This is a genomic window from Acidovorax sp. GBBC 1281 (genome assembly GCF_028473645.1).
In the GTDB taxonomy this organism is placed as follows: Bacteria; Pseudomonadota; Gammaproteobacteria; order Burkholderiales; family Burkholderiaceae_C; genus Paracidovorax.
The window spans coordinates 4,612,833-4,670,503 of the sequence record NZ_CP097269.1 but is presented as its reverse complement, the minus strand read 5'-3'; the positions used below and the strand labels follow the sequence as shown (position 1 = coordinate 4,670,503).

The 57,671-nt window shown below is 69.0% G+C and carries 47 protein-coding genes (1 of these 47 only partly in view); 13 read left to right on the top strand and 34 right to left on the bottom strand.

Annotated features, from left to right (window positions below; genetic code table 11):
• Positions 1-114: 114 nt before the first annotated feature.
• From M5C96_RS21840 to otsB, 10 genes are all read right to left on the bottom strand, one after another.
• On the bottom strand, positions 115-603 hold the full coding sequence (locus tag M5C96_RS21840) for a hypothetical protein (RefSeq protein ID WP_272565236.1): 489 nt from the start codon (positions 601-603) through the stop codon (positions 115-117).
• A 150-nt stretch (positions 604-753) separates the two neighbouring features.
• The gene (locus M5C96_RS21835) at positions 754-1,839 is read right to left on the bottom strand and encodes an IS5 family transposase (protein ID WP_272569564.1); all 1,086 of its coding nucleotides are present in this window, start codon (positions 1,837-1,839) and stop codon (positions 754-756) included.
• A 121-nt stretch (positions 1,840-1,960) separates the two neighbouring features.
• On the bottom strand, positions 1,961-2,911 hold the full coding sequence (locus M5C96_RS21830) for an IS5 family transposase (protein WP_272563652.1): 951 nt from the start codon (positions 2,909-2,911) through the stop codon (positions 1,961-1,963).
• Between the two features lie 4 nt (positions 2,912-2,915).
• Positions 2,916-5,114, bottom strand: coding sequence for a DUF6531 domain-containing protein (locus M5C96_RS21825; RefSeq protein ID WP_272565235.1), 2,199 nt, complete (start codon positions 5,112-5,114; stop codon positions 2,916-2,918).
• Positions 5,115-5,189: 75 nt separating this feature from the next.
• Positions 5,190-5,705: a hypothetical protein gene (locus tag M5C96_RS21820; RefSeq protein WP_272565234.1), complete on the bottom strand. Its 516-nt coding sequence runs from the start codon at positions 5,703-5,705 to the stop codon at positions 5,190-5,192.
• Complete coding sequence (locus tag M5C96_RS21815) at positions 5,692-10,275, bottom strand: alpha/beta fold hydrolase (RefSeq protein ID WP_272565233.1); 4,584 nt, start codon at positions 10,273-10,275, stop codon at positions 5,692-5,694. The genes M5C96_RS21820 and M5C96_RS21815 overlap by 14 nt, the downstream gene beginning before the upstream one ends.
• A gap of 99 nt (positions 10,276-10,374) precedes the next feature.
• Positions 10,375-12,816, bottom strand: coding sequence for a type VI secretion system Vgr family protein (locus tag M5C96_RS21810; RefSeq protein ID WP_272565232.1), 2,442 nt, complete (start codon positions 12,814-12,816; stop codon positions 10,375-10,377).
• Between the two features lie 250 nt (positions 12,817-13,066).
• Positions 13,067-14,434 carry an alpha,alpha-trehalose-phosphate synthase (UDP-forming) gene (gene otsA / locus M5C96_RS21805; protein ID WP_272565231.1) on the bottom strand — a complete coding sequence of 456 codons (1,368 nt, stop codon included), beginning with the start codon at positions 14,432-14,434 and terminating at the stop codon, positions 13,067-13,069.
• A 60-nt stretch (positions 14,435-14,494) separates the two neighbouring features.
• Positions 14,495-16,306: a glycoside hydrolase family 15 protein gene (locus tag M5C96_RS21800; RefSeq protein WP_272565230.1), complete on the bottom strand. Its 1,812-nt coding sequence runs from the start codon at positions 16,304-16,306 to the stop codon at positions 14,495-14,497.
• A complete protein-coding gene (gene otsB / locus M5C96_RS21795; RefSeq protein ID WP_272565229.1) occupies positions 16,303-17,040 on the bottom strand; it encodes a trehalose-phosphatase in 738 nt (245 codons plus the stop codon). Before otsB ends, M5C96_RS21800 begins: the two co-directional genes overlap by 4 nt.
• 159 nt (positions 17,041-17,199) lie before the next feature.
• Here otsB and trxC point away from each other — a divergent pair, with 159 nt between their 5' ends.
• The gene (gene trxC, locus M5C96_RS21790; protein ID WP_272565228.1) at positions 17,200-17,643 is read left to right on the top strand and encodes a thioredoxin TrxC; all 444 of its coding nucleotides are present in this window, start codon (positions 17,200-17,202) and stop codon (positions 17,641-17,643) included.
• A 62-nt stretch (positions 17,644-17,705) separates the two neighbouring features.
• Here trxC and M5C96_RS21785 read toward each other — a convergent pair whose 3' ends face one another.
• The 4 genes from M5C96_RS21785 to M5C96_RS21770 form a co-directional block, all read right to left on the bottom strand.
• The gene (locus M5C96_RS21785; protein ID WP_272565227.1) at positions 17,706-18,974 is read right to left on the bottom strand and encodes a multifunctional CCA addition/repair protein; all 1,269 of its coding nucleotides are present in this window, start codon (positions 18,972-18,974) and stop codon (positions 17,706-17,708) included.
• Between the two features lie 191 nt (positions 18,975-19,165).
• Entirely contained in the window at positions 19,166-19,525 is a 360-nt protein-coding gene (locus tag M5C96_RS21780; RefSeq protein WP_272565226.1) for a hypothetical protein, read from the bottom strand.
• A 119-nt stretch (positions 19,526-19,644) separates the two neighbouring features.
• The gene (locus M5C96_RS21775) at positions 19,645-20,337 is read right to left on the bottom strand and encodes a glutathione S-transferase family protein (protein WP_272565225.1); all 693 of its coding nucleotides are present in this window, start codon (positions 20,335-20,337) and stop codon (positions 19,645-19,647) included.
• A gap of 120 nt (positions 20,338-20,457) precedes the next feature.
• Entirely contained in the window at positions 20,458-21,030 is a 573-nt protein-coding gene (locus M5C96_RS21770; protein ID WP_272565224.1) for a 5-formyltetrahydrofolate cyclo-ligase, read from the bottom strand.
• Positions 21,031-21,045: 15 nt separating this feature from the next.
• Here M5C96_RS21770 and M5C96_RS21765 point away from each other — a divergent pair, with 15 nt between their 5' ends.
• On the top strand, positions 21,046-23,028 hold the full coding sequence (locus tag M5C96_RS21765; RefSeq protein WP_272565222.1) for a lytic transglycosylase domain-containing protein: 1,983 nt from the start codon (positions 21,046-21,048) through the stop codon (positions 23,026-23,028).
• An 85-nt stretch (positions 23,029-23,113) separates the two neighbouring features.
• Positions 23,114-23,671 carry a DUF4124 domain-containing protein gene (locus M5C96_RS21760; protein ID WP_272565221.1) on the top strand — a complete coding sequence of 186 codons (558 nt, stop codon included), beginning with the start codon at positions 23,114-23,116 and terminating at the stop codon, positions 23,669-23,671.
• 34 nt (positions 23,672-23,705) lie between these two features.
• Here the strand turns inward: M5C96_RS21760 and M5C96_RS21755 are convergent, their stop codons facing one another.
• The 13 genes from M5C96_RS21755 to M5C96_RS21695 form a co-directional block, all read right to left on the bottom strand.
• A complete protein-coding gene (locus tag M5C96_RS21755) occupies positions 23,706-24,263 on the bottom strand; it encodes a cytochrome b/b6 domain-containing protein (protein ID WP_272565220.1) in 558 nt (185 codons plus the stop codon).
• Positions 24,250-24,528, bottom strand: a complete 279-nt coding sequence (locus tag M5C96_RS21750) for a PepSY domain-containing protein (protein WP_272565219.1) — start codon at positions 24,526-24,528, stop codon at positions 24,250-24,252. Before M5C96_RS21750 ends, M5C96_RS21755 begins: the two co-directional genes overlap by 14 nt.
• A gap of 60 nt (positions 24,529-24,588) precedes the next feature.
• A complete protein-coding gene (locus M5C96_RS21745) occupies positions 24,589-25,272 on the bottom strand; it encodes a Fe2+-dependent dioxygenase (RefSeq protein ID WP_272565218.1) in 684 nt (227 codons plus the stop codon).
• Entirely contained in the window at positions 25,266-26,426 is a 1,161-nt protein-coding gene (locus tag M5C96_RS21740; RefSeq protein WP_272565217.1) for an alpha-hydroxy acid oxidase, read from the bottom strand. The genes M5C96_RS21745 and M5C96_RS21740 overlap by 7 nt, the downstream gene beginning before the upstream one ends.
• Before the next feature lie 71 nt (positions 26,427-26,497).
• A complete protein-coding gene (locus M5C96_RS21735) occupies positions 26,498-28,819 on the bottom strand; it encodes a TonB-dependent receptor (protein WP_272565216.1) in 2,322 nt (773 codons plus the stop codon).
• Between the two features lie 212 nt (positions 28,820-29,031).
• Entirely contained in the window at positions 29,032-29,973 is a 942-nt protein-coding gene (locus M5C96_RS21730; protein WP_272565215.1) for an MBL fold metallo-hydrolase, read from the bottom strand.
• 35 nt (positions 29,974-30,008) lie between these two features.
• On the bottom strand, positions 30,009-30,398 hold the full coding sequence (rbsD, locus tag M5C96_RS21725) for a D-ribose pyranase (protein WP_272565214.1): 390 nt from the start codon (positions 30,396-30,398) through the stop codon (positions 30,009-30,011).
• Complete coding sequence (gene rbsK / locus M5C96_RS21720) at positions 30,395-31,345, bottom strand: ribokinase (RefSeq protein ID WP_272565212.1); 951 nt, start codon at positions 31,343-31,345, stop codon at positions 30,395-30,397. Before rbsK ends, rbsD begins: the two co-directional genes overlap by 4 nt.
• Positions 31,346-31,415: 70 nt before the next feature.
• A complete protein-coding gene (locus M5C96_RS21715) occupies positions 31,416-32,426 on the bottom strand; it encodes a LacI family DNA-binding transcriptional regulator (RefSeq protein WP_272565211.1) in 1,011 nt (336 codons plus the stop codon).
• A gap of 35 nt (positions 32,427-32,461) precedes the next feature.
• Complete coding sequence (locus M5C96_RS21710; RefSeq protein WP_272565210.1) at positions 32,462-33,466, bottom strand: ABC transporter permease; 1,005 nt, start codon at positions 33,464-33,466, stop codon at positions 32,462-32,464.
• A complete protein-coding gene (locus M5C96_RS21705) occupies positions 33,463-35,064 on the bottom strand; it encodes a sugar ABC transporter ATP-binding protein (protein WP_272569807.1) in 1,602 nt (533 codons plus the stop codon). The genes M5C96_RS21710 and M5C96_RS21705 overlap by 4 nt, the downstream gene beginning before the upstream one ends.
• Before the next feature lie 111 nt (positions 35,065-35,175).
• The gene (locus M5C96_RS21700) at positions 35,176-36,129 is read right to left on the bottom strand and encodes a sugar ABC transporter substrate-binding protein (RefSeq protein ID WP_272565209.1); all 954 of its coding nucleotides are present in this window, start codon (positions 36,127-36,129) and stop codon (positions 35,176-35,178) included.
• Between the two features lie 420 nt (positions 36,130-36,549).
• The gene (locus tag M5C96_RS21695; RefSeq protein WP_272565208.1) at positions 36,550-38,229 is read right to left on the bottom strand and encodes an AMP-binding protein; all 1,680 of its coding nucleotides are present in this window, start codon (positions 38,227-38,229) and stop codon (positions 36,550-36,552) included.
• Between the two features lie 135 nt (positions 38,230-38,364).
• On the opposite strand from M5C96_RS21695, the gene M5C96_RS21690 reads away from it, so the two are divergent.
• Positions 38,365-39,288 (top strand): esterase/lipase family protein, encoded by a 924-nt coding sequence (locus M5C96_RS21690; protein WP_272565207.1) that lies wholly within the window; start codon positions 38,365-38,367, stop codon positions 39,286-39,288.
• 24 nt (positions 39,289-39,312) lie between these two features.
• Here the strand turns inward: M5C96_RS21690 and M5C96_RS21685 are convergent, their stop codons facing one another.
• From M5C96_RS21685 to M5C96_RS21660, 6 genes are all read right to left on the bottom strand, one after another.
• Positions 39,313-40,848 carry a hypothetical protein gene (locus M5C96_RS21685; RefSeq protein WP_272565206.1) on the bottom strand — a complete coding sequence of 512 codons (1,536 nt, stop codon included), beginning with the start codon at positions 40,846-40,848 and terminating at the stop codon, positions 39,313-39,315.
• 170 nt (positions 40,849-41,018) lie between these two features.
• Complete coding sequence (gene phhA / locus M5C96_RS21680; RefSeq protein WP_272565205.1) at positions 41,019-41,858, bottom strand: phenylalanine 4-monooxygenase; 840 nt, start codon at positions 41,856-41,858, stop codon at positions 41,019-41,021.
• 62 nt (positions 41,859-41,920) lie between these two features.
• Positions 41,921-42,850, bottom strand: coding sequence for a Bug family tripartite tricarboxylate transporter substrate binding protein (locus tag M5C96_RS21675; RefSeq protein ID WP_272569806.1), 930 nt, complete (start codon positions 42,848-42,850; stop codon positions 41,921-41,923).
• 127 nt (positions 42,851-42,977) lie between these two features.
• The gene (gene hppD, locus M5C96_RS21670) at positions 42,978-44,114 is read right to left on the bottom strand and encodes a 4-hydroxyphenylpyruvate dioxygenase (RefSeq protein ID WP_272565204.1); all 1,137 of its coding nucleotides are present in this window, start codon (positions 44,112-44,114) and stop codon (positions 42,978-42,980) included.
• A gap of 147 nt (positions 44,115-44,261) precedes the next feature.
• The gene (locus M5C96_RS21665) at positions 44,262-45,095 is read right to left on the bottom strand and encodes a lipase secretion chaperone (RefSeq protein ID WP_272565203.1); all 834 of its coding nucleotides are present in this window, start codon (positions 45,093-45,095) and stop codon (positions 44,262-44,264) included.
• Positions 45,096-45,250: 155 nt separating this feature from the next.
• Positions 45,251-46,192, bottom strand: coding sequence for a lipase family alpha/beta hydrolase (locus M5C96_RS21660; RefSeq protein WP_272565202.1), 942 nt, complete (start codon positions 46,190-46,192; stop codon positions 45,251-45,253).
• A gap of 170 nt (positions 46,193-46,362) precedes the next feature.
• Here M5C96_RS21660 and M5C96_RS21655 point away from each other — a divergent pair, with 170 nt between their 5' ends.
• The 4 genes from M5C96_RS21655 (at position 46,363) to lnt (ending at position 50,304) form a co-directional block, all read left to right on the top strand.
• Complete coding sequence (locus tag M5C96_RS21655; protein WP_092745358.1) at positions 46,363-46,845, top strand: Lrp/AsnC family transcriptional regulator; 483 nt, start codon at positions 46,363-46,365, stop codon at positions 46,843-46,845.
• Positions 46,846-46,990: 145 nt separating this feature from the next.
• A complete protein-coding gene (locus M5C96_RS21650) occupies positions 46,991-47,716 on the top strand; it encodes a GNAT family N-acetyltransferase (protein ID WP_272565201.1) in 726 nt (241 codons plus the stop codon).
• Between the two features lie 90 nt (positions 47,717-47,806).
• Positions 47,807-48,688: an HlyC/CorC family transporter gene (locus tag M5C96_RS21645; RefSeq protein WP_272565200.1), complete on the top strand. Its 882-nt coding sequence runs from the start codon at positions 47,807-47,809 to the stop codon at positions 48,686-48,688.
• The gene (gene lnt / locus M5C96_RS21640; RefSeq protein ID WP_272565199.1) at positions 48,688-50,304 is read left to right on the top strand and encodes an apolipoprotein N-acyltransferase; all 1,617 of its coding nucleotides are present in this window, start codon (positions 48,688-48,690) and stop codon (positions 50,302-50,304) included. The genes M5C96_RS21645 and lnt overlap by 1 nt, the downstream gene beginning before the upstream one ends.
• Positions 50,305-50,339: 35 nt before the next feature.
• On the opposite strand, the gene M5C96_RS21635 is transcribed toward lnt, so the two are convergent.
• On the bottom strand, positions 50,340-51,266 hold the full coding sequence (locus M5C96_RS21635) for a LysR family transcriptional regulator (protein ID WP_272565198.1): 927 nt from the start codon (positions 51,264-51,266) through the stop codon (positions 50,340-50,342).
• A 144-nt stretch (positions 51,267-51,410) separates the two neighbouring features.
• Here M5C96_RS21635 and M5C96_RS21630 point away from each other — a divergent pair, with 144 nt between their 5' ends.
• The 5 genes from M5C96_RS21630 to glyS form a co-directional block, all read left to right on the top strand.
• A complete protein-coding gene (locus tag M5C96_RS21630) occupies positions 51,411-52,484 on the top strand; it encodes an asparaginase (protein WP_272565197.1) in 1,074 nt (357 codons plus the stop codon).
• A gap of 214 nt (positions 52,485-52,698) precedes the next feature.
• Positions 52,699-53,238, top strand: a complete 540-nt coding sequence (fabA, locus tag M5C96_RS21625) for a 3-hydroxyacyl-[acyl-carrier-protein] dehydratase FabA (RefSeq protein WP_272565196.1) — start codon at positions 52,699-52,701, stop codon at positions 53,236-53,238.
• Positions 53,235-54,461 (top strand): beta-ketoacyl-ACP synthase I, encoded by a 1,227-nt coding sequence (fabB, locus tag M5C96_RS21620; protein WP_272565195.1) that lies wholly within the window; start codon positions 53,235-53,237, stop codon positions 54,459-54,461. Before fabA ends, fabB begins: the two co-directional genes overlap by 4 nt.
• 221 nt (positions 54,462-54,682) lie before the next feature.
• Positions 54,683-55,627, top strand: coding sequence for a glycine--tRNA ligase subunit alpha (gene glyQ / locus M5C96_RS21615; RefSeq protein ID WP_272569804.1), 945 nt, complete (start codon positions 54,683-54,685; stop codon positions 55,625-55,627).
• A gap of 36 nt (positions 55,628-55,663) precedes the next feature.
• Positions 55,664-57,671, top strand: partial view of a glycine--tRNA ligase subunit beta gene (gene glyS / locus M5C96_RS21610; RefSeq protein WP_272565194.1) — the 5' portion only. 272 nt of this gene lie beyond the right edge of the window; the window shows 2,008 of its 2,280 coding nt (coding positions 1-2,008); the start codon lies at positions 55,664-55,666; its stop codon lies off the right edge, out of view.

The following is a 57,671-nucleotide window of genomic DNA, read 5'->3' as shown; positions in this document are numbered from 1 at the left end:
CGGCAATGCGCTGCATCTGCCCATATGCCGAACAGCCATGGCCATGTCGCTGTGCGCGAGCCGGCCTGCCCAATGGAGTGAGGAAGCGCATGCCTCACGCCGAAGCATGGCATGCTACCGTCGTTGCAGGGACAGCCCTCGTTCTTCTTCTGCCCGGGCGCGGAAACCCTTGAACTGGATGGGCTTGAAGAGATTCTTTTGCCGCTCCGCCAGAATGGCCTTGTCCTGGGTGCCTGCCAGAAAAAGAGCCTTGACGAGGGGCTCGTCGCGCTGCACCTTCAACCGTTCCGTCGGGGTGAGCGCGCATCGGTTGGCGGGCGCTGCGTCGAATTCAAAAACGATTGCGGAGACCACGATGCGGCTCAGTTGGCCGGGTGCAATAGAGGCCGCAGCGTTAAATCCTGCCCAGCAGCCAAAAAAACTGGCAAACGACAGGAGAAAAATACCCACCTTGCGTTGAGCCATCCGAACGCGAATGCGTTCCGAACGTCGGCGATAAGGGCGCAGGGAAAAAAGCAGGAAGAAAGTGCTGGTCTCTTTTTCAGGCAGACGCACTCCTTGTTTCTGCAGCATCGATAAAAACAGGGAAACCTCAAAAATCAATGCGGTGAGTGAAAGGGCTGGGAGCCTCTCACAACCCCATGTTTGACGAATCCGAATAGGGAGGAGTGGGCGCCAGTAGCCGTTTGAGCGTGATGAGGCCCAGCAACGGTCTGCGCCTGGGTGCATGAGGGGCCTTGCAGGCCCGGTGGCTCAGGCTTTCACCGTTTGCAGGCGCACTTGTGCCTTGCCAGTGGCGGGCTTGAAGAAAGCATCCACGCCCCGATGCAGGAACCAGGCCAGTCGCTTCATGTTGTAGCAGGCGGCCATCATCGTCATCCCCACCGTGGCGCGCGCCTGTCCGATGGTGCGCACGAACTTGCCCCCCAGGTGGCGGATACCGGCGAACACGTGCTCCACCTTGGCTCGTTTCTTTGCGATGCGCTGGTTGCGCCCCTTCTGGCATTCGCTCTGTGGTCGGCCCGCCTGCGCACGGCGCTGCATCGCATCCACGAATCCCAGCACTTTCAGCATCTGGCACCTTTGGCGGCTCGGGTAGGCTTTGTCCGCATGCACTGCCCGCCCGGTGTTGTGCATGTCCAGCACCTCATCGAAGTGGTGCCCGTCGTGCTCGCTGGCCGTGCCCGTGGCGAGGCGGCGGATGAAGCCGTGCTTGAGGTCCACGCTCACGCTGAGCTTGTAGCCGAAGTGGCTTTTGCCGTGCTTCTTCGTGTGCGTGGCCTCCACATCCTTTTGCCTGCGTCGCGCTTGGCTCCAGTCCGGCTGCCCGCCTTGTGCCAGCGTTCGCCGCTCCTGCTGGCCGATGTGCTGTCGGGGCGCGGGCACCAGCGTGGCATCAATGGCCTGCCCGCCCCGGGCGATGTAGCCGTGGCGCTGCAGTTGGGCATCCACCCCCTGGAACAAGGCCGTTGCCCCGCCCACGCCAAGGCGCTCGCCAAAGCGCCAGATCGTGTTGCGGTCCGGCACGTTCATCGCATCCTGCAACAGGCAAAACCGCTGGTAGCTCCCCCGGTCCAGCAACTGATACTCCATCTGCTCATCGGACAGGTTGTACAGCCGCTTCAACACCAGGATGCGCACCATCACCTCGGTGGGGTAGGCGGGCCGACCGCCCCGGCGGCCACCCCCGCGTTCGATCAAGGCATCCACCAGCCGGGCCAGTTCTGCGAAGTCGATGTGCCGCGCGATCACCTGCAGCGGATCGCCCACCTCATCTCTCTTGTGTTGGCGCGAGGCCTCAGCGAACAGGTCGAACTTCAGGGCGCTACGGGGAGTGATCATGGCAAAGGATGGAGCACGCATTCTCGATCAACAAGGGACCGGATGGGTTTTGAGAGGTTCCCGGGGCGCTGTTGCACAAATCGAATTGCAGACGGCATGACCCCAACCCCAGACGGACCTATGCCACAGCAGTCACCGACACGGTGTGAGGACGGCCGATCTGACTGAACCGATTGAGCAAGGCCACGCGGACATGCAGCTCCACAACCTGGCGGTCGAACGTGCGCGCGATCACCCGTTCGCCCAGTCGCTTGAAGCAGTGCATCTTCGTCTCCACAAGGCTGCGCCGGTGGTAGCCGCTCCACTTCTTCCAAATGCCGCGACCCAGGCGCTGGCACGCCCGAATGGCCTCATTACGATGCGCCGAGCCCGGACTCGACTTCTTCCAATGGCTGGCGTTCTTGCGGGGCGGGATCACCGCCATCGCGTGCCGCTCGGCAATGGCGTCCAGGCAGGCGCGCGTGTCGTAGGCGCCATCGGCACTGACGCTTTCGATGGATTCGTCAGTGGGAATCTGAGCCAGCAACCCGGGCAACATCGGCGCATCCCCAATGGCGTTGCTGGTCACCTCGATGGCGCGTATTTCCAGCGTCTGCGCGTCGATGCCCAGATGGACCTTGCGCCATTCGCGCCGGTATTCAGCACCATGCTTCTTGCGTTTCCACTCTCCTTCGCCCAGGAACTTGATGCCGGTGCTGTCCACCAGCAACTGCAGCGGCGAGTTGGTTCGCTGGTAGCTCAGTTCGACCTGCAAGGTCTTTTGGCGCCGGCAAACAGTGCTGAAGTCAGGTACCGGCCAGTCCAGCTTTGCCAGCCGCAGCAGGCTCTGCACCATGCCCAGCGCCTGTCGCAAGGGCTGGCCGAACAGGCACTTGATGCTCAGGCAGAACTGGATTGCTGCGTCCGAGAAGGTTCGGCTGCGTCCACGCCTGCCGGTCGGCGTGCCAAACCACTGCATGCCCTCATCTAGCCACATCGTCAACGAGCCTCGCGCTTTCAGCGCCGCGTTGTACGCCTTCCAGTTCGTCGTGCGGTACTTGCTCCGCTGCCTGTTCTTCGTCTCTGTCACGCAGTCAGTCTACGGGCATCAGCATCGCGATTTGTGCAACAAAGCCGTTACGTAGTACCCAACGGGCAGCGTCGTCGCGGCAGTTCTCGGGTCGCGGGGTGAGGGGTGGAGGTGCTTCAGTGCCTGTGCCTTTGGATTGATTGTCCTCGCTGCTACCGTATTGATAGCAAACGACACGGCCCCAGGCATCGTGCGTGAAGCGCTCGTGCAGCCCGCCCGGGTGATCGACGGCCAGCAGATCGCCGCTGTCCGGGGCGTAGCGGTAGCGGGTGGTGCGGGCCAGCGCATCGGCCGTCTCGATGGGCCGGCCGGCGTCGTCGTAGGCCGTGCGCTGCTGCCAGCCTTCCTCGCCCTGCACGCGCGTGGTGCGGCCCCAGGCGTCGTACTGCCAGCGGGTTGTGCGGCCGCTGCAGTCGGTGCGGCGGGCCAGCAGGCCCAGGGCGTTCCATTGCAGCGCCGTGGTGCCGCCGCGCGCATCGGTGATGGCGATGGGGAGGTCGGGGAGGTCGGGCAGATCAGGGAGATCGGGCTGGCCAGGGAGATCGGCCGCAGGCATCTCCGGGTAGCGGTATCGCGTGACCTGGCCCAGCGCGTCGGTGTGCTCCAGGAGCCGGCCCCAGGCATCGTGGAGCCAGGCGGAGGCCAGCGGCTCACCCCCCGGGCCCTCGGGGGCGCTGGCGAGGTGGCGCAGGGGCAGCCCCAGCGCATCGCGCTCGATGCGCTGGGTGCGCCCGGCCGCCCCGGTGGTGCCGACCTCGGTGATGCCCACGACGAGGCCGGTGGCGGCATCGATGTCGTGGCGCACGCCGCGGCCCAGGGTATCGGTGCGCTCCAGCAGGCGGCCGGCGCTGTCGTGGCGCCAGGCGAAGCGGGCGCCGTCGGCCTCGATGCGCTCGGCCACGCGGGCCAGGCCCGCCTGGCCGGAGAAGACGTAGCGCCGCTGGCGGCCCAGGCCGTCGGTGACGAGGGTGCTGGCGCGCTCGGGCAGGGGCGGGGTGGCGGCGGCGTCGGCGGGCAGCGGGGTGTAGTCGAAGTGCAGGTCCAGCCCGTGGGGCGTGGTCTGGGAGACCTGGGTGGTTTGGGAGATGACGCGGCCGAGTGCGTCGTAGGTGTAGCGCGTCATGGGCCGGCCGGCGTGGGCATGGCCCGTCATGCGGCCGGGGTGGGCGGCATCGGCGTAGTCGAACTGGCGCACGGTGCGGCCCGCGTGGTCGATCACGCGGGCGAGTTCGCCGCGCACGGTGTAGGCATAGCGCACCAGGGCCAGGGGCAGCCCCTCGCGCGGCTGGTGGGGGTCGGCCTCCAGGAGCACGGCCACCAGGCGCACGCCGGCATCCGGCCCCCAGCCGTGGGTGGGCGGGGTGGCCAGGGTGGCCGGCGCGATGCGCTCCAGTTCGAAGCGGTAGCGGCGGCCCGCGCCATCGGTGACCGTGTGCAGATGGCCGGCGAAGGGGCCGTCGGCATGGTGCTCGTGGCGCTGCACGCGGCCGAAGCGGTCGCACAGGCCGTGCAGCGTGTCGCGGTGACTGACGCCGGCCCCTGCGGTCCCCGCCACTGCAGTTGCTGCCGTTGCTGACGTGGCCGCAACGCCGGCGCTCGCTGGCGCGAACACCCACCACGGGCCCAGGGGGGAAGCGGTCGCCACCGTGATGCGGGCGTCGGCCCGGATGACCGCGGGCAGCGCATTCCAAATACCCGCCAGGCGGGCCGCGTGGCCGCCCTGGGCGGCCCCTGGCAGGTGCCCGGTGCCGCAGCGCACGAGCCACAGCCCTTCGCTGGCGCTGTGGGCGATCTCGCCGGGCGCCAGCGGCTCGAATTCGATGCAGCGCCCGCGCCCGTCGTGCAGGCGCAGCGCGCCGGGCGAATCGCCATCGCCATCGCCGGGCACATGGGCCAGGCTGGCCTCACCCGGCAGCCACCACCCCGGCCCCAGCAGCCCCACGGGGGCCGGCTGCGGGCTCTGGTGGCTGGAGTACGAGCGCGTCAGCGCAAACGGCAGGGGGCCGGGCAGGGCGAAGTCCTGCTCTCCCGGCAGCACCTTGGCGCCCAGCAGCGGATTGACCGGGTGGCCTTCGGTGACGCCCCCCGGGCAGGCCGAACAGGCCACGCCCCCGCTGGTGCCGATCAGCACCGTGCGCGAGCCCTGCACGATGGGGCCTCCCTTCTTCGTCAGGTCTGTCTGTCTCGCTGCTGGCTTGCCCATGGGGTATGCGGAGGAGGATGGCGGGAAGAAAAAACTCGCGATTATTTTTTGTGGCGTTTGCTGCTTGATTAAATGTTATGGAGTTTTTGGGTATTTTTTGAATTTCATTGTCTCTATTATATTGGATTGAAGATCATTGACTATTTGCTTTGATGTTGGTGAGGAGATTCCAATGTATATCTCAATTTGATCATCGCAATAATATGTTATCGTGGCATATGTTTTTTCGGATGGCTCTAGTGTTGCTGTATAAAGATATTTTTTTTCTTTTGTTGTTTGTGTAATTTTTGGAGAGGGGTTTTTCCCATTGGCTTCGTTGATCAATCTTATGGCTGCGCTGCTGCAGATATCTTCTTGGCTGATCATTGTTTTGCGAGGTTCTTTTTTGGTGTATTCGATACTAATGAACGGGTCAAATGCATCATTTTTGTTGTTGTAGAGTATTATTCGCTTTTCTTCATCATTTTCGATTTTTAATTCGGGGTTTATGTTGAATGAAAAAAAAGCCGTCTCTACATTCATGGCGTTTGCACTTGAGGCGCAAAGTAAAATGAGAGCAATAAGAGTTGTTGTGCATTTATTTAATTGCATGCATCATTCCTGGAAAATTTTCATGATTGGTTTTTACTGTGTAAAACTCATCTGCGAGTCCATCCGGACCATTACCCCATTTTCCGCCAATTTGTGCAATGGTGTCGGAGCGGTTTGATATGGATGGGTCTGCATTCACATTTATCCAATTGCCTGCTTTTTCTTTTACTTTATTAAAATCAGGCTTGAAACGGCTGACTGGGTCGATCGTGGTGAGAGAGTTAATTGGCTTGCAAGACTCTAACGCTACCCATGCCGCGGTGTCTCCTCCATAGCTGTGTCCAATGAGGTTAATTGGCTCATCAGGTGGCTGGGTTTCAATAAATTTGAGAATGTCTCGTTTCTGCCAGTATTCGAAATATGCGGAGTTTGGCTGATTGGCTGCGTAATTTTTTACGATGCCTGTATTGGCATCGCCAAAACCGCCTACATATATATCTATTAGTCCAAGTGCGTCGGTTTTTAGTGCTGGCTGATTACTTGCGTAAGCATAGCCATTAACCCCACCCGCCAACCCAATCGGGTCTTGCGAGACATACCGCCCCAGGCTGGGGTCGTAATACCTGTGCCGGTTATAGAAGAGCGATGCCCCCTCGCCCTCATCGTGCTGGCCCTGCATGCGAATGGGCTGGTGCAGGTTGAGCGGGTTGTGCTCGGTGATCGTGTTCCCCCAGGGGTCCAGTTGGATATGCCAGTCGATGCGGCCTTGGAGGTTGATGAGCGCCAGCGGGGTGCCCAGGTGGTCGCAGTGGTACAGGTGCAGATGGGTGATCTGTGCCCCCTCGCCGCGCAACTGGGTTTGCAGGCGGTCCGCATCCAGCCCCATGGATTGCAGGTGGCGGCGGGTTGCCTCGCTGGCGCCGTGGCGCAGTTCCTCCTGCAGCGCGAGCAGGGCTTCGGGCTGTTCTCGCTCGCCCGCGTCGGCGGCGCCCAACAGCTGGGCGAGGGTGGGCGGCTCGGCGTGGGCGCGGGTCTGGATGCGCACGAGGGGCAGGAAGGAGCCGGGGGCGTAGAGCGTGTGGATGCGGCGGGTGTCCTGGGGGCGCTCGGGCTCGCGCAGTTCGGTGAGGGTCAGGGCATCGCCCTGCCATCCGTGGCAGCGCATCTCGGTGTGGGCCACCTGTCCGTCGGTTGCGATGCGCTCGATGCGGGTGGCCATACGCCGCCCGAACACATCGTAGTGGTGCACGCGGCGGATGCGCTGGCCGGTGGCGCCGTCGTGCTGCTCGTGGGCGATCAGGCGCTGGGCGTGGTCCCAGTGCAGGCGGTGGGATTGCCGGCCGTCGGCATGGGTCTTCTCCAGCAGGTTGCCGCAGGGGCCGTAGCGGTAGCGCCAGGGGCCATGGGCCAGGACGCGGTTGTCGGGCCATCGGTCGCGGGGGTGGCCGGGCAGGGGCGGGGCGTCCTGGCGCAGCAGGTCGAAGGCCGGGTCGTGGAACTGGCGGCGCACCTCGCTCGCCCAGTCTTGGGGGTCGCCTGCCGGGGCGCCGGCCTGGGGCGCCCAGGGGTTGCCGGCCGGGTCGTAGCGGTAGTGCTGCGCCTGCTCGCCCGGCCACTGCGTGGCGGCCAGGCGGCCTGCTGCGTCGTAGGCGTGCAGCAAAGCGCCGTGCGGCGTATCGATGCGGGCCAGGCGGCCGGCCGCGTCGTAGTGGTGCTGGCGGGCCAGCGAGGCCAGGCCGGGCATGCCCGCGTGGTCCGGGGCCAGGGCCGTGGAGCCCTCGATGCGCCCGACGGCCATCGCCTGCAGGCGCGACAGCGCATCGCGCCTGTAGCGGGTGCGGCTGGCGCCGAAGTCCAGGGCCACGGGGCGGTGCAGGCCGTCGCGCTCGATGTGCAGCAGGGGTTCTCCGTCCAGCAGCAGGCCGTGCACATGGCCCGCGCCGTAGGTCAGCCACTGCAGCGGGGCCAGGCCCGGCAGGTCGGCCTGCGCCGGGGCGCCGCCCGCCTCCAGGGCGTGGGCGCTCTCGTGGCGCCACAGCAGGGCGCCGTCCAGGGAATGCACCTCCTGGCGCTCGCCCAGGATGCGGCCCAGGCGGTCGCGGCGCAGGTGCACGCTCACGCGGTGGCGCTGCATGGCCGTGTGGTGGTGGGCGGCCACGAGCTGCCCGGCGCCGTCGTGCTCAAACCACTCGATGATCGGGGCGGCCTCGCTGGCGCCGCCGGGCTCCGGCAGCGCTGCGGCCTGTTCCAGCGGCGGGCCTGTATCGCGGGCGACCGGCGTGATCACCCGAGCCAGCAGCATCCCCGCCTCGCTCCACTGGTAGGCGATGGCGTGGCGCGCGTCCTCGGTGCGGGTGCGCTGGCCGGCCCGATCGTAGGCATGGCGGGTGGCGTGGCCGTCAAAGCCCGTTTCCTGCACGAGCCGGTCGCGCACGTCGTAGGTGAAGCGGTGGACGCTGGCGTTCTCGTTGTGCAGCTCCACCAGGCGGCCGGCTGCGTCGTAGCGGTAGTGCTGGGCGAGCAGGGAGGCTGTTTGAAGTGTTTCAGTGCCCACGCCGGGGTGTTGATTGCCCTCGCTGCTACCGTATTGATAGCAAACGACACGGCCCCAGGCATCGTGCGTGAAGCGCTCGTGCAGCCCGCCCGGGTGATCGACGGCCAGCAGATCGCCGCTGTCCGGGGCGTAGCGGTAGCGGGTGGTGCGGGCCAGCGCATCGGCCGTCTCGATGGGCCGGCCGGCGTCGTCGTAGGCCGTGCGCTGCTGCCAGCCTTCCTCGCCCTGCACGCGCGTGGTGCGGCCCCAGGCGTCGTACTGCCAGCGGGTTGTGCGGCCGCTGCAGTCGGTGCGGCGGGCCAGCAGGCCCAGGGCGTTCCATTGCAGCGCCGTGGTGCCGCCGCGCGCATCGGTGATGGCGATGGGGAGGTCGGGGAGGTCGGGCAGATCAGGGAGATCGGGCTGGCCAGGGAGATCGGCCGCAGGCATCTCCGGGTAGCGGTATCGCGTGACCTGGCCCAGCGCGTCGGTGTGCTCCAGGAGCCGGCCCCAGGCATCGTGGAGCCAGGCGGAGGCCAGCGGCTCACCCCCCGGGCCCTCGGGGGCGCTGGCGAGGTGGCGCAGGGGCAGCCCCAGCGCATCGCGCTCGATGCGCTGGGTGCGCCCGGCCGCCCCGGTGGTGCCGACCTCGGTGATGCCCACGACGAGGCCGGTGGCGGCATCGATGTCGTGGCGCACGCCGCGGCCCAGGGTATCGGTGCGCTCCAGCAGGCGGCCGGCGCTGTCGTGGCGCCAGGCGAAGCGGGCGCCGTCGGCCTCGATGCGCTCGGCCACGCGGGCCAGGCCCGCCTGGCCGGAGAAGACGTAGCGCCGCTGGCGGCCCAGGCCGTCGGTGACGAGGGTGCTGGCGCGCTCGGGCAGGGGCGGGGTGGCGGCGGCGTCGGCGGGCAGCGGGGTGTAGTCGAAGTGCAGGTCCAGCCCGTGGGGCGTGGTCTGGGAGACCTGGGTGGTTTGGGAGATGACGCGGCCGAGTGCGTCGTAGGTGTAGCGCGTCATGGGCCGGCCGGCGTGGGCATGGCCCGTCATGCGGCCGGGGTGGGCGGCATCGGCGTAGTCGAACTGGCGCACGGTGCGGCCCGCGTGGTCGATCACGCGGGCGAGTTCGCCGCGCACGGTGTAGGCATAGCGCACCAGGGCCAGGGGCAGCCCCTCGCGCGGCTGGTGGGGGTCGGCCTCCAGGAGCACGGCCACCAGGCGCACGCCGGCATCCGGCCCCCAGCCGTGGGTGGGCGGGGTGGCCAGGGTGGCCGGCGCGATGCGCTCCAGTTCGAAGCGGTAGCGGCGGCCCGCGCCATCGGTGACCGTGTGCAGATGGCCGGCGAAGGGGCCGTCGGCATGGTGCTCGTGGCGCTGCACGCGGCCGAAGCGGTCGCACAGGCCGTGCAGCGTGTCGCGGTGACTGACGCCGGCCCCTGCGGTCCCCGCCACTGCAGTTGCTGCCGTTGCTGACGTGGCCGCAACGCCGGCGCTCGCTGGCGCGAACACCCACCACGGGCCCAGGGGGGAAGCGGTCGCCACCGTGATGCGGGCGTCGGCCCGGATGACCGCGGGCAGCGCATTCCAAATACCCGCCAGGCGGGCCGCGTGGCCGCCCTGGGCGGCCCCTGGCAGGTGCCCGGTGCCGCAGCGCACGAGCCACAGCCCTTCGCTGGCGCTGTGGGCGATCTCGCCGGGCGCCAGCGGCTCGAATTCGATGCAGCGCCCGCGCCCGTCGTGCAGGCGCAGCGCGCCGGGCGAATCGCCATCGCCATCGCCGGGCACATGGGCCAGGCTGGCCTCACCCGGCAGCCACCACCCCGGCCCCAGCAGCCCCACGGGGGCCGGCTGCGGGCTCTGGTGGCTGGAGTACGAGCGCGTCAGCGCAAACGGCAGGGGGCCGGGCAGGGCGAAGTCCTGCTCTCCCGGCAGCACCTTGGCGCCCAGCAGCGGATTGACCGGGTGGCCTTCGGTGACGCCCCCCGGGCAGGCCGAACAGGCCACGCCCCCGCTGGTGCCGATCAGCACCGTGCGCGAGCCCTGCACGATGGGGCCTCCCTTCTTCGTCAGGTCTGTCTGTCTCGCTGCTGGCTTGCCCATGGGGTCTCGCTTCGGGGGTATCGGTTGATATGGGGTGGGTGCGGGGGCACGGGCGCCGTGGCTTGCCCGCGGCCCTGCCACGTTGCGTGACTGGCGCGGTCAGAACGCCGATTTGGCCAGCACGGACGCGGGTGGGGCGCCTGGCGCGGCCGCCCTGGCGGATGCTGCGGCCTGCCCGGCGAAGCCGGGTGTCTTGCCGGGCGATCCGGCACTGGCGGCGCTGTCCGCGTTGCCTGCGCCATCGCCGCCCGCCGGGGCCGCCGGCGGGGTCTGGCTGGCGCCGCAATTCCACTGGATGGTGCCGGCGTCGCCATGGATGCCGCTGTCGCCCTGCAGTTCGATGTGCGCGCCCTTGAGGTAGATGCCGCCATCGGCCTTCAGCACGATCCGGGCCTGGCCGCACGCGAGCTCCAGGTGGTCGCCGCTCGAATGGATGGAGACCTGGCCAACGGTTTCCGTCTTGCGTTCGCCCACTTTCAGTTCGAACGATCGGCCGATGCTGGCGGTGTAGCCCTGGCCGACGAACAGCTTTTTCTGCAGGCCGACTTCGCTGGCCTGGAGCATGCCGACCAGGGAGTTCATCGCCATGCCCACGTTGCGGCTGTAGGCCATGCCGATGTTCATCAGCTTCGCGAGGCCGGTGGTCTCGCGGTAGGTCTTGCCCACGGTTTCCTTCTTGTGGGAGCCCACCTGGATCGTCCAGTCCCGGCCGATGTCGTCCTCTTCGCTCCGCCCGATGGTCTTGGTGCGGTTCTTGCCGATGCGCACCGTTTCGTCGATGCCCACGTCCCGCTGGCGGTTGTCGCCCACGGACAGGGTTTCGTTGTGGTCCACGCGCCGCTGGCGGTCGTTGTGGACAGTCTGGGTTTCGTCGTGGTCGATGGTGGTCACACGGTCGTGGTGCACCGTGCGGGTTTCATCGTGGTCCACCACGGTGCGCAGGTCGTGGCCGATCCAACGGTCCTCGTCGTTTTCCACCTCGGACAGCTGGTCCTTCTGCGCATGCAGCCACAGCTGCTCGGCCCCGGCCTTGTCCTCGAAGCGGATGGCGTTGGCATCGCCCGCGCCGTTCTTCAATCCGTCGCCGAAGGCACCACCCTTGCTGGATTTGGTCTTGATTCCTGATTGCGTGGCATTGCCCGGCAGCGCCCACGGCGGCATGTTGTCGGCGTTGTAGACGCAGCCGGTGATGATCGGATAGTCCGGGTCGCCATTCAGGAAATCCACCACCACTTCTTGGTTGATCCGGGGAATGAAGACGGCCCCGAATCCAGAGCCCGCCCAGCTGCTCGATACCCGCACCCAGCAACTGGAGTTCTCGTTCATCGCCCCGATGCGGTCCCAGTGGAACTGCACCTTCACGCGGCCGTACTGGTCGGGCCAGATTTCTTCACCCGGCGGGCCCACCACCACGGCGGTCTGCGGGCCGGTGGTGCGAGGCTTCGGCGTGGTGCGCTCGGGGGTGTACGGCAGGCTGGTAGGCTGGGCCTGCAAGGTGAACTTCTGGAAAGACCCTTCTTCCTGCGGCGCTCCCTTGGGGCCGGGCGCGGCGGCGCTGACCTGGGGGTTTTCCTTGAAGTGGTATTCGATGCCGGTCAGCAGGTATTGCTGGTTCTGGTCTTCCCGCGGGTAGTTCTCCAGGGTGAAGGTGTAGCCGGTGGCGAGCGCCCGGTGGCGCGACTGGCCTTTGACGGTGCTTTGGCCGGTAAGGCTCGATTGCAGGCGCACGCGGGCATAGGCCTCGCCGTCGCCGAACTGGGTGTAGCCGCCCGGCCATTCGTAGACTTCGTGGGCGTCGTGCGCGTGCCCCGGCGGGGTCTGGCGCATGTTGGACAGGTCGGCACGGGGTTTTTGGAAGTCGTAGTCGTCGTTGTAGTGCCGGCCTGAATGGATGGCCTGGTGCAGTTCCCAGGCATGGATGTTTTCCTTGTCGGCGACCGCCGCCTTCTCCGGGGGATAGAACGGGATGACCGCCGCCCCCGGCAGCGGGCTGTGCGAGGCGACGATGTCGTCGGCCAGGATCAGGGTGTGCTGGCCGGCCGCATGCTCGAAGTAGTAGTACGCCCCTTCGTGCTCCAGCAGCCGGGACACGAAGTCGCAATCGCTCTCGCCGTATTGCACGCAATAGTCCCAGCTGCGGTAGCTGCGGGTGAGCTTCTTTTGCAGGGGGTAGCCGTATTTGCCCAAGACCTCTTCGACGATCTCCGGCGCGGTCTTGTTCTGGAATATTTTGAAATCGGTCTTGCGGGTGGCGAGCCACAGCCAGGGCTGCAGGCGCAGGCGGTAAGAGTAATACCGGTGGTCCTCGCCCTGCATGCCGAAGCGGGTGACGATGCCGTCCAGGTAGCGCCGACCGCCACCTTGCGTTTCCACCACGACCGTGGCGTTCTTGCCCAGTAGCGCCTTCGGGTCGATGCTTTTGCTGTCGCTCAACAAATCCAGGTCGAGGCAGAACAACTGGCTGATGGCTTCCTTGCCCTGCAGCTGCCGGAACTGCAGCTGCCCTCCCAGGGGCGTTTGGATCGTGACGCGGCGGGTCATGTTTGGCAGGCCCGCGGACCGGGCCACTACATTGAAATGGCCGCGATCATATATCCGCTGTGCGGAAAGTCAGAAAAAATTTCCTGTCAACGGTGAAAAAAATTGCGCGATAGTTGCGTTACTTTCTTGCAAAAATCAGGGGCTTTTTGCTATCCGCACTGAGCCAATTCGGCTTCAAAGCAAGGGGCACGGCCGTCAAGCGCAGCCGCGAAAATAAATGGCACGAACTGCAAGCCACCGCTGCAGCCCCTCAGCCCAGCGTCTCCAGGAACGTCTTGCGCCACCAGTGGATGTCGTGCTCCCGGATGCGCTCCATCAGCGCCTGGTGGCGCCGCTGGCGTTCCTTGAGCGGCATCTGCAGCGCGGTCTGGATGGTGTCGGCCATGCCCTGCGTGTCGTAGGGGTTGACCAGCAGCGCTTCCTTCATCTGCTCGGCCGCGCCTGCGAAGCGCGACAGCACCAGCACGCCGGGGTCGTCCGGGTCCTGGGCGGCGATGTATTCCTTGGCGACCAGGTTCATGCCGTCGCGCAGCGGCGTCACCAGGCCCACGGCGGCGGCGCGGCACAGGCCCGGCACGCGCTTGCGGGCCACGGTGCGGTGGATGTAGCGCAGCGGCATCCAGTCGAGTTCGCCGTAGTCGCCGTTGATGGCGCCGCACAGGCCTTCCAGCTCCTGGCGCAGGTCGGCATAGGCGTCCACGCTGTCGCGGGTGGGCGAGGCGATCATCACCAGCGTGGCGCTGTGGTGGTTCTCGGGGTAGCGCGCCAGCAGCTCGCGGAAGGCGCGCACGCGCTGCGGGATGCCCTTGGAATAGTCCAGCCGGTCGATGCCCAGCAGCAGGCGCCGGCGCGAATACTCGTCGCGCATGGCGGTGAAGGTCTGCACGGCCTCGGGCGCGGCGGCCAGGCGGGTGAATTCGTCCACGTCGATGCCGATGGGGAAGGCCCCCACCTGCACCGTGGCGCCGAAGGCGCGCAGGTGCTGCGGGCCCACGGTTTCCGCATTGGCTTCGTTGCTCAGGTAGCGCGTGAAATGCGACACGTCGGCCTCGCTCTGCAGGCCCACGAGGTCGTAGGCGAACAGGGAGCGCATGAGCCATTCGTGCTGCGGGATGGCGGCCATGATGAGCGGCGGCGGCACCGGGATGTGCAGGAAGAACCCGATGCGCTGGCGGCAGCCCAGCGCCCGCAGCTCGGCGGCGAGCGGGATCAGGTGGTAGTCGTGCACCCAGATGGTGTCGTCTTCCTTGAGCAGCGGCAGCAGCTTGCGGGCGAACATCTGGTTCACGCGGCGGTAGCCGGCGATGTAGCTGGCGTTGAAATCCGCCAGGTCCAGCCGGTAATGGAACACGGGCCACAGCACGCTGTTGCTGTAGCCGCTGTAGTAGCTGTCGTGGTCTTCCTGGCACAAATCCACGGTGGCCAGGGTGACGGTGCCCGCCTGGCGCGTCTGCAGCTTGCCTTCACCGGGCAGGCCGTCTTCGGAGATATTGCCGCTCCAGCCGAACCACAGGCCTCCGGTGCGGCTCAGCGTCTCGCCCAGCGCGACCGCCAGGCCTCCGGCGGCGGGCTTGCGGGGATCGGCGATGCGGTTGGAGATGACGACGAGGCGGCTCATGGGAAATTTCCTTGCGGTGCGAACGGGCAGTCGGGGTGGGCGTAGCGGATGCGGCGCCTTTCAGATCACGCTGTCCCAGGGGTCGGACAGCCGGACGGCGGCATTGATGATGCCGACCATGGAATAGGTCTGCGGGAAGTTGCCCCACATCTCCCCGGTCTGCGCGTGCGTGTCCTCGGACAGCAGTCCGAGCGGGTTGCGCGTGGCCAGCAGGGCCTCGAAGATCTCGCGCGCCTGCGCTTTTCGGCCGATGCGGGCCAGCGCGTCGATGCGCCAGAACGCGCAGATGTTGAAGGCGGTGTCGGGCTTGCCGAAGTCGTCCGCGGCCTCGTAGCGGCGCATGTAGGGGCCGTCGCAGAGCGACGCCTCCATGGCGTCCACCGTCGAGACGAAGCGCGGGTCCATCGGGTCGATCAGGCCCACCTCGGCCATCAGCAGCACGCTGGCGTCCAGCTCGTTGCCGCCGAAGCTCTCGGCAAAGGCCTGGCGCTCCTCGCTCCAGGACTTTTCCAGGATCTCGTCGCGCATCGACCGGGCGTGCGCGCTCCAGTAGTCTGCGCGTTCCGGCAGCTGCAGCGAGTGGGCGATCTTGGCCAGGCGGTCGCAGGCGGCCCAGCTCATCAGCGCCGACGAGGTGTGCACGCGGGCGCGGGTGCGCAGCTCCCACATGCCGGCGTCGGGCTGGCCGTACACGCGCACGGCCAGCTCGCCGATCTGCTCCATGCGCGAGAACTCGGTCGCGCCCGCCGGGTGCAGCAGCCGCTGGTCGTGGAAGGCCTGGGCCGCGCCCAGGATGATGTTGCCGTACACGTCGTGCTGGAAATGCTCGGCCGCCTGGTTGCCCACGCGCACCGGGCCCATGCCCCGGTAGCCGGCCAGGTGCGGCACGAAGGCCTCGGGCAGGTCGTGCTCCAGGCCGATGCCGTACAGCGGCTGGATGTGGCCGTCGCTGGCCTCGGCCACCACGTTGCTGAGCCAGCGCAGGTAGTCCTCCATCGTCGCCGTCTCGGACAGGCTGTTGAGCGCCCGCACGACGAAGAACGCATCGCGCAGCCAGCAGTAGCGGTAGTCCCAGTTGCGACCGCTGTCGGCCGATTCGGGGATGCTCGTGGTCATCGCCGCCACGATGGCGCCGGTGTCCTCGAACAGCGACAGCTTGAGCGTGATGGCCGCGCGGATCACCGCGTCCTGCCATTCGAGCGGCACTGCCAGGCGCTGCGTCCAATGGCGCCAGTACCACACGGTTTCCTGCTCGTAGTGGCGCGCCGTGTCGGCGATGCCGGTGGGCAGGGATTCGTCGGCGCCCAGAAGGAAGTTGTGCTCGCGCGCCATCACGAAGGGCTGGCCCGACAGCACGTGGGAGATGGGGACGTCGGTGTTCAGCCGCAGCGTCAGGTCCTCGCCCACGTAGCGGATGTGGTTGCTGCCCTGCGTGATCTCGGGCGCGTCCTTGCCCCAGCCGTAGCGCACATCCACCGTCACGCGGATGCGCGGGGCACCCTCCAGCCGGCGCACGCGGCGCACCAGCATCATGGGACGAAAGTAGCGCGAGCGGGCGTAGAAGCGCGGGGCGAAATCCGTGATCTCGATGCTGTTGCCCGAACGGTCGGTGAGCCGCGTGCGCAGCACTGCGGTATTGGGCTCGTACCACTGCTCGGTGGTGGCGAGGTCTTCGATTTCGATGGCGAAGCGGCTGCCTTCGTCGCCCGGCTGCAGCAGGGCGTTGAACACCGGGTCGCCGTCGAAGCGGGGCAGGCAGCACCACACGATGTGCGCCTGCGCATCCACCAGGGCGCTGATGGCGCAGTTGCCGATCAGGCCCAGGGCGAGCGAGGGCTCGGCGGGCGGGCCGAAATGGGAACCGGTCTTCATGCGGCGGGCCTTTCCGGCGCCGCCATCTGGTAGAGCCATTCGCGCAGCACGGTGGTGTCGTCGCAGCGCACCGTCGCCTGCGTCTCGCCCGTGCCCACCTTGATGCCGATGCCGCCCATGGCCTGGGTGGCGACGAAGCCGTTCTCGTCCGTCACGTCGTCGCCCGCGAACACGGGGATGCGGCCCTGGAAGGGCGGGTGCTGCATGAAGTCGGTGATCGCCCGCCCCTTGCTGGGGCCCGAGGGCTTGATCTCCAGCACGCACTTGCCCTGCATCAGTTCGAGCCCGGGCGCGTGCTTGAGCGCATGCTCCAGCGTCGAGCGGCACAGCGCTTCGAGTTCCTGCGCCTGGCGGTAGTGCAGCGCGACGCCGGCGCTCTTGCGTTCCAGGACCAGGGCGGGATAGCGGTCGCGCAGTGCCTCGATGGTGCGGATGACCGCCGTCAAATCCATGGCCGGCACGGCCCCCACGAGCCCGCTGTTCAGGCGGTACTGGGCGCCATGCTCGCAGGCCAGCGGCAACTGGAGGGGGGACAGGAAGCGGTCGATGTCGGCTTGCGTGCGGCCCGTCGCGATGGCCAGGGCACCGCCCAGCCGTTCGTGCAGCGCCTGCAGCGCCGGCACGATGCCCGGGGGCACCTGCACCGCATCGGGGTGGGACGCAATATCGGCGAGCGTGCCGTCAAAATCGAGGAAAAGTGCGTATCTCGCAGTCAGTAGCGGTAGATTTTGCATTGCCAGCCACCTTACCAGAAGCCTTCGCGCGGGCTGTAGGCGCCAAGGCAGGGCGGCTGTAGGCGGGTTGAAAACCCCCGCCGCAGTGCCCATGTGCGATGGGCCTGCCCCGGTGCCCTGTGCCTGCCTGGGCCACCCCCTTCCTCATTGCGGCCTTCCATGAACGACACCTCGCACCTGCACATCGTCTGCCCCCATTGCCACACCACCAATCGCGTGCGGACGGACCAACTGGCGAGCGCGCCCGACTGCGGGCAGTGCCATCAGCCGCTCTTCATCGGCGCCCCTCTGACGCTGGATGCCGATGGTTTCGAGCGCCACGTGCAGCGAAGCCACATTCCGGTGCTGGTGGATTTCTGGGCGCCCTGGTGCGGCCCCTGCCGCGCGATGGCCCCGGCGTTCGCGCAGGCCGCGCGCGAACTGGAGCCGCAGGTGCGCCTGGCCAAGCTGGACACCGAGGCTCATCCGACGCTGGCGGCGCGCCATCAGATCCGCAGCATCCCGACGATGATCCTGTTCCAGAACGGCCGCGAGTCCGCCCACATTTCCGGCGCGCTGGGGGCTGCGGACATCGTGCGCTGGGTGCGCACCGCGACCCGCTGACTGTTCGGCAGGCGATCGCTTTCAACGGCCCGCTTGCGGGCGCCTGGGGCAAAGAAAGGGCATCAGTCCTGTGCGGCCAGCCAGTCGGCCACCGCGCTCATCCGCGCCTTGCGGATCCATTCGCCCACCTGCGGGCCCGCGGCGCCCGACGCTGCGGCGCGGGCGGCGATCTCCGCCGTCACCACCGACTGCGCCGCCGCGAGGATGGCTGCCAGCCGGGGGCGCTGGGGGTAGGGCGTCTCTTCGAAGCCGAGCCGGCCCCGCGCGTCGCATTCGCAGGCCAGCAGCACCTCGGCAAAGCGCGCCGGCTTGCGCAGGGCGTCGCAACGCTCCAGGAGCCGCACCAGGGCGGCGGCGTTGAGGTCCGCGCTGCGGTGGATGTGGCCGTGTTCGCGTGCCACCACGTCGGCGGTTTCGCGGCAGTCCACCGGCACGCGCAGGCGCTCGCACACGTCGCGCAGCAGTTCGGCGCTGCGGGTTTCGTGGCCGATGTGGCGCGGCAGCACGTCGGCCGCAGTGGTGCCCTTGCCCAGGTCGTGCACCAGGCAGGCGAAGCGCACGGCCAGGGGCGCCTGCAGCCGCGCGGCCATGTCCAGCACCATCATCACGTGCACGCCGGTGTCGACCTCGGGGTGGTACTCCGCGCGCTGGGGCACGCCCCACAGGCGGTCGAGCTCCGGCAGCAGCACGGCCAGCGCCCCGCAGGCGCGCAGCACCTCGAACATGCGCGAGGGCGCGGGCTCCATCAGGCCGCGGGCCAGTTCCTGCCAGACGCGCTCGGCCACCAGGTGATCCACCTCGCCGGCCTCGACCATCTCCCGCATGAGCGCCAGGGTCTCGGGGGCCACGGTGAAGTCGGTGAAGCGCGCGGCGAAGCGAGCCACGCGCAGGATGCGCACGGGGTCTTCGCGGAAGGCGTCGGTCACGTGGCGCAGCACGCGCGCCTGCAGGTCGCGCACGCCGCCGTAGGGGTCGCACAGGCCGTGCGTTGCCGAGGGGTCGGAGGCGGAGGCACCGGCCGCATCGGCCGGCTGCGCGATGGCGTTGATCGTGAGGTCGCGGCGCGAGAGGTCTTCCTCCAGCGTGACCTCGGGCGAGGCCTGTACCGCAAAGCCGCGGTAGCCGCGCCCGCTCTTGCGCTCGGTGCGCGCCAGGGCGTATTCCTCGTGCGTCTGGGGATGCAGGAACACCGGGAAGTCGCGCCCCACGGGCAGGTAGCCCTGCCCCGCCATTTCGTCGGGCGTGGCGCCGACGACGACCCAGTCCCTGTCGTTGACCGGGCGGCCCAGCAGCCTGTCGCGCACCGCACCGCCCACCATGTAGATTTGCATGGGCGGCAGTGTACGGCGCGGCGTTGCGGGCCCGGCAGGCATCCCCCCAGCGGCCAGACCGATCGGTTCAAGGCCAAACCGGTGCCATGCCGGCGGATTTCATGCCTGGTTTGCTATTAAAAATATAGCAAAAAACGGTTGGCAGTGGCTGGCGCCCCGTGGGCTGCGGGGCGTCGCCGCCCTCGCGCCGCTCAGCGCTTGTCGGCCGTCAGCCGCGCGAGCGCGCCGCGGATCACCTCGATGCGCTGGGCCTCGTAGGAATGGCTGTAGCGCAGGGTCTTGATGCCGTGCGGTCCCGAGATGGCGCGCGCCTCGAAATCGCCCTGCAGCCGGTCGAGGCAGGCCAGCAGTTCGGGGTGGTGGCGCGCGGCCACGGCCCGGTCGAACGAGAGGCTGCCGTCTGCCCTCGGATCGAAATCGCTGTCCGGCAGGGTGCCGTGGCCCGGCGTGAACGGCGGGGGCGGAATGGCGAACCGCGTGGGCGGGCGGCCGGGGCGGTCCACGCCCATCAGGGACGGATCGGGCGGGGTGCTGAAGTAGGTGGAACGCATGGAACTCTGGTCCTGGAGTGGCTGCGTGCACAGCGTGCCGCCGCTCCCGCCATGCCCCTGCCGCAGGCCGGAAGCGATGTTCCATTTTGCGAAGCGCCCGCTCGCGGGCGCTTCGCCGATCAGCGCGCCGTGCGGCTCAGCCGGTAGGGCTCTTCGAAGTCGAGAAAGTCCGCTTCGGCCTCGGCCCCGCGCACCCAGTCCTGCACGCCGGGCAGCGCCAGCACGCGCTCCACATAGCCCGCGATGTGCGCTGGCAGCGGCAGGGCGTAGGTGGTCAGGCGCGAACACACGGGGGCGAAGAAGGCATCGGCGATGGTGAACCCGCCGAACAGCAGCGGGCCGCCGTGCGCCTGCAGCAGCGCCGTCCACATCTCGATCAGCCGCGCCACGTCGGCGCGCACGGCGGGGCGGTCGCGCCACAGCAGGGCCCCGGTGTCGGGCAGGCGGGCCTCGATGTTCATGGGGCAGGCGCCGCGCAGCGCGGAGAAGCCGCTGTGCATCTCGGCGCAGACGCTGCGGGCCCGTGCGCGGGCGGCCGGGTCGGCAGGCCACAGCGCCTTGTCCGGGTGCCTTTCCGCCACGTATTCGGCGATGGCGAGGGTGTCCCACACCGCCAGGTCGCCGTCGACCAGCACGGGCACCTTGCCGGTGGGTGTGACCGCCTGGATCTTCTGCTTGAACTGCGAGCCTTCGTCGAAGCTGTCGAAACGCAGCGGCACTTCCTCGAACGCGATGCCGGCCTGGCGCAGCAGCACCCAGGGGCGCATGGACCAGGAGGAGTAGTTCTTGTTGCCGATGTAGAGCTGGAACATGGGATTCACCTCGGAAAACGGAAGGTGCATCCTACGACGCCGTCGAGCAGCCTTTCGATGCCTTTTCGCCCGGCGACTGATGCGCGCCGCGCATCAGCAGTGCCGGGCGACCCTGGCCGGTCAGATCGGCCAGACCACGCCGTTGTCGTTCAGGATGGCATTCAGCGGCAGATCGTGGGCCTCGGGCTCGAAGTCGTCGATGTAGCCGTGCGTGAAGCCCAGGCCCACGGTGGTGGGCACCGGCTGCAGCGTGGCCAGCGTGCGGTCGTAGAACCCGCCGCCGTAGCCCAGCCGGTAGCCGCCGGGGCCGTAGCCCACGCAGGGCACGAACAGCAGGGAGGGCACGATCACCTCCGTGTCCTTGGGCTTGGGGATGCCGTAGGCGTCCTCCTCCATCGGGCAGCCGGGGTACCAGGCATGGAAGGTGAGGGTCTTGTGCACCTTGTCCACCACCGGCAGGCCGATGCGGCGCCGCTGGGGCTCGTCGAGCAGTTCGCCGTCTTCCTTCCAGCGGTGCAGCGCCGGGAGCGGGTCGAACTCGCCCTTGATGGGCCAGTAGGCCCCGATGACGGTGTCGGGCCGGTCCACCAGCCAGATTCGCATGACGCGCTGAAGCAGGTCCGCCCGCTGTAGGCGGTCGGGGAGGTTCAGGCGTTCTTCTACCAGTGCGCGGCGCAGGGCTGCTTTGTCCATCACATAATTCCCCCAATGCAATTGCTCAAGATTCTGACACCGCTCGTCGCGGGCGCCTTGCTCGCCGGTGGCGCGACCCTTGCGGTCGCGCAAAACCGGGGTGACGATACCCTGCTGGAGATGCAGCAGGCCTTCCGCAAGGGCGACCGGCAACGGCTCACCCAGTTGCTGCCGAGTGCCCGTGGCCACGTGCTCGAGCCCTGGGCCGCCTATTGGGAGTTGCGGGCCCGCCTCGGCGAGGCCCTGCCGCAGGAGGTGGGCGCCTTCCTGCAGCGCTACGCCGGCACCTACCAGGAAGACCGCCTGCGCAACGACTGGCTGCTGCTGGTGGGCCAGCGCCGCGACTGGGTGCAGTTTTCCGAGCTGCACCCGCAGTTCCGCATGGGAGACGACCGCGAGGTGCGCTGCTACGCGCTGCTGATCGAGCAGATCAAGGGCACGGCGCCGGCCGGCGCCATCGACGAGGTGCTGCGCAACTGGTACGGCCAGCGCGAGGCCGACGACGGCTGCACGCACGCGGTGGCCGAGTTCTATGCCGACAAGAAGGTCACGGCCATGGACATCTGGCGCAAGGCGCGCCTGTCGGCCGAGGCCAACCGCGCCCGCGCCACGCGCAACGCGGTCGAGATCGTGGCGCCCGAGGCGCTGCCGCAGCTGCGCGAGGTGTTCGATTCGCCCGTGAAGTTCCTGGCCGGCCGCGCCACGGCCGCCGGGCGCGTGCGCCAGGAACTGGTCGTGCTCGGGCTCATCAAGATGGCCATGGCCGACCCCGGCGCCGCGGCGCGGCTGCTGGATGCCAAGTGGGGCGTGCAGCTGTCGTCCGAGGAGCGCAACTGGGTCTGGGGCGTGATCGGCAAGCAGACGGCGATCGCGCTGTCGCCGGACGCCATGGGCTACTTCGGCAACGTGTCCAAGGACGCCGACCTGTCCGACGACACCCTGGGCTGGAAGGTGCGCGCCGCCCTGCGGGCCGGCCAGTGGAAGCAGGTGGCGCGCGCCATCGACGCCATGTCGCCCACCGCCCGCCAGGACAGCACGTGGACCTACTGGCGTGCCCGCGCCTGGCTGTCCAACCGCCCGGGCGACGAAGACAAGGCCCGCGCCCGCGAGTTGCTCGAACGCATCGCGGGCACCAACGGGTTCTATGAAATGCTGGCCCTGGAAGAGCTGGGCCAGCGCGTGGTGCTGCCGGCCGCGCCCCTGCCGCCGACGCCCGAGGAAAAGGCCGCCGTGCGCGCCAACCCGTCGCTCAACCGCGGGTTGTACGCCATCTTGCTGGGGCTTCGCGGCGAAGGCGTGCGCGAATGGAACTACGCCACCAACCTGCACAGCCCGGGCGGCATGGCCGACCGCGAGCTGCTGGCCGCCGCCGAATTCGCATGCCAGCGCGAGGTGTGGGACCGCTGCATCAACACCAGCGAGCGCACCAAGGCGGCGTTCGACGCGTCGCAGCGCTTTCCCATGCCGTTTCGCAGCACGGTGGTGGCGCGGTCGCAGGCCATCGGACTCGACCCGGCCTACGTGTACGGGCTCATCCGCCAGGAAAGCCGCTTCGTCATGGACGCGCGCTCGGGCGTGGGGGCCTCCGGCCTCATGCAGGTGATGCCGGCCACGGCCCGCTGGACGGCCCGCAAGATCGGCATGGCGAATTTCACGCCCGACCAGATCAACGACCGCGAGACCAACATCACCATCGGCACCGCCTACCTCAAGCTGGCGCTGGACGATTTCGATGGCTCCATGCCCCTGGCCGCGGCGGCCTACAACGCCGGCCCGGGCCGCCCGCGCAACTGGCGCAACGGCCCGCTGCTGGAGGCGGCCATCTGGGCGGAGAACGTGCCTTTCAGCGAAACGCGCGACTACGTGAAGAAGGTGCTGGCCAACACGACGCTGTACGCGGCGATCCTGAGCGGTCAGCCGCAGTCGCTCAAGGGGCGGCTGGGCAGCGTGGGGCCGCGCGATGCCGCGGTGCCGGAGCCGAACAAGGACCTGCCCTGATTCCTGCGCGGTGCCGGGTGCGAGGGCGCCCGGCACCGCGGTTTCACCCGGCCGCGGAGGGCGGCCGTTTGATAAACAAAAAACCATGTCCAAGAAGAAGAGAATCGGGGGCGCTGCGGCCATCGCCGTGGCAGCCGGGTTGCTGTGCACGGCCGTTTCGGCGCAGCCGGTCTACAAATGGGTGGATGCGCAGGGCCGCACGCAGTATGGCCAGCAGCCGCCGGACCTGTCCACGGCCGAGCAGCCGCAGTTGCACAACACGGTGCCGTTCGGCAGCAGCGGCGGGACTGGTTCCGGCGCGGCGCCGCGCAAGCTGCCCCGGGACGTGCAGGACCAGGTGAACGGCCTGGCGCAGGGCTTGACCAAGACGCAGCCGGGCAAGGTGCCGCTGTCCTGCGGCAGGGCGGTGAGCAACGCGACCTCGGGCCTGGACACCATGCTGGAGACTGGCGACAAGAACGCACGCGACGGCTACCTGTCGCGCGAGCAATACGAAGCCACGGCGGGCAAGATCCGCGCCACGCGCAGCCACATCACGGTCGGCGACTGCGAGTCGGCCACGGGCGTCAAGCGCGACTTCTACCAGTGCATTTCCAACGACCGCAACCACGTGATGGGGTGCGCGCAGCAACACCGCTTCTGAAGCCCCGCCGGCCGGTCCACCGGCCTGCCGGCGCTCAGGGCACGTCGTCGCCCGTGGGCGGAGCCTTGCGCCCGGTGACCATGGCCCGCACGAGGTTCTCGCGGTGCTTGTACCCGGTGAACAGCACGCCGCCCACGTGCAGGGCGACCAGGCCCAGCAGGGTCCAGCCCAGGCCCTCGTGCAGGTTGGCGAGCCAGCCGTAGCCCCAGAACAAGTCGGTGGTGTAGAGCCAGCCGGTGAACCCCAGCAGACCGATGCAGCCCAGCAGCGCCACCACCATCCAGCCGCCCAGCGGGTTGTGGCCCAGGTGGCGCGGCGCGCGCCCCGCGCCCACGGCCCGCGCGTAGGCCCAGGTGGCGGCCGGCCCGCGCACGAACTGCGCGAAGCGCGCGTGGTGCCGGCCCGCGAAGCCCCAGGCCACGCGCGCGCAGGCGATGGCCAGGGCGGCGTAGCCCAGGTTCTCGTGCAGGGGCCCCAGCCGGTGGCGGGTGATCCAGGCCGCGGCGACCGAGGCCACCAGCGACCAGTGCAGGAGCCGCACCGCCGCGTCCCACACGGGAACGGGCGGGTGGGGCGGATTACTTTTCTTCAACGCGTTCCAGCGTCTTGGGGTCGAAGAACGCTTCCACGCGCTTGCCCTGCGGGTCCTTGCCGTACACCTCGTAGCAGGTGGGGGTCTTTTCCATGCGGCGCACGGTCCAGCCTTCCTTGACCAGCTTTTCCTGCAGCTCGGTGTGGGGGCGCCATTCCGAAGCGGGATGGGCGGGGCACTGCACGTCGCCGTGCGCCCAGGCGCCGCCGGCGGCCACGGTCAGGGCCAGTGCGATGGCGGCACGGCGAAAAGGGGTGGAATTCATGGGGGGCTCCTGCAAAGAAAGGGAATGGGAGGACGGAACGGTTTCGGCCGGCGCAGCGTGTCAGGTCTGCGCCCAGCGGCGCAGGAGATTGTGGTACACGCCCGTGAGCTGCAGCAGCCGCGGGTCGGCGGCGTCCAGCGAGGGGGTCAGGCGCTGGATGGTCTGATCCAGGTCGAAGAGCAGCGTGCGGTCGCCCTCGTCCTGCACCAGGCTTTCGATCCAGAAGAACGAGGCGATGCGCGCGCCGCGCGTGACCGGCGTCACGCGGTGCAGGCTGCTGGAAGGGTAGAGCACCAGGTCGCCGGCTTCGAGCTTGACGCCCTGCACGCCGAACGGGCCTTCGATCTCCAGCTCCCCGCCGTCGTATTCGTGCGGGTCTGCGAGGAACAGCGTGGCCGACACGTCGGTGCGCATCGACTGCTGCGTGCCGGGCCACTGCATGACGGCGCTGTCCACGTGCGCGCCATAGGTGCCGCCGTCGGCGTAGCGGTTGAACTTCGGCGGGTGGATCCTGCGCGGCAGGGCGGCCGCGATGAAGGTTGGGTGGCGGCCCAGCACCCGCAGCAGGTGCTGGCCCAGTTCCACCGCCACCTCGCTGGCGTCGTCGAGCTGTTCGTTGCGCTTGACCGACCGCGCCAGCGTGCCGGCGGTGGCGCTGCCGCTGCGCCAGTCGGCGCCATCCAGGCGCTGGCGGAAGTGGCGGACTTCGTCCGGGTCCAGAACGTGTTCGAGGGTGATCAGCATGGCGTTTCTTCGGACAGGGAGGGAAAGGCCGGCGGCTGGGCCACGAGCGCGCCCGGGCCGATGTCGGCCAGCGTGGCGCAGCCGGCCAGCGCCATGCAGGCCTGCAGTTCTTCGACCAGCAGGCGCAGCAGGTGGGCCACGCCCAGCGCGCCGGCCACGGCCAGCGCATAGACCTGCAGCCGGCCGATCAGCACGGCATCGGCGCCGAGCGCCAGGGCCTTGAACACGTCGGTGCCGCTCCGGATGCCGCCATCGAACAGCACGGGCCAGCCGGGGCCCACCGCCGCCCGCACGGCGGGCAGCATCTGCAGGCTGGCGGGGGCGCCGTCCAGCCCGCGCCCACCGTGGTTGGAGACGACGATGCCCGCTACGCCCCGGGCCTGCAAGGCGGTGGCGTCGTCGGGGTGCAGCACGCCCTTGACCCAGACGGGCAGGTGCGTCTGCGCCATCAGCCAGTCCAGGTCGGCCCAGGTGGGCGCGAAGTGCATGGCATGGAAGACCCGGCCCTGGCCCGGCTGCGGGGCGGGCGGCTCCATCGGGGGCTGGTCGCGCAAGTTCTCGGCCACGCAGGTCGGCGGCATGCGAAAGCCCGCCGCCAGTGCCTGGCGGCCGGCAGTCTGCAGGGCCGCGTCCAGTGTGACGACGATCGCGCGGTAGCCGGCCGCCTCGGCGCGGCGAACCAGCTGCAGCGTGTCCTCCCGCCGCGGCTGGAAGTACAGCTGGAACCAGCGCGCCGGGCCGCTGGCCTGCGCGATCGATTCGAGCGTGCGGGACGACAGGGTGCTGGCGACCAGGCAGGTGCCGGTGGCCTCGGCCGCGCGCGCGGTGGCGATCTCGCCGTGCGGGTGCGCCAGGGCCTGGAATGCCACCGGCGCCAGGGCCAGCGGGTGCTCCCAGGCCTCGCCGCCCACCACCGCCCGCACATGGCCGTGGCGCACGTCGCGCAGCAGCCGGGGCAGCACGGCCCAGCCGTCGAAGGCGCGCCGGTTGGCCTGTGCCGACACGCCCAGGCCGCTGCCACCCGCCACGTAGGCATGGTGCGCGGCATCCATGTGCTTGGGCGCGAGCAGGGCGTAGTCGAGCGCGCCGTGCACGCCGGGCGGAATGCGGTCCGGCGGCGGAGGCGGTGCGGTGAAGGGAAGGGCTGGGGTCATCGTTGAAAGCGGCAATGCCGGGCAGAGCCCGGCATTGGATCAGACCCGGGGCGCCGTTGCCAGCGCGCCGATCAGAACTCGTAGTCGAGCGTGACGCGCACCGCACGCCCGTCGCCCTTGTACAGGAACGAACCCGAGCGGTACACCGCCGTGTAGTAGTCCTTGTCGCCGGCGTTGAGCACGTTGATGCGGATGTCGGCGTGCTTGTTCAGGCGGTACGAGGCGAACAGGTCGTACACGGTGAACGAGGGCACGGGCTGCGCGCAGGTGCCGTTGGTGTAGCTCGCGCCGGTGTCGGGCTGGCCGCCGCAGCGGTCGCTTTCGTGCCGTGCCGTGGCGCCCACGGACAGCGCGGGCGTCAACTGGTACTTGCCCTGCACCGAGAACGAGCGGTCGGCGAAGTTCGACAGCGGCAGGCCCACGTTGGCCGCCGTGGCCGACTTGAGCACCTTGGACTTCATGAACGCCACGCCGGCCTGCACCGTGAACTGGGAGGTCACGTTGCCCACCAGGCCGAATTCGACGCCGCGCACGCGGTTCTTGCCGGTGTTGAAGGTGCCCAGCGAGTCGTAGTTAGCGCCTTCCATCACGTCGGACTTGGTGGTCTGGAACGCCGCGGCCGTGAACAGCAGCTTGTTGTCCAGCAGGTTCCACTTGGTGCCGATTTCCAGATTGCGCGAGGTCTCGGGCTTGGCGCCGGCGGCGCTGCCGTTGTAGACCACCAGGCCGCCGTAGCCGCTGCTGGTGCCGGTGTCGGATTCGCCGCCGTTGATGTCCTGGGCCGAGCCGTAGCTGGCGTACACGATGCCCATGGGGTTGATCTTGTACGACACGCCCAGGTGGCCGTTCAGCAGGGTATCGGTATAGGTGTAGTTGCCCGTTTGCGCGGCCGTGGTGGCGTTGCGCGTGACGAGGCTGAAGTCGGTGTAGTCGGCACGCACGCCGCCGAACACCGTCCACTTGTCGGTCAGGTCCACCGTGTCCATGGCGCTGAGCGCGAAGCTCTTGACCTGCCAGTCGTTGGCCCAGGGTGTCTGGGCGATCTGCCGGCCCATGATGGAGTTCAGGCCCGGCGTGACGGCGCCCGTGGGGCCCGAGAGGCAATAGGCCGTGTTGGCGCCGGTGCCCGCCTGCGTGCGGCAGTTGAATGCGCCGGTGTTGGTGACGGCGTAGTTGCCGCGCGTCACCTGGTGGTCCGTGTATTCGAGGCCGAAGATGAGTTCGTTCTTCTTGCCGGCGATCTCGGTGTCCCAGCGCAGGTTGGTCTGGTGCGCGAAGTACTTCACTTCCTGCCAGCCGTTGTGCGTGCTCAGCGAGGCGCTGGTGAACGGCGTGCCGTTGCTGTAGCGCGTTCCGCCCGAGGCGCCGGTGACCACGTAGCCGTTGTCGGACGTGCCGTAGCGCGTCAGGCTGGTGAGGGTCTTGTCGGGCGCGATGCGCCACTTGACGCGTGCCGTCAGGGCGTCCACGTCGGAGTTCAGGAAGTCCTGGCTCTGCGCGTACACGGGCACGCCGGTGGCGGGCACGCGGTTGGGCACCGTGCCGAGCAGGTAGCTGCCCAGGTCGGGGTACTTGTCCCTGGCGCGCAGGCCGTAGTAGTCCAGCGTGACCGACAGGTTGGCATTGGCTTCCCACAGGCCCGACAGCGCCAGGCCCTCGCGGCGGCGCTTGGACGGGTCGCGGTCCGGCACGCCTTCGGTGCTGTACAGCGCGTTGGCGCGCAGCGCGAACTGATCCGAGAAGCCCTTGTTGGCATCCAGCGTGGCGCGGCGGTAGCCGTCGCTGCCCGCGCCCACGGAGATGCGCGAGAAGTCGTAGTCCAGCGTGGCCTGCTTGGTGATGGCGTTGATCGCGCCACCGGCCGAGCCGCGGCCGGCAAAGGTCGAGTTCGGGCCCTTGGTGATTTCGAGCTGCTCGATGGCGAAGCTCTCGCGGGTCGTCATGCCGGGGTCGCGCAGGCCGTCCACGAACACGTCGCTGCGGGCTTCCTGGCCGCGGATGATGTAGCGGTCGCCGAAGGCGTTGCCGTTCTCGCCCGTGCCCAGGGTGATGCCGGGCTGGGCCGCGAGGATCTGCTTGAGGTCGGTGAAGCCGGAGTCGTCGATCGCGGCCTTGGTCACCACCGAGATGGTCTGGGGCGTTTCCGCCAGGGGCCGCGTGTGGCGCACGTCAGCCGAGGTCTTGGCCTTGTAGGGCGCGCCCACTTCAGCGTTGGGGTTGGGATCGATGGCCTGGTCCTGCACCGTCACGGTCGGCAGGACGGTGGCGTCCTGCGGCGGTGCGGTCTGGGCCATGGCGGCCCAGGGCAGCAGCACGGCGGTGGAGAGGCTGGCGGCAACGCCCTCGGCCAGGCGGAGGCTGCGGGGTTTCTTGACGGGGTTGGAGTGTTTCATTTTGTTGTCAGAACCAAAAACAGCCGCGATTATTGATACGAATCACTCTCGTTAAGGTATTGTCTGACAGGAGTGCGGCGTGGAATCTGACAATTTGTAAGATTTCCGCCACAAATTGCGCACGGGAGGTGCGCCGGGCGAGGGGTGGGAGGTGAAAGCGGCCCCGGCACGGGCGTGTCGCGCCAGCAAGGTCGGGGGCCGCGCCTTCTGCCCTACCGGTTGTGGATCTGCGTGCCCTGGAGGGCGGCGGCGCCCGAGCGCACGAGGTCCTGCACCGTGCCCTCCAGCCAGGCCTGCAGCGGCTGGTCGGCGAAGTAGCGCGCGTGCAGCAGCGCGAAGTAGGGCGTCGCGGCGGCCCAGGCCCAGAGCCGCTGCGCCTCGGCCTGCTGCCACTCCAGCAGTTTGTATTTGACGAGCACCTTGGCGGCGTAGCGCGCGTGCTTTTCAGGCGCCTGCACGAAGCCGTCCAGCCGCCGCCGGGCGGTGTCCAGCGCCGGGGCGAGGCCGGTGAAGACGCGCCCGTGCCCGGGCACGAGGGTGCGCGGCGCCAGCGACTCGATCAGGTCGAACGTGGCCGCCACGTCGGCGAAGGCGCTGTCGCCCTCCAGTTCGGGAAAGACCACGCCGAAGCCGTTCTCCCACAGCGCATCGGCCGAGATCAGCACGGCGTCGACCGGCTCGAACAGCACGATCGAATGCGGGTCGTGCCCGGGGGCCGCATGCACCTGCCAAGCCCGGTCGCCGAGCATCACTTCAGTGCCCGGCTGCAGCGCGCCGTCCATGCGAAACGGCGGGCAGTCCTGGCCCGTGGGCGTGTAGCTCAGGGCGTTGGCGTCCCACTGGCGCACATGGGCAGCGTGGCCCGGGGGAATGAAGGTGCCGAGGGCGGGCCAGGCCGCCTGCAGCGCGGCGTTGCCGCCGCAGTGGTCGCTGTGCAGGTGGGTGTTGAGCACGTGGTCCAGCGCGCGGCCCTGCAGTGCGCCCTGCAGCAGCGCGACGGTCTGCGCGGCATGGGTGCAGTAGCCGGTGTCCACCACCGCCGTGTGCCCGGCGCAGATGAACACGATGTTGTTGGCCGACAGCCAGCCGCGCTCCAGCACGGTCATTCCGGGGGGCAGGGGCGCGGGGCCGGAGGGCGTCGAAAGGGGGGGCATGGCGGTGGCTTTCATGGCGCGCCGCCCCGGGCCGTCTAGAACGTCACGCCGGCGATGAGTATGACATTCGCATAGGGCGTGCATTCGCCGGTGCGCACCATCACCCGCGCCTGCTGGCACAGCCGTTTGAATTCCTCGTGCGGCACGGTCTCGGGCGCCACGGGCAGCAGGCACCAGTCCGGCAACTGGCCTTCGGCGCGTTCCACGGCTTCGGTGGCGACGATGGCGCGCTCCACCTGCAGTTCGGAGAGGACGGCGCACAGCACCTCGTCCACGGCGGGGATGCCAGCCGTGACGGCCAGGTCGATGCGGCGTGGCCCGGGGGGGATGGGCAGGCCCACGTCCCCGATGACCAGCATGTCGCCGTGGCCCATGCAGGCGATGGCGTGCGAGAGTTCGGCGTGCAGCAAAGCGCGGCGTTTCATAGCAATCTCCAGTCGGGTGGGCGGGGGCTGGCGGCGACGGCGTCGCGCGTGGGAATGGAGGGTTGGGCGCCGGGCCGGGTCACGCACAGCGCCGCGGCACGGATGCCGCCCTGCACGGCCGGATCGAGCGCCTCGCCCCGTCCCAGCGCGACGGCGAGTGCCCCCAGGAAGGTGTCTCCGGCGGCGGTGGTGTCCACGGCCTGCACGGCCATGCCCGGGTGGTGGCGGCAGCCATACGCATCGGCCGCCACGGCGCCGGCGGCGCCGAGCGTGACGACGACGCGCGCCGGGCCGCGCGCGCGCAGCCGCCGGGCGGCATGCGCCGCCTCGTCCGGGGTCTGGACGGCACCGCCCACCAGGGCGGCGGCCTCGACCTCGTTCACGACCAGCGTGTCCACCAGCGGCCACAGCGCATCGGGCAGGGGCTGCATGGGCGAGGGGTTGAGCACCACGCGGCAGCTGGCCGCGTGCGCCTGGGCGGCGGCGGCCAGCACCTGGGGCAGCGGCACTTCGAACTGGGCGACCAGGCAGGCCGCACCCTGCAGCGCGGGCGCCAGCGTGGCGGGGTCCAGCACGAACCGCAGGTTGGCCCCGGCGGCCACGACGATGCGGTTTTGCGCCGCTTCGTCCACCACGATGGCGGCCACGCCGGTTGGCGCGCTGTCGTCGGTCTGCACGCCCGAGTGGTCGATGCCGTCGGCGTCGAGCGCCGCCCGCAGCGCCTGGCCGTTGCCGTCGGCGCCTACGCGCCCGAACAGGTGCACGTCCGCGCCCAGGCGGGCGCACGCCACGGCCTGGTTGCCGCCCTTGCCGCCGGGAATGTGGTTCAGCGAATGCGCCATGACGGTTTCGCCGGCGCCGGGCGCCTGGGGCACGCGCAGCACCAGGTCCATGTTGAGGCTGCCGACGACGGCGATGCGGGGGCGGGAAGGAGGGGCGGCGTTCATGCGCGGGAGAAAAGGGACGAAGAGAAGCAGAAAGAAGGGGCGGACGGAAGGGAAAGAAGCCGGGCTGGGGTCAGGAAAAAAGGTACCGGGCCGTGGAGGCCCGCACGCGCAGTTCGGGTTGCAGCAGCATCTGGCGCGGCTCCTGCCGCTTGCCGTCGATGCGTTCGAGCAGCATGTCCACCGCCAGCGTGCCGATGCGCAGCTTGGGCTGGGCGACGGTGGTGAGCGGTGGGCTGGTGAAGGCGGCCAGTTCGATGTCGTCGAAGCCGACGACCGACAGGGCATCGGGAATGCGCAGCTGCCGCTCGTTCGCGGCGCACAACGCGCCCATGGCCATGAGGTCGTTGCACACGAAGACGGCGCTCGGGGCCGAAGGGGCGCGGAACAGCGCCTGCATCGCCTCGTAGCCGCCCTGGCTGGTGAAGTTGCCGTGCGACAGCATGCCCTCGGAGGACGCGCCGGCCTCGGCCAGCGCCTCGCGCCAGCCCGCGATGCGCTGCTCGCTGGGCGCCAGCCCCTGCGGCCCGCCGATGCAGGCGATGCGGCGGTGCCCCAGGTCCAGCAGGTGGCGGGTGGCCAGCCGCCCGCCCTGGGCGTGCGCGGTCTCCACCAGGTCGCAGGGCGGCTGGGGCACCTCGATCTCGCGGTCCACGAGCACGGTGGGGATCGACAGGCCTTCCAGCTGCCGCGCCAGCGTGGCGTCGTGCCCGGTCGAGACCACGATCAGCCCGTCGATGCGCCGCTCGGCCAGCACCTGCAGGTAGGAGGCCTGGCGCTTCGCCTCGTCGTTGGTGTTGCACAGGATGAGGTTGTAGCCCGCGCCGAAGCAGCGGTCTTCCACGCTGTGCACCACCTCGGCGAAGTACGGGTTGGAGCTGTTGGGGATCAGCATGCCCAGGGTGCGCGTGTGGTTGCGCTTGAGGCTGCGCGCGATGGCGCTGGGCACGTAGCCCAGCTCGCGGATCGCGGCCTCCACGCGCGCGCGGCCCTCGGCACTCACGTGGCGCGTGCCGTTGACCACGTGCGACACGGTGGTCACCGACACTTCGGCACGGCGGGCGACGTCCTTGATGGTGGCCATGGGATCAGGGGTGCAGGTGCGGGGCGGCCCGGGGATTAAACGGCTGCCCGGCGCTGGCGCACGGTATCGACGATCACGGCGGCCACGATCACGCAGCCGGTGATGATGCGCTTGCTCGGCTCGCTCGCGCCGATCTGCGCCAGGCCCGCCTCCAGCACCGCGATGATGAGCACGCCGAATGCGGTGGTGATGACCGAGCCGCGCCCGCCCATCAGGCTGGTGCCGCCGATCACCACGGCGGCGATCACCTGCAGCTCCATGCCGGTGCCGGCATTGGGGTCGGCCGCTTCCAGGCGCGCGGACTGCATCAGCCCCGCCAGCCCGGCCAGCAGGCCGGTGAGCGCGAACACCGCGATGCGGATGGGGCGCGGGTCCACGCCCGCCAGGCGCATGGCCTCTTCGTTGGTGCCGATGCCCACCAGGCACCGGCCGAACACTGTGCGCGACAGCACCAGCTGCGCCACCACCACCAGCACGAGGGCCAGCACGAACGCCACCGAGACACCGCCCGCCACGGGCGCCGACAGCCACGAGATGGCATCGCCCACGTATTGCGTGCGCGAATCGGTCACCACGTAGGCGCCGCCGCGCACCGCCTCCAGCATGCCCAGCGAGACGATGAACGAGGGCAGGCGCCAGGCCACCGACACCGCACCGGTCACCGTGCCGCAGATCAGGCCGGTGGCCAGCGCCAGCGCGGCCGCGGCCGGCACGCTCCATTTCCATTGCAGGATGGCGGCGGCCGACGTGGCCGCCGACAGCGCCATCACCGAGCCCACCGACAGGTCGATGCCCGCGATGATCAGCACGAACGTCATGCCCACGGCCATCACGGCCAGCGCCGGGATCTCGTTGGCGATGGTGACGAAGGTCTCGCGGCTCCAAAAGTACTCGGACATCCACGAAAACAGCACGACCATGCCGACCAGCACGGCCGCCAGCCCCAGGAAGGTGCCCAGTTGCGTGCGCCAGACGGAGGCGGATGTGGCGGCGGAAGAAGAAGGGGCGGCGGCCTGGGGCGCCGGTGCGGGGGTGTTCATGCGGAAAGGGGTTTGGGGGCGGCCGTGCGGCCACCGGGTTCGGAAAAAGCGGCCGCGAGCAGGGACTGTTCGGTCCACTGGCCGCGTTCGAACACGGCCACCAGGCGCCCGGCGCTCATCACGCCGATGCGGTCGGCCATGGCCATCAGTTCGCGCAGGTCGGACGACACCATGCACAGCGCGCGCCCGGCATCCGCCATGCGGTCGAGTTCGGCATACAGGTCGGCGCGCGCGCCCACGTCCACGCCGCGCGTGGGCTCGTCCAGCAGCAGCACGCGGCCGTCGCGGTGCAGCCAGCGGGCGAACACCACCTTCTGCTGGTTGCCCCCCGACAGCTGGCCCACGGGCTGCTCGGGCCCGCGGCAACGCACGCCCAGCGTGCGGATGAAACCCTGCACCACGCTGCTTTCGTGCGCCCGGCGCAGCCAGCCCAGGCGCGAGACGGCCGACAGGTCGGAGAGCGTGGCGTTCACGCGGATCGGCTGCGTGAGCAGCAGGCCCTGCGACTTGCGGTCCTCCGCCACCAGCCCGATGCCCGCCGCGATGGCCTGCATCGGCGAGGCGAAGCCGCGCGGAATGCGGCGTTCGCGCGGCTCGTGTGAATCGTTTGCTATTGAATTTGTAGCGGTATGCCCTAGTACCGATTGTGCTGGAGGCCGATTTGGATCATGTCCTTCGGACAGCACCACCGTGCCCCGGTCCGCCCGGTCGGCGCCGAACAGCAGGCGCAGCAGCTCGGTGCGGCCCGAGCCCACCAGGCCCGCGATGCCGAAGACCTCGCCCGCGCGCAGCTCCAGGTTCACGTCCTGCACCGCCGTGCCCCGGCCCAGGCCCTCGGTGCGCAGCACCACCGGGCCGGCCTGGCGGCGTGGGCGGTGTTCCTGGTCGCTCACCGCGCGGCCCACCATGCGCTGCACCAGATCGGCCTCGCTCAGGCCGGCCATGGGGCGGGCGTCCACCAGCGCGCCGTCGCGCAGCACGGCCACGCGGTCGGCGATGCGGCGCAGTTCCTCCAGCCGGTGCGACACGTAGACGATCGCCACCCCGCGCGCCGTGAGCCGCGCGATCTGTTCGAACAAATAGTTGGTCTCCCGCGGCGTGAGCATGGCGGTGGGCTCGTCCAGCACCAGCACGCGCGTGTCATCGTGCAGGTTGCGGGCGATCTCCACCATCTGCTGCTGCCCCAGCCCCAGGCGCGCGACCGGCGTGGCCGGGTCGATGTCGGTCAGGCCGATCTTGGCCAGTTGCGTGCGGGCGGCCGCATGCAGCGCGCCGCGGCGCAGCCAGCCCGCGCGGTGCGGCAGGCGGCCCATCAGCAGGTTCTCGGCCACGGTGAGCGTGGGAATCAGGCCCAGCTCCTGCATGACCATGCGCACGCCCTGGCCCTCGGCGTCGCGGCGCGAGGCGGGCGCATAGGGGTGGCCCGCGAGCCGCATGCTGCCGCGCGAGGCCGGCTCCAGCCCGCACAGGATCTTGGACAGCGTGCTCTTGCCCGCGCCGTTCTCCCCGGTGAGGGCCAGCACCTCGCCCGCATGCAGCGACAGCGTCACCGTGTGGAGCACCGTGGTGGCGTGGTAGTCCTTGCCCACGCCGATCATCTCCAGCAGGGGGGCGGACGCGGGCGCGGCGGCGGGCGGCAAAGGGGGCACGGGGTCGGTCCTCAGGTCAAAGGCGGCAGGCGAGGAGGTCGGCAGGCGCTGCGGGCGCGCTTACTTGCTGTCCTTGGTGACCAGCACCACCTCGGTCTTGACCTCGGCCGGCAACTGGGCCTGGGGCGTCTTGGCGGCCAGGGCCTTCTGCACCAGCTCGATGCCGAACACGGCCTGCTTGGCGGCGTACTGGTCGGCCGTGGCGAGCACGCGGCCATCGGCCAGCATGGGCTTGATCGCGTTGATGTTGTCGTAGCCCACCACCTGCACCTTGCCGACTTTGCCGGCGGCCTTCACCGCGGCCACCGCGCCCAGCGCCATGCTGTCGTTGCCGGCCAGCAGCGCCACCAGGTCGGGGTGCTCGCGCAGCATGCCGGCGGCGACCGTGTTGCCCTTCTCGATCTCCCACTGGCCGGACTGCACGCCCACCACCTTGATGTTGGCGGCCTTCATTGCGTCCTGGAAGCCCAGCGTGCGCTGCTGCGCGTTGAACGTGGTCGACACGCCTTCGATGATGCCGACCTTGTCGCCCGCCTTGATCGATTTGGCCAGGTAGTCGCCCACCAGCTTGGCACCCGCGCGGTTGTCGGGGCCGACGAAGGGCACGGTCAGGTTCTTTTCCTTGAGCGCGTCGGTGTCCAGGCGGTTGTCGATGTTCACCACCAGGATGCCCTTGTCCACCGCCGCCTTGACGGCCGGGACCAGCGCCTTGGAATCGGCCGGCGCCAGCACGATGGCGTTGACCTTCTGCGCCACGGCCTGCTCGATCATCTTGATCTGCGCGGCGGTATCCGTCTCGTTCTTGATGCCGTTGGCCACCAGCGTGTATTCGCTGGCATGCGCCTTCTGGTGCGCCTTGGCGCCGTCTTCCATGGTGCGGAAGAACTCGTTGGCCAGCGATTTCATCACCAGCGCGATCTTGGGCTTGTCCTGCGCGAACGCGGGCGAGGCCAGCAGGCCCCCCAGCACGGCGAGGGCGGCGGCGGTTTGAACGGAGCGGCGGGTGAAGGGCATGGTGTCTCCTGGAAAAGGCGTTGTCGGGGTGCGGAATGCGCCGGTTGCGGACCCGATTGGGGCTGTCGAAAGAGCCCCGATCTCCATCCGGAAAAACCGCCGCGGACCGCCATGGTAGCGAAAGCAAACGTTTGCGCAAACGTTTGCGCGTGGGGATTATCCCTGAGCCCAGGGGGCGGTGGTGCTTGGGAAGGGGGCCGGCGGGCGGCTGCGGCCGGAAAAGAAACGGGGTGCGCGCACAGGGGCGCGGGCCGGCTGAAGGAGGGCAAACGGGTCTTTGTCGGCCTGGGAGAGACCGGTAGCAGGACCCGGGCGGGCTGAAATCAGCGGATGCAGCTGTTACTTCCGCGTGCCACTCCGGCCGGGCGGCGCTTCATCCGCCGCGGGCTGCCACGGCCCGCGTGCGCCGGCCGGACTCAGTCAGCTGCGCAGTTCCCGGCGCAAGATCTTGCCCACGTTCGTCTTGGGCAGCGCATCCCGAAACTCGATGTGCCGGGGCCGCTTGTAGCCGGTGAGGTGCTCGTGGCAGTAGCGCTCCACGTCTTCCTCCGACAGCGCCGGGTCGCTTTTCACCACGAACACCTTGATCGCCTCACCCTGTTTCTCGTCCGGCACGCCGATGGCCGCGCATTCCAGCACGCCGGGGCACATTGAGATCACTTGCTCCAGTTCGTTGGGGAACACGTTGAAGCCGCTCACCAGGATCATGTCCTTCTTGCGGTCGATGATGCGGGTGTATCCAGCCTCGTCCATGATGCCGACGTCGCCCGTGCGCATGAAGCCGTCCGCCGTGAAGGCCTTGGCGTTCTCCTCGGGCTGCTGGTAGTAGCCGGTCATCACGTTGGGGCCGCGGATGCAGATCTCGCCGGACTGGCCGATGGCCAGGCTCTCGCCGGCATCGTCCTTGATGGCGATGTCGATGCCCGGCAGGGGCAGGCCGATGGTGCCGGTGAACTGCGTGTTGTTCACCGGGTTGTTGGTGCCGATGGCGCAGGTCTCGCTCATGCCCCAGCCTTCGATCATGGTGCTGCCCGTCACTTTCTGCCACTGTCGCGCCGTGCCCTCCGACGCGGCCATGCCGCCGGCCTGGGACACGCACAGGTGCGAAAAATCGAGCGCAGCGAACTGCGGGTTGTGCAGCAGCGCGTTGAACAGCGTGTTGACCGCCGGCAGCATGTGGAAGGGCCGCTTCTTCAGCACCGCGACGAATTTGGGAATGTCGCGCGGGTTGGGGATCAGCGTGAGGTGCGAGCCCTGGCGGATCGCCAGCAGGCACAGCGTGAGCGCGAAGATGTGGTACAGCGGCAGCGCCGCGATGCTGTTGGCATGGCGCACGTCTCCCACCTTGGACAGCGCGGGTGTGAACCATGCCTCGGCCTGCAGCGTGGCGGCCACGATGTTGCGGTGCGTGAGCACCGCGCCCTTCGACAGCCCCGTGGTGCCCCCGGTGTACTGGAGGAAGGCGGTCGAATCCAGCGTGGCGTGGCTGGGCGCCAGCGTGCGCCGCTCGCCCAGGGCCAATGCCTTGTTGAACGGCACCACCTGGCGGCCGTTGGTGAGTGGAATCTCGTAGGCCGGCACCATCTTGGCCAGGTGGCGCACGGCGAACGTGATCCAGCGCCCGAAGGCCGCGCCCAGCAGGTCGCCCATGCTGGCAACGCACACGTGCCGCACGGCGGTGCGGTCGATCACCTCGGCCAGGGTGTGGGCGAAGTTCTCCAGGATCACGATGGCGGTGGCGCCGGAATCCTTGAGCTGGTGCTCCAGCTCCCGCGCGGTGTACAGCGGGTTCACGTTCACGCAGGTGTAGCCGGCGCGCAGCACGCCCGCCATGGTCACGCCGAACTGCGGCACGTTGGGCAGCATGATGGCCACGCGCGCCCCGGGCTCCAGTCCCTGGCCCTGCAGCCAGGCGCCGAGCTGGGCCGACAGGCGGTCGAGCTCGCCGTAGGTCATCCACCGGTCCATGCAGACCGAAAAGGGGCGGTCGGCATGCTTGCGGAACGACTCCTCGAACAGGTGCGGCAGCGAGCGGTACTGCTCGGGCTCCACGCTGTGCGGCACCCCCGGAGGGTAGTTTTTCAGCCAGATCCGTTCCATGCGGTCGTCCCTTTCGTGCGCGGGTGGAGGTGGGCACGATTGTGGAAGCGGCTCGCGCCCTGTCCAGGGGGCTTGTCCTAGGCCCGTCCCGCAAGTGACATGATGCGGACTCCTTTTTTTCCAGGAGCACCGGTCTTGACCAATGCACGATGGCAACGCGGAATGGTGGTGTGCAACCTGCTGCTGGCCGCCGGCTGGCTGGTGTGGCAATGGCCCCACTCGCCCCTGCGGGCGGTGGCGGGCCTGGCCGCGGTGATGCTGCTGCTGCGGCTGTTCATGGGGCTGCAGTTCGTGTGCATGGTCCGCGTGAACCGGCAGGCCAGACGGGCCGACGGGGTGCCGGTGCCGTCGCTGGCGCAGGTGGTGCGCGCCTGGTCGGCCGAGGCGCGCTGGGCCAGCGTGGTGTTCGGATGGTGGCAGCCGTTTCGCTCCACCGCCGTGCCCGACTGGCTGCCGCCCCCCGTCACCGGCGGCCCGCCGCCCGCGCGCGGCGTGGTGCTGGTGCACGGCTTCATCTGCAACCGCGGGTTCTGGACGCCCTGGATGAAGGTGCTGCGCGGCCGCGGCCACCCGTTCGTGGCGGTGACGATGGAGCCTGCTTTCGGCGCCATCGACGACTATGTGGACACGCTGGACGAGGCCGTGCGCCGGGTCACCGCCGCCACGGGCCGCCCGCCGGTCGTGGTGGGCCACAGCATGGGCGGTCTGGCCGTGCGGGCGTGGCTGCGGGCGCGGCAGGCCGATGCGCGCGTGCACCGCGTGATCACGCTGGGCTCGCCCCACCAGGGCGCGTGGGCGGCGCGGTTCAGCCGGTCCGCCAACGGCCGGCAGATGGTGCCCGGGGGCGAATGGCTGCGGCAACTGGCGCAGGACGAGCCGTCCGGGCGCGCGGCGCTGTTCACCTGCTTTTATTCCAACTGCGACAACGCGGTGTACCCGGCCGCCACCGCCACGCTGGACGGCGCGGACAACCGCCTTCGCGAGGGCCTGGCGCACGTGCAGATGGCATTTCATCCGCCGGTGGTGCGGGAGTGCCTGGACCTCATCGCGGCCCTGTAGGCCGCACGGCATTGCCGCCTGCTTCTACGCCGCGGAGCGCCGCGCGTTGAAGTCGTCCGATCCCACGCCCATGTCCTTGCCGTACTGCGGCGACACATAGGCCACGTTGACGCCAGCCAGCAGCCGCTTGAGCTGCTTCACGGCGGCCACGTTGCCGCTGCTGAAATCGTCGGGCAGCGTGAGCCGGTCCTGGTAGGCCAGCTGGAAGGCCCGCTTGTCGTCCGCCGAGCCGTTTTGCGCGGCTTTGAATGCCAGGGCGATCTCCCGCAGCCCCGCATCGGCGGATTCGGGCGTGCCGAAGCCCGCGCGCAGCGCCGCCCGGCCTTCTTCGGTGGAGATGGCCATCACATGGACCGGCACCGGTTTGGCCGCTGGCGCCGGCGCGGCGGGGACCGGGTGCAGCGCCGGCTTGGCGGCAGGGTGCTTTTGCGGGCGGGGCTTGAGGTGCGCCTTGGGCGGCGGAGCAGCGGCGGCCTCGGCTTCGGCCTTGGCGGTGGTTTCGGCCACGGCGGCCGTCTCGGCAGCGGCGGCCGCGTCCGCCGGGGTTTCGGCCGGCGGCTCTGCGAGCGGCATGGTTTGCGGGGCGAACCGTCCCAGGGTGTGGTTCAGGAACTTCTGCAGCGACTGGCCGGTGGTCAGCAGCGACTGGCCGATGTCGGCCAGTTCTTCGCGGATCTCCTGTGACAGCCGCGTCTTGTTCTCCACCATGTGCTGGAGCGCGCCGGACAGCGCATGCAAGGCCGGTGCGGCCTGGGTGGCCAGGCGCTGCACCCGGGCCAGCACCTGCTGGGCCTGGGCGGCGGTAGTGATCTGCACGGTGTTGGCGCTCTCCAGGCCGATGGCCACGGCGGCGTGGGCCACGGACTGGAAGGCCGCCGACGCCGCCTGCAGCTTGGCCGGCAGCACCGAATACCGCGTTTCCATGGGTGCCTGGGCGGAGGCCGAGCTGCTGGCGGCGCTGCTGCCACTACCGCTGCTCTGGAAGGACGGTCTTTGGGGCAGCACCGAAGGGCGGGGCCCCTGCGGGCGCGGGCTGGCGCCCTGCAGGATGGAGGGGCGCACCTGCGGCAGCACCGACACCCGCGGGGGCCGCTGTGCGGCGGCCTCCGGCCGGGCGGGGTCCTGCGGCGCTGGGGCCGGGGGAAGGACCGAGCTGCTGAACGCCCCTTGCGGCGCGGGCGCATAGGGCGACTGGAAGGTGTTCATCGCCGAGTGCGACTGGTACGCCTGGGGCGGCAGAAAGCTCTGGCGCAGCGGCGACTGGTATTGGGGCGGCAGCTTCGAATGGCGCTGGTAGGTCTCAGACGGCTCGGTGCCGGGCCGCTGGGGCGACTGGAACTGCGGCGGCAGCAGCGAATGCCGCACTACATGCAGGGGTGCACGTGGCGGCATCGGGGCTGAGGACAGGCGCCGGGCCAACTCGGGCAGCGTTGGTTCGGCGGAGGGCGGTTGGCGCCTGCGCCGGACGGGCGCGACGGGCGTCATCAGCCCCGGCGAGGGATCGACGACGATGCCCGGTGCGGGACGCAGCGGTGACGAAATGCCAGAAATGCGCGACATGGATGGATTCCTCGGGGAATCCGCCGCCAATGTGCCTCGCGCTGGGCGCCAGTTGGACCTTGCGGCGGATGACGGAGTCGATCATCCGCAGCCGCACGGGGCCGCCCCTCCCCCGGCGCGAAGCCATGCCGCCGCGTGCGAAGAAGCGGCGGCCGGCCGGGTGCGCGCCGTCAGGCCGGCACGGCTTCGCGCTCGTCGGCCGCGAACTCGGGCTGGCCTTTGAGGCGCTCGTAGATCGGGGCGAAGTCGGCCGCGGTCATGTCGAACAGCTGCTGGAAGCTGTCGATGATGAAGTAGGTCTGCTGGTAGGTGTCGATCTTGTAGCGCGTGCGCATGGTGCGCTCCAGCTGCAGCGGAATGCGCTGCGGCTCGGGGCTGCGCACCGAATGGGCCAGCTCGCCCGAAGAGCTCAGGATGCCGGCGCCATAGGCCCGCAGGCCGTCGTCCTGGCGGATCAGGCCGAACTCGATCGTGTACCAGTACAGGCGCGACAGCAGCTCGCAGGCGCCCAGGCCGTGGGCCTTGAGGCCGCCCTGGCCGTAGCGCTGCACGTAGTCGGCGAAGACCGGGTTGAACAGCAGCGGCACATGGCCGAACAGGTCGTGGAAGATGTCGGGCTCGACGATGTAGTCGAACTCCTGCGGCGTGCGGATCCAGTCGGTCACCGGGAACTTGCGGTTGGCCAGCAACGTGAAGAACGGCACCTCGGGGATCAGCCCCGGCACGCCCACCAGTTCCCAGCGCGTGGCCTTGTACAGGCGCTCGTTCACTTCCTCGAAGCGCGGGATGCGGTTGCGCGCGCCGAGCGAGGGCAGGGCCTCGATGAACGCATCGCTCGCCAGGCCCGGCAGCAGGGCCGACTGGCGCTCGTACAGGCGCCGGTAGGTGTCGTGGTCGGCCGCGGTGTAGGCCTCGTAGTCCTGCGCGCAGGTGTAGTCGGCGTTGGCGCGGGCGTAGTCGCCGCGGGGTGGGCGATCGGATTGTCCGTAGACGACGGGGGGCTGTCCCATGTTTGGCTCCTTGGGTTTTTGTATCCATGCCGCAGCCCCGGGCGTCCTGCCCCCGGCCGCGGCTAATCCATCTTGATCTTTGCGGCCTTGATCAGAAAACCGTACTTGCTGTGCTCCGAGCGCACGAACTGGCCGAAGCTCTCCAGCGTCAGGTCCTCGGGGTCGAGGCCCATCTTCTTGAAGCGCTCCGTGCTGGCCGGCGACTTCATGCCCGCGCTGAAGGCCATGGCGTAGCGGCGGGCATCGGCATCGGGCAGCGCGATCGGGGCGAACAGCCCGAACCACGTCACCACGTTGAAGCCCTGCACTTCGTCGTTGATGCTGCGCACGTCGGGCAGGTCGTCGTCCCGGCCCAGCGAGGTCACGCCCAGCGCCTTCAGCTTGCCCGCCTTGATGAGCGGCAGCGACGAAGCCAAGTTGTCGAACACCAGGCTCACTTCCTGGGCCTGCAGTGCCTTGAGCGCCGGGGACGAACCCTGGAACGGCACGTGCGCCATGCGCGTGTTGGTCAGCGACTTGAACATCTCGGCCGCGATGTGGCCGATGCTGCCGTTGCCGCCCGAACCGTACTTGAGCTGGTCCGGGTGCTTCTTGAGGTAATGCACCAGTTCGGTCGTGCTGCCGATGTTCAGGCTCTTGGCCTGCTCGGCGCTCATCACCAGCACGTTGGGCGTGCGCGCGACGAGGGCGATCGGCTTGAAGTCCTTGATCGGGTCGTACGGAAAGTTCTTGTACAGCCAGGGGTTCACCGCATGCGTGGCCACCGCGCCCATCACCAGCAGGTTGCCGCCGGCCGGGGCTTTCGCCACCAGATCGGCGCCGACGTTGCCGCCCGCGCCGGGCTTGTTCTCCACCGCCAGGTTGCCCAGCGCCGCCTTGGCGCCTTCGGCAACGATGTGGGCCGAGGCATCGACCGGCCCGCCCGCAGGGTAGGGCACGATGATCTTCAGCGGCGCGGAAGGGGTCTGCGCGTGCGCGGCAAGTCCTGCCATGCACAGCAATGCACCCCCCAGATAGGCACTGGCGTTCAATAACTTCACGGTATCTCCTCCGGGTCTAAGACGTGCCGCAGTATAGAGATGCGTTACCGTGAAGCTGCATTCGGTTACAGGCGTTGTCTCAGTCGGACTTCAGCACGCCCCGGCGCATCTGGTCGAGCTCGATGCTCTCGAACAGCGCCTTGAAATTGCCGTTGCCGAAGCCGTCGTCGCCCTTGCGCTGGATGAACTCGAAGAAGATGGGGCCGAGCTGGTTCTCGCTGAAGATCTGCAGCAGCAGCGCGTCCTTCTTGCCGTCCACGAGGATCTTGCGTCGGTGTAGTTCTGCCAGCGGCTCGCCGTGGCCGGGAATGCGCTTGTCCACCAGTTCGTAGTAGGTGTCGATGGTGTCCAGCAGGCGCACCCCGGCGCCGCGCAGCGCGTCCACCGTGGCGTACAGGTCGTCCGAGCCCATGGCGATGTGCTGGATGCCCTCGCCGTTGTACATGTCCAGGTATTCCTGGATCTGGCCGGCCTTTTCCTTGCCCTCTTCGTTGATCGGGATGCGGATCTTGCCGCAGGGGCTGGTCATGGCCTTGCTCTTGACGCCGGTGACCTGGCCTTCGATGTCGAAGTACTTGATCTCGCGGAAGCCGAACAGGCGCTCGTAGAACCCGGCCCATTCGTTCATGCGGCCCCGGTGCACGTTGTGCGTCAGGTGGTCGATGTAGGTCAGGCCATGGCCGTGGGGGTTGAGCGCTTCTTCGGCCGACACGCCGGGCAGCGGCTCGAAGTCCACGTCGAAGAAGCCGATGTTGCCGATGTCGCCGGGCTGCGCGCCGCCCTTGCCGCGCCAGCGGTCCACCAGATAGATCAGGCTGTCGCCGATGCCCTTGATGGCGGGAATGTTCAGCTCGCCCGGGCCGGCGGTGCCGGCATAGCCCCAGGCGCCCAGCCCCAGGGCGCGCTCGTAGGCGGCCTTGGCATCGTGCACGCGGAAGGCGATGGCGCAGACGCTGGGGCCGTGCATGCGCGCAAAGCGCTGCGCGAAGCTGTCGGGCTCGGCATTGATGATGAAGTTGATCTCGCCCTGGCGGTACAGGGTGACGTTCTTGTGGCGGTGCCGTGCCACGGGCTTGAAGCCCATGCCTTCGAACACTTTGCCCATGGCCTGCGGATCGGGTGCGGCGTATTCGATGAATTCGAAACCGTCGGTGCCCATGGGGTTCTCCCAGGCGGCGGTCTGTTGCGTGGCTTGCTCGGGCAAGGCTGCGTTCATTGGCGTCTCCGTTCGTGGATGGATGTCTGCCATCCACTTTAGGCCGTAGAGACTCAGCATTCGGGCGAAATCGTGCCCCCGGCGAACCCGTTTTGCAGGAAACCTGCATGAATGGCGGCAATGCCGCAGCCGAGGGTTGCCCGGCGGTCAGCGGACCTGTGCGGGCAGCGCCCGCAGCGCCAGGGCGCCCTCCAGGCGGAGCTGCTCCTGCGGCGTGAACAGCTCCGACCGCAGTTGCGCCAGCCGGGCCGAAGAAGACCCCGAGCCCATCGCCGCCTGGTACTGGTCGAGCCGGCCCTGCCATTGCCGGTCCTGCGTGTCCACCTGGGCCAGTCGCTGCGCGGCTTCGGCGCCGTATTGCGCGCTGCGCGCGCTGAAGCGGGCCGTGGCGTCCATGCCCTGGGCGTCGAAGTCCGCGGTCTGCCGGGCCAGGCCCACGTGCGCCACCGCTTCATTGCGCTGTGCCTGCAACGCGGGGCCGAGGGCGCTTTCGGCCTGCTGCAGGGCCGCGCTTTTCTGGTCGGCCGTGAGCGACGGGTCGCGCTCCGTCTCCAGCCGGGACAGCAGGTACTCGTCCATCTGCGCATCTGCGGCGAACAGGGCCTGGTACTCGTCCGGTTCGAAGGCGGCCATGCGCACCTTCTGGCGCGCGGCCAGGGCCTGGCGCAGGGCCTGGGGATCGCGCAGATCGGCGGGCGCCTGCAGCCGCCCCAGCGCCACGCGGTAGTCCACGTAGCGGTGGGCCAGCGCCAGGGCCCTGGTGGCGACCTGCGGCGGGAAGAACTGGCCGATCAGGCCCTCCAGCCGCGCTTTCAGAAGGCCGGGCTCCGGCGCTTCGCCCGCCGCGTGCAGCAGGGCTTCCAGCGTGTCGCGCAGGCCGGGTCCCAGCAGCGGGTCGTCACTGGCGGCGGCCACGGGCGGTGCGGGCGCGTCCCACACCGCCGGCGTGGCCGGGCGGTGGGCGCGGGTGCCCGCAGCCATGGCCGAGGCGGTCTCGGCGCCTGGTGTGCGGGGCGCCTACTGCGCCGGGCCGCCCGCGGTCCACCAGAGCAGGGCGGCGGCCGCAGCGATGCCGCACGCCGCCAGTGCCGCACCGGGGATGCGCGTCACTGGCCGGTGCGTCATGGTTCGGCTTGTCACAGGCCCGCTTTCTTGAGGCGGTTGGCCTGGTCCAGGTACAGCGTGACCGGGTCCACCGACAGCCAGTCCCGCAGGCCGAGCAGTTGGTTGATCTCGTCCAGATGGTTCTGGCGGTAGTCGCCCAGGTGTTTGCCCAGGCGCGCCGAGCAGGCCGACACCAGGCCGTCGTTGGCCTCGTTGAACACCAGCCCGGTCGTGGCGAGCAGGGCGTCGCTGGCATCGAGCACGTTGGTGACCGTGCGCACGCCGGTCCACGAGTAGTAGCGCACGCCGTTGACCAGGTCGGCCCCGTCGCCGCAGCCGCTGGTGGGCACGCCCGCGCCGAAGCGCTGGTTGAAGCGCGCCGAACCTTCGGTGGTGAGCGAATCCAGCGCCGCGGTCGGCATCTGCGGCAGGCCGCTGCCGCCCGAAGAAAGGTTGATGAGCGCCACCAGCGCCGAAGCCGCCTGGCTGGCCACCGCCTCGCTCACGCTGCCCTTGGGCGCGACCCCGCGCACTACGTCGGCCACGCGCGAGCCGCGGTTGACGCCGCCCACGGAGGTGACCGACGCCACCCACTGCGGCGCCACCCCGGCGACGTACCGCGCCGTCGGGCCGCCATGCGAATGGCCGATCAGATGGACCTTCTCGGCGCCCGTGAGCGCCCGGATGTTCTTCACCTGGGCCAGCAACTGCTCGCCCCGCACCTCGGTGCTGTTGGCCGCCGAGACCTGCGCCACGAACACGCGGGCGCCATCGCGCTGCAGCGCTTGCGGAATGCGGTAGAAGTAATCCACGCCCAGCGCGGAATCGAATCCGAACAGGCCATGTACCAAAACGATGGGGTAGCGGGTCTGCGCGTAGCCGGACTGGGCGCTGGCGCCCTGCAAGCCCTGCAATGCGAACGCGGCCAGGACAAAAGCGAAACCGCGCAGCAGACGGCTGAATGCAACGAACATGGTTTGTCTCCGGTGGTGGTGTGAAAACACTCTCTCTTATAAAAAAGAACGACCGTTCTTTTTGGAGATTTTGCGACGATGCACCGTCTTCCACATCGGGACATACGTGCATTCGGCGGCGATGGAATCCACCTTCGCAGCCGTGCCCGAGATCCGTAGAATCCTGCGCCATGACCGCTGACCACGCACTCGACAAGCTCGACCGCGCCATCTTGCGCTGTTTACAGGTAAACGGACGCGAGACCTACGACGAAATCGGGGAGCGGGTGGGGCTGTCGCCCAGCGCCGTGCTGCGCCGCGCCAAGCGCCTGGAGGACAGTGGTGTGATCGACCGCTACGTGGCGCTGGTCCGGCCCGAGTCGGTGGGCCTGGGCCTCACGGCCTACCTGAACGTGCGCCTCGAAAAGCACACCGAGAGCCACAAGCGCAACCCCATGGACCTGTTCCGCGCCAGCGTGCAGACTTGGCCCGAGGTGGTGGAGTGCGCCGCGCTCACGGGCGAGATGGACTACCTGCTGCGCGTCGTGGTGGCCGACATGGCGCACTACAGCCGCTTCATCATGGACACGCTGCTCAAGCACCCCAGCGTGCAGGATTGCAAGACGAGCTTCGTGCTGGACCGCGTGAAGGCCACCACCGCCGTGCCGGTGTAGCGCGCAGGCGCTCATGAATCCATAGCTGCCCAGGCCCTCGGGCCCATCGGTGGCGTCGTTTCAAGGCAGGGGCCTTCGCCCGCCGCGCCGCAGTGCAACAAAAAGTTTGGTCAGATATAAGGGAAAACCCTAAAATCTCGCCATCATGATCCCCACCCAAGACTGGCTTCGCGCGTCCCCCGATGCAGGCGGCACTGTGCTGCGCAGCGAAGCGCCCCGCCCGCCGCACCGGCGGGGCAGCTCGCCGGTCATGGTGCCGATCCGCTCGCTCGGCCCCGGGCACCGCGAGCGCATCGCCGCCCACCTGCTGCGGCTGGAGCCTGCGGACCGCTACCTGCGCTTCGGTTACGCCGCCAGCGACGAACAGGTGCAGCGCTATGTGGATCAGCTGGATTTCGTGCGCGACGAGATCTTCGGCATCTACAACCGGCGGCTGGAACTCATCGCCGTTGCCCATCTCGCCTACGCCGATGCGCCGGAGCACCAAAGCTGCGCCGAGTTCGGCGTGTCCGTGCTGGGCCAGGCGCGGGGGCGCGGCTTCGGCGCGCGGCTGTTCGATCGCGCCGTGATGCACGCGCGCAACCAGGGCGTGAGCATGGTGTTCATCCATGCCCTGAGCGAGAACACCGCCATGCTGAAAATCGCGCGCAATGCCGGCGCCACCGTGCGCCGCGACGGGTCGGAGTCCGAGGCCTACCTGCAGCTGCCGCGCGCCGGCCTGGACACCCGCATGGCGCAGATGGTGGTGCACCAGTTCGCCGAGATGGACTACCGCTTCAAGAAGCAGGCCCGCCAGTTCTGGCGGCTCCTGGCCGGGCTGCAGGAAGTGCGGCGCGGCGTGCGCGACGGGCGCCACCAGTCGGCCGAATGACGTTAACGGGCGCCCGGCAGGGCCGCCAGCGCGGCGCTTCCGCTATCCTTGGGGCCTGATCAACCACCGCACGTCCTGCATTCCAAGACCGTGTCCGACCCCCATTCCGCGCGCCCGTCCGAACGAGAGGACAAGCGCACGTTCCTGCAGCGGCTCGTCGAGTTCATCCACCCCGGCCCGGATTCGACCGACGAGCTGATCGCCACCCTGGCGGAAGCCGAAGACAACCAGATCATCAACGCCGATGCTCGCGTGATGCTCGAGCGCGTGCTGCGCATGGCCGAGATGCGGGCCAGCGACGTGATGGTGGCCGCCCCGCGCATGGACCTGATCGACATCGAGGCGCCGTTCGATGCCCTGCTGCACCAGGTGATCGACACCGCGCACTCGCGGTTTCCCGTCTATCAGGGCGAGCGCGAGAACATCATCGGCATCCTGATGGCCAAGGACCTGCTCAAGCTGCAGCGCGCGCCGGAGCTGAACATCCGCGCGCTGTTGCGCCCTGCGGCCTTCGTGCCGGAGAGCAAGGGCCTGAACGACCTGCTGCGCGAGTTCCGCGTGAACCGCATCCACATGGCGGTGGTGATCGACGAGTTCGGCCGCGTGGCCGGATTGGTCACCATCGAGGACGTGCTGGAGCAGATCGTGGGCGAGATCGAGGACGAGTTCGACATCCCCGAGGACGAGGGCGACATCTTCGGCCTGGCCGACCGCACCTACCGCGTGAGCGGCGACACCCCGGTCGAGCGGGTGGCCGAGGCGTTCGGCGCGGTGCTCGCGGGCTCCGACCGGACCGAGCCCTTCGACACCATCGGCGGCCTGATCGCGCACGAGATGGGCCGTGCGCCCAAGCGCGGTGAGACGCTCGACCTGGGCGGCCTGCGGTTCGTCGTGCTGCACACCAAGGGCGGCGCGGTGCGCTGGTTCAAGGTGTCGCCGGTTCCCGCCGAAGACGACCGGGCTGCGCACTGATGGGCGCCGCTGGCGCGCGCAGCGGCCCGCTCGGGCCGGTGGCGCTGGCAGGGGGGCTCGCGCTGCTGGCGGGCCTGGCGCAGGCCGCCTCGATCGCCTGGCCCTTCGGCGGCGAGCCGGTGTGGTGGATGCAACTCCTGTCCCTGGGCGGCTTCGCGCGGCTGCTGCTGGCCAGCCGCAGCGCGCGGCAGGCCGCGGTGCTGGGGTGGCTCTTTGCCACCGCCTGGCTGACGGGCACCTTCTGGTGGCTCTTCATTTCCATGCACACCTACGGCGGGCTGGCCGCGCCGCTGGCCGCGCTCGCGGTGGTGGGGCTGGCGGCGTTTCTGGGCAGCTACTACGCGGTGGCTGCAGGGTGTTTCAAGGCCCTGGGGCAATCAAATCGCTGGCATGCTGCTATTGTTTTCGGAGCGTTCTGGCTGCTGGCCGAGTTGGCGCGCGGCCAGTGGTGGACGGGCTTTCCATGGGGCGCCGGTGGCTACGCGCACGTCGAAGGCCCGCTGGCCGTGCTGGCGCGGTCGGTCGGGATGTACGGCATCGGCTGCGTCGCGGCCGTGCTGGCCATGCTGGTGGCCCAGGGGCGGCGCAGCGACCTGCGCAGCCTGAAGGCGTGGGCCCTGGTGGGGCTGGCCGTGCTGGCCTGGGCCGGGCTGGCAGTGCAGCGCCACTGCGCCGTCGAGCTGTGCCACACGCCGATGCAGCGCCCCGCACCGCTGTCGCTGGCGCTGCTGCAGGGCAACATTCCCCAGGACGAGAAATTCCAGGCCGGCAGTGGCGTGCCGACCGCCCTGCGCTGGTATGCCGAGCAGCTGCGCAGCGCCCAGGCCGCGCTGGTGGTGGCGCCCGAGACGGCCATCCCGCTATTGCCGCAGCAACTGGTGCCGGGCTACCTGGATTCGGTCACCGCGCGCTACACCCAGGCCCCCGCGGCGGGGCAGGGCGCCGGCCGGCAGGCGGCGCTGCTGGGCATTCCGCTGGGCGACATGGCGCTGGGCTACACCAATTCGGTGATGGGCTTCGCGCCCGGCCAGGCCGCGCCGTACCAGTACGACAAGCACCACCTCGTGCCCTTCGGCGAATTCATTCCGCCGTTCTTCCGGTGGTTCACCGAGATGATGAACATCCCGCTGGGCGACTTCAACCGGGGGGCCGTGGGGCAGGCGCCGTTCCTCTGGGCGGGCGAGCGCATCGCGCCCAACATCTGCTATGAGGATCTGTTCGGCGAAGAACTGGGCGCGCGCTTTACCGACCCCGCCCAGGCGCCGACGATCTTCGTGAACCTGAGCAACATCGGCTGGTTCGGCGATTCGGTGGCCATCGACCAGCATCTGGCCATCAGCCGCATGCGCGCGCTGGAGTTCGAGCGCCCCATGGTGCGGGCCACCAACACCGGGGCCACCGCCATCATCGACCACCGGGGCGTGGTCACGCAGCGCCTGCCGTCGCACGTGCGCGGCGTGCTGACCGGCGAGGTGCAGGGGCGCAGCGGGGCGGTCACGCCCTACGCGTATTGGGTCTCGCGCTGGGGCCTGTGGCCGCTGTGGGCGCTGGGCGCGCTGGTGGCAGGCCTGGCTTGGGTGCGCCGGCGCCGCGCCCGCAGGGCCGCCACCGCCTGAACCCCCGCGCGCCTGGCGCCGACCGAAGGGCCCGCTCAGAGCGCGGCCGCTTCGGAAGGCGCGCGCGCCATCGTTTGTATGAGCACGTCCGACAGCAGGGCCAGCATGCGGGCGGCATGGCGGTCCGGCGGGCGGTTGGCGGCGTGGTAGGCATGCAGCGCCATGGGGGGCAGGTCGCGCAGCGGCACCGCGGTGATGGCGGCCGGGTCGAGGTTGCGCGCGGTCAGGAAATCGACCACCGTCCACCCCATGCCGCGCTTGACCAGCGCCAGGGCCAGCTGCGAGGTCTGCATCTGGATGCCCAGCTCGGTGTGCACGCCCAGGCTCTGCGCCAGTTCGGCCATGGGTTGGCGCATGGGCTCGTCGCCCAGCAGCTGGATCATGGGCGTGTTGGCCAGGAACGTGATCGGGTCGGACCGGTTCAGCCGCACCGCGCGCAGCCAGATGTCCCGCGCCACGGCGATGAACAGCGGCCCGCTCACCAGGATGCTGCTCTCCAGCTGCGGGTGCGGATGATCGTAGAAGCCCAGCGCGAAATCCACCGAGCGGGTGAGCAGCGCCTGCGCCATCTGGTCCTGGTGCAGGGTGCGCACTTCCACGCGCACCCGGGGCGACTGCTGGGCATGGCGCTCCAGCACCGCGGGCAGGAATTCATGCGTGACGGACGGAATCGCCGCCAGCCGCACCAGGCCGCCCTCGGGCTGGCGCAGGTTGTGTGCGGTGCGGCGCAGCGCGTCGAGCTGGCTGTGGATCTGGCTGGAGGCGGTGAACAGCGCCTGCGCCTCCGGCGTGGGCAGCAGGGCCCCGCGGGCCCGGCTGAACAGCGCGTAGCCCAGTTGCAGTTCCGCGTGCGCGATGGTCTTGCTCACCGCCGACGGCGTGATGTTGATCAGCCGGGCAGCCGCGCTCATGTTGCCGGTCTGCATGACGGCCTGGAAGACTTCGAGTTGGCGGAGATTCATCGCAGGGGAGGGAAAACGAGAATATGACCGGAAGTCACACCCGGCCGGCGATTATTCCCCACAGCCCGCCATGCGGTTTCCTACCATACGGCACCCGCGGAAATGCCGCGGGCACAAAAAGTGTCATTCATTACGGAGACTCACATGCTTTCCCCTCTGAAACTGAAGCGCCTGCTGGCCGGCGCCGCCTTCGCAGCCTGGGCCGTCGTGGCCGCGGCGCAGCCCGCCGCCAAGCCCAACGTCGTGGTCCTGGCCACGGGCGGCACCATTGCCGGCGCGGGCGCCTCGGCGACCAACAGCGCGTCCTACGCCGCGGCCAAGGTGCCGGTGGACAAGCTCATCGCGGGCCTGCCCGAGCTGGCGAACGTGGCCAACGTCAAGGGCGAGCAGGTCTTCCAGATCGCTTCGGAGAGCTTCACCAACGAGCAGTTGCTCAAGCTGGGCAAGCGCGTGTCGGCCCTGGCCAAGCAGGCCGACGTGGACGGCATCGTCATCACCCACGGCACCGACACGCTGGAGGAAACGGCGTACTTCCTGAACCTGGTGGTGCGCACCGACAAGCCCATCGTCGTCGTGGGCTCCATGCGCCCCGGCACCTCGCTGTCGGCCGACGGCGCGCTGAACCTGCTGAGCGCCGTCTCGGTGGCGGCCAGCAAGGATTCCTCGGGCAAGGGCGTCCTCGTGACCATGAGCGACGAGATCCAGAGCGGCCGTGACGTGGTCAAGGGCGTCAACATCAAGACGCAGGCGTTCCGCAGCCAGTGGGGCCCGCTGGGCATGGTGGTGGAGGGCAACAACTACTGGTTCCGCGCGCCGGTCAAGCGCCACACCGCGCAATCGGAGTTCAACATCGACGAGATCGAGACGCTCGCCCCCGTGGAGATCGTCTACGGCTACGGCAACGTGCCGCGCTCCACGGTGGACGCCGTGGGCCGCTCGGGCGTCAAGGCGCTGATCCATGCCGGCACCGGCAACGGCTCGGTGGCCGACCGGGTGGTGCCTGCGCTGCAGGAACTGCGCGGCCAGGGCGTGCAGATCATCCGTTCCTCGCGCATTGCCGACGGCTTCGTGCTGCGCAACGCCGAGCAGCCCGACGACAAGTACGACTGGGTGGTCGCTCACGACCTGAACCCCCAGAAGGCCCGCATCCTGGCCGCCGTGGCGCTGACCAAGCCCCAGACCAGCAAGGACCTGCAGCGCATCTTCTGGCAGTACTGACCGGGGCCCGATCCGCGCGGCCGCACGCCCGTGCGGCCTGCGCTGACGCGGTCCGGCGCGGCCCGCTTTCATGAAATTAGGGAATCACCCTTGGCCCTGTGTCACAGTCGGCCCTCCGTGTGCCTTGATAATGGATGCCCCGCCACCGAAAAGACCTCGGTGGCGCGCAATCAAAATCCGGCGGGCGCACCGCCGATCTGGAGCACGACTGACAATGGCTGATTCCTTTTCCTATGAACAACTGATCGCCTCCGGCGAGGGCAAGCTGTTCACCCCTGACAGCGGACGACTGCCGCTGCCGCCCATGCTGATGTTTGACCGCATCACGCACATCGACAGCGATGGTGGGGCGCATGGGCTGGGGAAAATCCGGGCCGAACTCGATGTGCGCCCCGACCTCTGGTTTTTCGACTGCCACTTCCAGGGCGATCCGGTCATGCCGGGCTGCCTGGGGCTGGATGCCATGTGGCAGCTCATCGGTTTCTACCTCACCTGGCTGCAGCTGCCGGGCCGGGGCCGCGCCCTGGGCGCGGGTGAAGTCAAGTTCACCGGCGAAGTCGGCCCCAACGTGAAGCTCGTCACCTACGAAATCGACATCAAGCGCGTGATCAAGCGCAAGCTGGTCATGGCCATCGGCGATGCCCGCCTGCTGGCCGACGGCCAGGAGATCTACGTGGCCAACGACCTGCGCGTGGGCCTTTTCAAGCGTGAAGACGGGAAGGACGGAGCACCCGCAGCGGGAGCCACGGCATGACCATGAAGAAGCGCGTCGTCATCACGGGTGCGGGCATCGTCTCGTGCATCGGCAACGACCAGCAGGCAGTGACCACGTCGCTGCGCGAAGGCAAATCCGGCATCCGCGCCATGCCCGAGTTCGCCGAACTCGGCCTGCGCAGCCAGGTGGCGGGCGCGCCGCAGATCGATCTGGACGCGCTCATCGACCGCAAGCAGCGCCGCTTCATGGGCGATGCCGCGGCGTACGCCTACCTGTCGCTGAAGGACGCCATCGCCCAGTCCGGCCTGTCGCCCGCCCAGGTGTCCCACCCCCGCACCGGCCTCATCATGGGCTCGGGCGGCGGCTCGCCGGCCAACCAGATCGAGGCGGCGGACACGCTGCGCTCCAAGGGCATCCGCCGCGTGGGGCCCTACCAGGTCACGCGCTGCATGGGCTCCACCGTGTCGGCCAACCTGTCCACGGCGTTCGCCATCAAGGGCATCAATTTCTCGATCACCTCGGCCTGCAGCACCTCCGCGCACTGCGTGGGCATGGCGGCGCAGCAGATCGCCTTCGGCCTGCAGGACGTGATGTTCGCCGGCGGCGGCGAAGAGCTCTCCTGGGGCCTGGCCACGCTGTTCGACGGCATGGGCGCCATGTCGGCCAAATTCAACGCCACGCCAGAGACGGCCTCGCGCCCCTACGACGTGGACCGCGACGGCTTCGTGATCGCCGGCGGCGGCGGTGCGCTGGTGCTGGAGAGCCTGGAGCACGCCCAGGCCCGCGGCGCCACCATCCTGGCCGAGATCGTCGGCTTCGGCCTGTCGTCGGACGGTGAAGACATGGTCGCGCCCTCGGGCGACGGCGCCATCGCCTGCATGCGCCAGGCCATCGCCGAAGCGGGCGGCGGCACGATCGACTATGTGAACACGCACGGCACGTCCACCCCCGTGGGCGACCTGCCCGAACTGCGCGCGCTGCGCGAGGTGTTCGGCGACGCGGTGCCACCGTTCTCCTCCACCAAGTCGCTCACCGGCCACTCGCAGGGCGCGACGGGCGTGCAGGAGGCGATCTACTGCCTGTACATGCTGGAGGGCGGCTTCATCGCCGGCTCGGCCCACATCGAGAACCTGGACCCGGCCGCCGAGGGCATGCCCATCGTGCGCACCTCGCGCGATGCATCGCTGACGACCGTGCTGTCCAACAGCTTCGGCTTCGGCGGCACCAACGCCAGCCTGGTGCTGCGCCGCTGGCAAGATTGAGTGGACGCCCGCGGTGCAACCGCGGTGTATTGCTATGAAGATGATAGCTGCCAGCGCTTGATGCATAAGCGGTGGCGGCTATTTTTGCATGCGGGCGTGGCGGCCCCGTGCCGGGCGTGGCCGATGCGCCGGGCGCGCCTCGTAAAATCGACCGCTTTTGCGCGCGCCTGCGTGCAAACCCTCTCTACCAACCGCATGGCCCCGCCATGCCAGACACACGCATGTTGACCTTCCAGCAAATCATCCTGAAGCTGCAGTCGTACTGGGCCGAACAGGGCTGCGCGCTACTGCAGCCCTACGACATGGAAGTGGGCGCCGGCACCTCGCACACTGCCACCTTCCTGCGCGCGCTGGGCCCCGAGCCCTGGAAGGCCGCCTACGTGCAGCCCAGCCGCCGCCCCAAGGACGGCCGCTACGGCGAGAACCCCAACCGCCTGCAGCACTACTACCAGTTCCAGGTCGTGCTCAAGCCCGCGCCGGCCAACATCCTGGAGTTGTATTTGGGATCGCTGGAGGCCCTGGGTTTCGATCTCAAGAAGAACGACATCCGCTTCGTCGAGGACGACTGGGAGAACCCCACGCTCGGCGCCTGGGGCCTCGGCTGGGAGGTGTGGCTCAACGGCATGGAGGTGACGCAGTTCACCTACTTCCAGCAGGTCGGCGGCATCGACTGCAAGCCCGCCACGGGCGAGATCACCTACGGCCTGGAGCGCCTGGCGATGTACCTGCAGGGCGTGGACAACGTCTACAACCTGACCTGGACCGACGGCCTTTCCTACGGCGACGTGTACAAGCAGAACGAGGTGGAGCAGTCCACCTACAACTTCGAGCACTCCGACGCCGACTTCCTGTTCACCGCGTTCAGCGCGCACGAAAGCCAGGCCCAGCACCTGATGGAGCAGCAGCTCGCCCTGCCGGCCTACGAGCAGGTGCTGAAAGCCGCGCACAGCTTCAACCTGCTGGATGCGCGCGGCGCCATCAGCGTGACCGAGCGCGCGGCCTACATCGGCCGCATCCGCAACCTGGCCCGCGCCGTGGCCAAGAGCTACCTCGACAGCCGCGCGCGGCTGGGCTTTCCCATGGCGCCCCAGGAATGGGCCGCCGAAGTGCTGGCCGACCTGGCCTGCGCCGACCAGCAGCAGCAACAGCAGAAGAAGGCGGCCTGAGGCACGCACGCGCATCAGGAAGGAACACAGACCACCATGACCCATCCGAATCTTCTCGTTGAACTGTTCGTCGAAGAACTGCCCCCGAAGGCCTTGCAGAAACTGGGCGACGCCTTTGCCGGCGTGCTGTTCGAGCAGCTGCAGGCCCAAGGGCTGGCCGCGCCGGGCTCGCGCCTGACGGCCTTCGCTTCGCCGCGCCGCCTGGCCGCGCACATCACCGAGGTGGCGCCCCAGGCCGCCGACAAGGCCGTCTCGCAAAAGCTCATGCCCGTCGCCGTGGGGCTGGATGCCGCCGGCAACGCCACGCCCGCGCTGCTCAAGAAGCTGGCCGCCCTGGGCGCCGACGCCTCGGCCGTGGCCGCGCTGCGCCGCGTGCCGGACGGCAAGGCCGAGGTGCTGTTCCACGACAGCACCGTGCGCGGCGCCACGCTGTCCGAGGGCCTGCACAAGGCCCTGCAGGAATCCATCGCCAAGCTGCCCATCCCGAAGGTGATGCGCTACCAGCTCGCCTCCGGCTGCGAGCAGCCCGGCTGGACCAGCGTGAGCTTCGTGCGCCCCGCGCACGGCCTGGTGGCCCTGCACGGCACCGAGGTGCTGCTGTCGGTGAAGGCGCTGGGCCTGACCGCCGGCAACACCACGCACGGCCACCGCTTCGAGGCGGCCGTGGACCCGGTCGTCGTCACCAGTGCCGACAGCTACGCCCAGCAGCTGGCCGAGCAGGGCGCGGTGATCGCGAGCTTCGCCGAGCGCCGCGCCGAGATCGTGCGCCAGCTGCAGGCCGCGGCCGCGCGCGTGGGCGGCGGCGTGCGCCCCATCGAGGACGACGCCCTGCTCGACGAGGTGACCGCGCTGGTCGAGCGCCCCAACGTGCTCATCTGCGAGTTCGAAAAAGAGTTTCTCGATGTGCCGCAGGAGTGCCTGATCCTCACGATGAAGGCCAACCAGAAGTACTTCCCGCTGCTGCAGGCCGATGGCCGGCTGTCGCACCAATTCCTGGTGGTGAGCAACATCACGCCCGCCGATGCGAGCGCGGTGGTGCAGGGCAACGAGCGCGTGGTGCGCCCGCGCCTGGCCGACGCCAAGTTCTTCTTCGACCAGGACCGCAAGAAGACGCTGCTGTCGCGCGTGGAGAGTCTCTCCAAGGTGGTCTATCACAACAAGCTGGGCACGCAGGGCGAGCGCGTGGAGCGCGTGCGCGCGATCGCCAAGGCGATCGCCGAGCAGCTCTTCGCCGGCATCGGCACGCACCACACCGATCTGGACTCGGCCGAAGGCGAGATCGCCCGCGACTACCTGCTGTCGTGCGTGGACACCGCCGCGCGGCTGTCCAAGGCCGATCTGGTCACCGACATGGTGGGCGAATTCCCCGAGCTGCAGGGCATCATGGGCGGCTACTACGCCGCCAACGACGGCCTGGCGCACGAAGTGGCCCACGCCATCGAAGACCACTACAAGCCGCGATTCGCAGGCGACGAACTGCCGCGCGAGAACGTCGGCGTGATCGTGGCCATGGCCGACAAGCTGGAAACGCTGGTCGGCATGTTCGGCATCGGCAACCTGCCCACCGGCGACCGCGACCCGTTCGCGCTGCGCCGCCATGCGCTGGGCGTGATCCGCATGCTGGTCGAGCGCGAACTGCCGCTGGACCTTCATAAGCTCCTGGAAAAAGTTTATGAGGTGATGGACAAGCTACTGGATCAGATTGGGCTCAAAGAGCAGGCGAAGCTTGTTGTTAAGTCTTCTGGTCAAGAGAAGGTCGCAGACGTAACCACGTACCGTCAGCTTGATACGCTTACGCCGGAGTTGGTTGAAGACTTCATGTACGACCGCCTCGCCGGCAGCCTGCGCGAGCAGGGCTACAGCGCGCAGGAAGTCGATGCCGTCATCGCCCTGCGCCCGCAGCGCCTGTCGCTGGTGCAAAAGCAGCTCGCCGCCGTGCGCGCGTTTGCCGAACTGCCCGAAAGCCCGGCCCTGGCCGCGGCCAACAAGCGCGTGGGCAACATCCTCAAGAAGGCCGAGGTGGCCGGGCCCGTGGACCCGCACG

Coding starts and splice junctions, on each gene's coding strand:
- M5C96_RS21825 (WP_272565235.1), bottom strand. CDS start 5,114: ATGGGCAAGCCAGCAGCGAGACAGACAGACCTGACGAAGAAGGGAGGC.
- M5C96_RS21820 (WP_272565234.1), bottom strand. CDS start 5,705: ATGCAATTAAATAAATGCACAACAACTCTTATTGCTCTCATTTTACTT.
- M5C96_RS21815 (WP_272565233.1), bottom strand. CDS start 10,275: ATGGGCAAGCCAGCAGCGAGACAGACAGACCTGACGAAGAAGGGAGGC.
- M5C96_RS21810 (WP_272565232.1), bottom strand. CDS start 12,816: ATGACCCGCCGCGTCACGATCCAAACGCCCCTGGGAGGGCAGCTGCAG.
- otsA (WP_272565231.1), bottom strand. CDS start 14,434: ATGAGCCGCCTCGTCGTCATCTCCAACCGCATCGCCGATCCCCGCAAG.
- M5C96_RS21800 (WP_272565230.1), bottom strand. CDS start 16,306: ATGAAGACCGGTTCCCATTTCGGCCCGCCCGCCGAGCCCTCGCTCGCC.
- otsB (WP_272565229.1), bottom strand. CDS start 17,040: ATGCAAAATCTACCGCTACTGACTGCGAGATACGCACTTTTCCTCGAT.
- trxC (WP_272565228.1), top strand. CDS start 17,200: ATGAACGACACCTCGCACCTGCACATCGTCTGCCCCCATTGCCACACC.
- M5C96_RS21785 (WP_272565227.1), bottom strand. CDS start 18,974: ATGCAAATCTACATGGTGGGCGGTGCGGTGCGCGACAGGCTGCTGGGC.
- M5C96_RS21780 (WP_272565226.1), bottom strand. CDS start 19,525: ATGCGTTCCACCTACTTCAGCACCCCGCCCGATCCGTCCCTGATGGGC.
- M5C96_RS21775 (WP_272565225.1), bottom strand. CDS start 20,337: ATGTTCCAGCTCTACATCGGCAACAAGAACTACTCCTCCTGGTCCATG.
- M5C96_RS21770 (WP_272565224.1), bottom strand. CDS start 21,030: ATGGACAAAGCAGCCCTGCGCCGCGCACTGGTAGAAGAACGCCTGAAC.
- M5C96_RS21765 (WP_272565222.1), top strand. CDS start 21,046: ATGCAATTGCTCAAGATTCTGACACCGCTCGTCGCGGGCGCCTTGCTC.
- M5C96_RS21760 (WP_272565221.1), top strand. CDS start 23,114: ATGTCCAAGAAGAAGAGAATCGGGGGCGCTGCGGCCATCGCCGTGGCA.
- M5C96_RS21750 (WP_272565219.1), bottom strand. CDS start 24,528: ATGAATTCCACCCCTTTTCGCCGTGCCGCCATCGCACTGGCCCTGACC.
- M5C96_RS21745 (WP_272565218.1), bottom strand. CDS start 25,272: ATGCTGATCACCCTCGAACACGTTCTGGACCCGGACGAAGTCCGCCAC.
- M5C96_RS21740 (WP_272565217.1), bottom strand. CDS start 26,426: ATGACCCCAGCCCTTCCCTTCACCGCACCGCCTCCGCCGCCGGACCGC.
- M5C96_RS21735 (WP_272565216.1), bottom strand. CDS start 28,819: ATGAAACACTCCAACCCCGTCAAGAAACCCCGCAGCCTCCGCCTGGCC.
- M5C96_RS21730 (WP_272565215.1), bottom strand. CDS start 29,973: ATGCCCCCCCTTTCGACGCCCTCCGGCCCCGCGCCCCTGCCCCCCGGA.
- rbsD (WP_272565214.1), bottom strand. CDS start 30,398: ATGAAACGCCGCGCTTTGCTGCACGCCGAACTCTCGCACGCCATCGCC.
- rbsK (WP_272565212.1), bottom strand. CDS start 31,345: ATGAACGCCGCCCCTCCTTCCCGCCCCCGCATCGCCGTCGTCGGCAGC.
- M5C96_RS21715 (WP_272565211.1), bottom strand. CDS start 32,426: ATGGCCACCATCAAGGACGTCGCCCGCCGTGCCGAAGTGTCGGTGACC.
- M5C96_RS21710 (WP_272565210.1), bottom strand. CDS start 33,466: ATGAACACCCCCGCACCGGCGCCCCAGGCCGCCGCCCCTTCTTCTTCC.
- M5C96_RS21705 (WP_272569807.1), bottom strand. CDS start 35,064: ATGATCGGCGTGGGCAAGGACTACCACGCCACCACGGTGCTCCACACG.
- M5C96_RS21700 (WP_272565209.1), bottom strand. CDS start 36,129: ATGCCCTTCACCCGCCGCTCCGTTCAAACCGCCGCCGCCCTCGCCGTG.
- M5C96_RS21695 (WP_272565208.1), bottom strand. CDS start 38,229: ATGGAACGGATCTGGCTGAAAAACTACCCTCCGGGGGTGCCGCACAGC.
- M5C96_RS21685 (WP_272565206.1), bottom strand. CDS start 40,848: ATGTCGCGCATTTCTGGCATTTCGTCACCGCTGCGTCCCGCACCGGGC.
- phhA (WP_272565205.1), bottom strand. CDS start 41,858: ATGGGACAGCCCCCCGTCGTCTACGGACAATCCGATCGCCCACCCCGC.
- M5C96_RS21675 (WP_272569806.1), bottom strand. CDS start 42,850: ATGGCAGGACTTGCCGCGCACGCGCAGACCCCTTCCGCGCCGCTGAAG.
- hppD (WP_272565204.1), bottom strand. CDS start 44,114: ATGAACGCAGCCTTGCCCGAGCAAGCCACGCAACAGACCGCCGCCTGG.
- M5C96_RS21665 (WP_272565203.1), bottom strand. CDS start 45,095: ATGGCTGCGGGCACCCGCGCCCACCGCCCGGCCACGCCGGCGGTGTGG.
- M5C96_RS21660 (WP_272565202.1), bottom strand. CDS start 46,192: ATGTTCGTTGCATTCAGCCGTCTGCTGCGCGGTTTCGCTTTTGTCCTG.
- M5C96_RS21655 (WP_092745358.1), top strand. CDS start 46,363: ATGACCGCTGACCACGCACTCGACAAGCTCGACCGCGCCATCTTGCGC.
- M5C96_RS21650 (WP_272565201.1), top strand. CDS start 46,991: ATGATCCCCACCCAAGACTGGCTTCGCGCGTCCCCCGATGCAGGCGGC.
- lnt (WP_272565199.1), top strand. CDS start 48,688: ATGGGCGCCGCTGGCGCGCGCAGCGGCCCGCTCGGGCCGGTGGCGCTG.
- M5C96_RS21635 (WP_272565198.1), bottom strand. CDS start 51,266: ATGAATCTCCGCCAACTCGAAGTCTTCCAGGCCGTCATGCAGACCGGC.
- M5C96_RS21630 (WP_272565197.1), top strand. CDS start 51,411: ATGCTTTCCCCTCTGAAACTGAAGCGCCTGCTGGCCGGCGCCGCCTTC.
- fabA (WP_272565196.1), top strand. CDS start 52,699: ATGGCTGATTCCTTTTCCTATGAACAACTGATCGCCTCCGGCGAGGGC.
- fabB (WP_272565195.1), top strand. CDS start 53,235: ATGACCATGAAGAAGCGCGTCGTCATCACGGGTGCGGGCATCGTCTCG.
- glyQ (WP_272569804.1), top strand. CDS start 54,683: ATGTTGACCTTCCAGCAAATCATCCTGAAGCTGCAGTCGTACTGGGCC.